This window comes from Variovorax restrictus, from assembly GCF_051216715.1.
Lineage (GTDB): Bacteria > Pseudomonadota > Gammaproteobacteria > Burkholderiales > Burkholderiaceae_C > Variovorax.
On sequence record NZ_JBPJZH010000001.1, the window covers coordinates 2796681 to 2852767 of the forward strand.

A 56087-nucleotide genomic window follows, 5' to 3' on the forward strand; every position below is an offset into this window, starting at 1 on the left:
CGCAGAAGGGGTTGAGTGCATTCACCCGGCCGATTCTGCCGTCTCCGCGGCAGGCGTCAGCGCGCGCCGATTCGAAAGCTCGACACCGCGATGCCGCCCATGAAGGCGTCCTCGTGGTAGACGCGCTCGCCCACCTCGCCCTCGGCCGCGCCGACTGCGACCATCAGCGGAATCAGGTGCTCCTCGCGCGGGTGCGCGATGCGTGCGGCCGGTGCCGACGCCCAGTCGATCAGCTGCGCGACCCGCGCGGCCGGAGCCGCGTGCACCACGGTCTGGTCGAGCCAGTCGTCGAAGGCCTTCGAGACGTCGCGCGCCTGCGGGCCGAAATTGCGCAGGTTGTGGTAGCTCAGCCCACTGCCGATGATCAGCACGTCTTCGCTTCGCAGCGGCGCCAGCGCGCGCCCCAGTGCCAGGTGCTCGGCCGGGTCGAGCCCGCGCCTGAGCGACAACTGCACCACCGGCACGTCGGCCTTCGGGTAGATGGCGGCCATCGGCGAGAACATGCCGTGGTCGTAGCCACGCTCCGCGTCGATGCCCGACGGCAGGCCGGCCACGTCGATCAGCGTGCGCACGCGCTGCGCCAGCTCGGGCGACCCAGGGGCGTCGTAGCGGACCTGGTAGGTGTGGGCCGGGAAGCCGCCGTAGTCGTAGACCATCGGCGGCCGCGGATTGCCCTGCACCGTGAAGACGGGCGCCTCCCAGTGGGCCGACACCATGAGGATGGCGCGCGGCGTGCGGCCGATCTGGCGCGGGATGTCGGCCAGCGAGGCCTCGAGCTGCGCGTAGGCATCGCCCATCTCGCGCTTCATCCACGGCCACGGGCCGCCGCCGTGCGAGATGAAATAGGTCGGAAGGGTCGTGTCGGTCGTGGTCATGGAAAGCTCCTGGTGCACGAGTCTAGAGATTTCACCCCCGGAAATCGATGGGCTAGCATTCAACGCATCCTTTCTTCACAGGAAATCAACCATGGACCGTCTGACCAGTCTGCGGGTGTTCCGCGAGGTGGTGGATGCCGGCAGCTTCACCGCCGCGGCGAGCCGGCTCGACATCTCGGCACCGATGGCCAGCAAGCATGTCGCGCAACTGGAAAAGTCGCTGGGCGCGCGCCTGCTTCACCGCTCCAGCCGCCACCTGAGCCTGACCGAGGCCGGCGAGGCCTGGTACGCGCAGAGCGCCCGGGCGCTCGATCTGCTGGACGCGGCCGAGGCCGCCATCGGCCGCAAGAACGACGCGCCGCGCGGCCAGTTGAAGGTCAGTGCGCCCGTCTGGTGTGCGACGCCGCGCATCGCGCGCGTGCTGGCCGATTACCGTGCGGCCTTCCCCGAAGTGCTGGTCGACATGCATCTGGAAAACCGACAGGTCGACCTCGCCGCCGACGGCTTCGACCTCGCGCTGCGCGCCACCTACGAGCCCTCGCCTGCGCTCATTGCGCGACCGTTGTGCCAGGTGCAGTTCCATCTGGTGGCTGCGGCCGAGCTGCTGGCGCGCGACGGCGCGCCCACCGGTCCGGCGGACCTGGCGCGGCTCGGCGCCATCGTGCCGAGCTACGTGAACCTGGAAGGCTTCGCGCTGCGCGGGCCGGGCGGACGGGCCGCGCCGCTGCGGCTGCGCCCGGTGCTGCGTTCCGACGACACCAACCTCACGCTGCATGCGGTGCGCACCGGCATGGGTGTGTCTTTCCTGCCGGCCTGGCTGGTCGACGAGGACATCGCGGCGGGCCGCCTGGTGCCACTGATCCCCGCCTACCGTGCGGCGCCGGTGACGCTTTTCGCGGTCTACACCAGCCGCCAGTACATGGCGCCCAAGCTGCGCAGCTTCATCGACTTCCTGGGTCAGGCGCTGTCGCCCGCAAGCAAACCGTGACAGGCGGGCAGGTCTAGACTGGCGCCTCTTCCTGCTCACAAAGGCCCGACATGCCCTTCGCCACCGACCGCACCGCGCTCGAACTTCGCTCCCTCGTGACGCCCTCCGGCGAACTGCAACTGAGTCTGGCCGAGGTGAGGATCGCGCCGCCCCGCCCCGACGACGTGGTCGTGCGGGTCGAGGCCGCGCCGATCAACCCGTCGGACCTCGGCCTGCTCTTCGGCACCGCGGACATGACGACGGCGACCCTGTCGGGCACGCCCGAACGTCCGGTGATGACCGCGCGCGTGTCCGAGGCCGGCATGCAGGCGATGGCCAGCCGCGTGGGCAAATCGATGCCCGTCGGCAACGAGGGCGCGGGCGTGGTGGTCGAGGCGGGCGCCTCGCCCGGGGCGCAGGCGCTGCTGGGCAAGACCGTTGCGATGATCGGCGGCGGGATGTACGCGCAGTACCGCACTGTCTCGCCCGAGCAGTGTCTTCGACTGCCCGACGACGCGACGCCGGCCGAGGGCGCATCGTCCTTCGTCAACCCGCTCACGGCGCTCGGCATGGTCAAGACGATGAAGCGCGAAGGCCACGCCGCACTGGTCCACACCGCGGCAGCGTCGAACCTCGGGCAGATGCTGCAGCGCATCTGCCTGAAAGACGGCATCCCCCTGGTCAACATCGTGCGCAAGCCCGAGCAGGTGGCGCTGCTGAAGGCGCAGGGTGCGGTGCATGTGTGCGACGCCAGCGCACCCACCTTCCTCGATGACCTGACCGAGGCGTTGGTCGCCACCCGGGCGACGATCGCCTTCGACGCCACCGGCGGCGGCCCGCTGGCCGGGCAGATCCTCGGCTGCATGGAAGCGGCGCTGCTGCACGGAATCACGATCTACAACCGCTACGGCACCAACACGCACAAACAGGTCTACCTCTACGGCGGACTCGACACGCGCCCCACGGAGTTCCGCCGCAACTTCGGCATGGCCTGGGGCATGGGCGGCTGGCTGCTGTTCCCCTTCCTTCAGAAGATTGGCCCAACCGCCGAGCGGGTGCTCAAGCAACGCGTGGCGGCCGAGCTCAGGACCACCTTCGTGAGCCACTACGCAGGCGAGTTGTCGCTGACCGAGGTGCTGTCGCCCGAGGCGATCGCGCAGTACAACCGGCGCGCTACGGGCGAGAAGTTCCTCGTCGCACCGCACAGGCGCTGAGCTTTCACGGCGGGCCTTGCCGCTGCCGCACGGCGTGGCAGTTGTCCGACGCATCCGGCGCAGGGCCGCTGCTAGCGTCGTTGTCAAATGACGCAGCAGCCGCCCGCCACCGAACCCGCCCGTCCGCCCGCCCCCTACGACGACATCTTCGTCGGCAACAGCGAGATGGCGCAGCTCATGCGGGAGCACGACTGGGCATCCACGCCCCTGGGGCCTCCCGAGCATTGGCCCGACGGGCTGAAGGTGGCGCTGCGCATCCTGTTGACCTCTCGCTTCGAGATGTGGCTGGGCTGGGGGCCCGATGTCGCCTTCTTCTACAACGACGCGTACCGGCCCACGCTCGGCCGCAAGCACCCGAAGTCGCTGGCCATGCCGACGCGCCAGCTGTGGTCGGAGATCTGGGACGACATCAAGGGCCGCATCGAGACCGTCTACCTCCAGGGGGAATCGACCTGGGACGACTCGATGATGCTGTTGCTCGAGCGCTCGGGCTTCCCCGAGGAGACCTACCACACGTTTTCCTACAGCCCGCTGCTCGGTGAACAGGGCAAGGTCGAGGGCCTGTTCTGCGCGGTCTCGGAAGTCACAGCACGCGTCATCAGCGAGCGGCGGCTCGAACTTCTGCGCACACTCAGTGCCAGCCTGACGGGCGCCGACACGCGCCGCGCGGTGGTCGACGCGACCTGCGAAGCGCTGGGACGCGCCCCGCGCGACCTGCCCTTTTCGCTCATGTACCTGTTCGACGCCGCTGGCGACGCGCATCTGCAGTGCGTGACCGGCATCCACGACGGCCACGCACTGGCGCCGAAGCACCTCACGTCCGGCGACGACGCGCCCTGGCACGTCGGCCGGCTGTTGGCGGGCGAGATGTCCTTCGTGGTCTCGCTCGACCAGATGCCCGACGTGCCGTGCGGCCCCTGGAATCTGCCCTCCCCGGCCGCCTTCGTGGTGGCGCTACCGCCCCAGGGCGCGGCGCGCCCGGCCGGCTTCCTGGTGTGTGGCACCAATCCGTACCGGCCGATCACGGCCGACTACCTGAGCTTCGTGCAACTGCTGGCCGGGCAGATCGCGCCCAGCCTGTCCAACGCCGAGGCGCTGGAAACCAGCACGGCCGAGCGCGACCGCCTGCGTGGCCTCTTCCGCAAGGCACCGGGTTTCATGTGCGTGCTGAGCGGACCGACGCACGTGATCGAGCTGATGAACGACGCCTACCTGCAGCTCATCGGCCACCGCCAGATCGAGGGCATGCCGCTGCGCGACGCGCTGCCAGAACTCACCGGACAGGGCTTCTTCGAACTGCTCGACACGGTTTATGCACGGGGCACGCCCTTCGTAGGCAACGCACGACGCATCATGCTGCAGCGCGAATCGGGTGCGCCGCTGGCCGAACGCTTTCTGGACTTCGTCTACCAGCCCATCCTCGACGCCAAAGGCGCAGCAACCGGCGTCTTCGCCGAAGGATCGGATGTCACCGAGCGGGTGCTGGCAGAGAACGCGTTGCGCGCGCTCAACAGCAGCCTGGAGGCCCGCATCGCCGAACGCACCCGCGAGGTGGAAGACGCGCTGGAGCGCCTGCGTGTCGAATCCCGCGAGCGTGAAGCCGCCCAGGAGGCGCTGCGGCAAGCTCAGAAGATGGAGGCGGTCGGTCAGCTCACGGGCGGCCTGGCGCACGACTTCAACAACCTGCTCGCCGGCATCACCGGCAGCCTCGAGCTGATGCAGCGGCGCCTGAAGCAGGGCCGCCACGAGGATCTGGAACGCTACATCAACGTCGGCCAGGGCGCCGCGCGGCGCGCCGCGGCGCTCACGCACCGGCTGCTGGCCTTTTCGCGCCGTCAGACGCTGGACCCCAAGGCGACCGACATCAACCGGCTGATACGCGGCATGGAAGACCTGATTCGCCGGACCATCGGCCCCGAGAACCAGCTCGAGGTGGTGGGCGCGGTGGGCCTTTGGATCACGCAGGTCGACCCGCACCAGCTCGAGAACGCGCTGCTCAATCTGTGCCTCAACGCACGCGACGCGATGCCCGGCGGCGGTCGGCTCACGATCGAGACGGCCAACAAGTGGATGGACGAGCGCATTGCGAAGGAGCGCGACCTGACGCCGGGGCAGTACGTGTCGCTCTGTGTGACGGATACCGGCACCGGCATGGCGCCGGACGTGGCCCAGCGTGTGTTCGAGCCCTTCTTCACCACCAAGCCCATCGGCATGGGCACCGGCCTGGGCCTGTCGATGGTGTACGGCTTCGCACGCCAGTCGGGCGGGCAAGTGCGCGTGTATTCGGAAGCGGGGCTGGGCACCACGATGTGCATCTACCTGCCGCGCCACTACGAGACCGAAGCAGTCGACGAGCCACCAGCGATCGCCGGCGAGGCCCCGCACACAGGCGCCGGCACCGTGCTGGTGGTCGACGACGAGCCGACGGTGCGCGCGCTGGTGAGCGACGTGCTGGTCGAGCTGGGCTATCGCATCCTCGAGGCCGAGGAAGGCGCGACCGGCCTGGCGCTCCTGCAGAGCAACGTGCCCATCGATCTGCTCATCACGGACGTCGGCCTGCCGGGAGGCATGAACGGCCGGCAGCTGGCCGACGCGGCGCGCGCGGGGCGCCCTGGCCTGAAGGTGCTGTTCATCACGGGTTATGCGGAGAACGCGGTGGTCGGCAATGGCCACCTCGACCCGGGCATGCAGGTCATGACCAAGCCCTTCACGCTGGATGCGCTCTCGCTGCGGGTGCAGCAGATGGTGGACGCAAAGTCCTGACGCGGGCGCGGCGTCGACGGGGCCGCTACAGTCGGTGCCCTCCCCCGTATGACCCTGCCGCGCCCGCCATGGCCCGCGCCGCCACCGAGACATTCCGCCTTGTTCCGCTTCTTCGAGAGACTTCTCAACCCCTATCCCGCCGCCGAGCCCGCACTCCCGCCCGACGGCTTCTTCGCCTTCCTCTGGGCCTGCACCGCGGGCCTGCGCGGCAAGATCGCGACCATGGCGCTGCTCACGGCCGCCATGTCGTCCTTCGAGGCGCTGCTGTTCGCCATGCTCGGGCGCATCGTCGACTGGCTGGGCGGCCAGGTGCCTGCGCGGCTCTGGGACGACCGCGGCACCACGCTGACCTGGCTGGCCGTCGCGCTGGTCGCGAGCATCGCCGTTGTCGGCTTGCAAACCATCGTGAAGCACCAGACGCTGGCCATCAACATGCCCATGCGGCTGCGCTGGAACTTCCACCGCCTGATGCTCGGCCAGAGCATGGCCTTCTACCAGGACGAGTTCGCCGGCCGCATCACCGCCAAGGTGATGCAGACCGCCCTGGCCGTGCGCGACACGGTGTTCGTGCTGGCCGACGTGTTGGTGGCGATGGGTGTCTACGTCATCACGCTGATCGTGCTGGCCGCCGTGCTCGACACGCAGCTCATGATCCCCTTCGTGGTCTGGCTGCTGCTCTACATCGTGCAGCTCGCGTGGTTCGTGCCGCGCCTGGGCAAGATCGGCAAGGCGCAGGCCGATGCGCGCGCCGACATGACCGGGCGCATCACCGACGCCTACACGAACATCGCCACCGTCAAGCTCTTCTCGCACACCCAGCGCGAAGCCGGCTTCGCGCGATCGGCCATGCAGACCTTCCAAGCCACCGGCCAGGCGCAGATGCGGCTGGTGAGCGCCTTCGAGATCGTCAACCACACGCTGAGCATGGGCCTGACCGCCGGCATGGCGGGCATGGGCCTGTGGCTGTGGTCGCAGGGCACCGTCGGCGTGGGCGCGGTGGCCGCGGCGACCGCGATGGCGCTGCGCCTGCAGGGCATGTCGCACTGGATCATGTGGGAGATGACCAGCCTGTTCGAGAACATCGGCACGGTGCAGGACGGCATGAAGACGCTCTCGCGCGCACGCACCGTGGTCGACGCGCCGGGTGCGACGACGCTGCAGGTGCCGCACGGCGAAGTGCGCTTCGAGCACGCCAGCTTCCGCTACGCCGAAGGCCGCCCGCGCGTCATCGACGAGATGACGCTGGTGGTGCGCCCCGGCGAGAAGATCGGGCTGGTCGGCCGCTCCGGCGCGGGCAAGTCGACGCTGGTGAACCTGCTGCTGCGCTTCCACGACCTCGACGGCGGCCGCATCCTGATCGACGGGCAGGACATCGCGAAAGTCACCCAGAATTCGCTGCGCGAGCACATCGGCATGGTCACGCAGGACACCTCGCTGCTGCACCGCTCGGTGGCCGACAACATCGCCTACGGCCGGCCCGACGCGAGCGACGAGGCGATTCGCGCCGCCGCCGAGCGCGCCGAGGCGCACGACTTCATCGGCACACTGGGCGATGCCAAGGGCCGCACGGGCTACCAGGCCCACGTCGGCGAACGCGGCGTGAAGCTCTCGGGCGGCCAGCGCCAGCGCATCGCCATCGCCCGCGTGATGCTGAAAGACGCGCCCATCCTGCTGCTCGACGAGGCCACCAGCGCGCTCGATTCCGAGGTCGAGGCCGCCATCCAGGCCAGCCTGTACCGGCTGATGGAAGGCAAGACCGTGATCGCCATCGCGCACCGCCTGTCGACCATCGCTGCGATGGATCGGCTCATCGTGCTCGACGAGGGCAAGGTCGTGGAAGAAGGCGACCACCAGACGCTGCTGGCCAAGGGCGGGCTCTATGCCCGGCTGTGGGCGCACCAGAGCGGCGGGTTCCTGGGCGAGAGCTAGCGTCCGCCGCCAGCGCCCCCGCCTCCTCCTGCACCGCCGCCGCCGCCAGACCCGCCACCACCACCACCACCTCCAGCGCCACCTCCGCCTCCGCCAGACCCACCCCCTCCGGAACCGCCCCCTCCGGAACCACCACCTCCGGCGCCGCCATCCCCGGAGCCGCCGCCTCCCGAACCACCGCCGCTTGCGCCGCCTCCCCCAGAACCACCGCTCCCAGCGCCGGCGCCTCCGCCGGACGCGCCGCCCGAGCTACCACTGCCCGAGCTGCCAGCGCTCGCGCTTCCGGCTGCACCGACGGTGGCGTCTGCAGCCCCACTTCCCCCACCGCCGTCGCCACCGACAGCGCCCAGGCTTGCAGCGCTGTTGCCGCCCACGGCGATGGCCGCACCGAGCGTGCGCAGGGCATCGAAAACCTTGTACATCGGGTTTCCGCTTGTCACGGGAGGTGCGCCAGCGGATGCCACAGCGGGGACGGCGCTGCCGGGCATCGCCTCAGGCGCGACCACCGCGGAGGCGGCCGGCACGTCGCATCGAGCACCGGCCCGCGCATCGCATCCGGCCGAGAGCACGGGGTCGGGCGTCGCCGATGCGGGAGAACGGGCAACGGACGCCTCGCGAGATGGAGGCGCTTCCTCGCGCATGGCGGCGACGCGTTGCCGACGGGCGAGGACCTTCGGCTTCGGCGCCTCGGCCTGGTCGGCGCGCGCCACGTCGCCGGCACGGACATCTTGGACGGAAGGCCCGGTCAGCGCGGGGGGCGCAGCCGTCGACGCCTGAATGCCGGACGCGGCCAATGGCGTCGAAGGGGCGGGCGCGACAGCGGCACCATCGGACGAAGCGCTGCTCGGCGGCGGGACGGACTGCAGCAAAGGCGCCGCCGCGCGCGCATCGTTGGCAGACTGGCTTGTTGTCCCGATCGGGGGTACGAAACGACTCGGCGAGCTGGGCCGGCTCAAGTACCAGAGCAGGAACCCGCCTTGCAAGGTGGTCAGGGCCAGCAGCAGCCACAGCACCGAAACATCCATGCCCGCCGGCAGGGTCGGCCATCGTCGGCGGGATTTTTCCGCCGGTCGTGCCAGTGCGTTGGCGGTGGGGATCGTCGGCGGCTGCAGAGCCGCATCGAAGCCCAGCGCGTCGCGCCGGGTGGAGTCCAACGCGTTGGCTGGCGTCTGAACACCGGAGAACTTACCTGCGCAACCGCGACAAAAGCGCGCGCTGTCGCGGTTGGCGGTGTGGCACGAACTGCAGAACTTCATCATGCCCAAGCGCCTGGGAAATGACTTCGAGTTCTTCCGGCTTGCAGCGCAAGACCGTCGCGCCGTGGAGGCAGACAGCTCACGACGATCCATCGCTGCGCAGGACAACCCAGACGGTCCGCGCAAGAATCTTGATGTCCAACCACAAGGACCATTGCGATGCGTAGGTCATGTCAAGATCGACCCGTGCCGCGTAAGAAAGCCGGTTGCGACCGCTGACTTGCCACAAACCCGTCAACCCCGGCCGCATCTGGCAATAGCGGTCCCAGTTCGGGCCGTAGAGCGTTCGCTGGCGCGTCATGCAGGGACGAGGGCCCACAAGACTCATATCGCCTTTGAGCACATTGAAGAATTGCGGAAGTTCGTCGATGCTGAACTTCCTCATCACTCTGCCGAGCGGCGTGATCCTTGGATCCTCGGCAAGTTTCTGGAATTCATTCCATTCGTCGCGCGCGAGCGGGTCTGCCGCGAGGTGCCGCGCCAGGATGTCGTCCGCGTTCACAACCATCGAACGGAACTTGTAGAAGCGAAAGACTCGCCCACCCTGGCCGACGCGGTTCTGCCAGTAGTGCACCGGGCCGCCCATGCACAGACGCACGGCCGCGGCGACGGCGATGTACAACAGGCCGAAGCACAGAAAGAAGAACAACGCGCCTGCAATGTCGAGCGTGCGTTTTGCCAAGCGTTGCGAACGCGTCAGGCAGTAAGACCTCGCGTCATCCGAACGGACGACGAGCGGCGGCGTGCGGGAAGACGAGATGGCGGAGGGAGCGAAGTCGGAGCGCATGAGCCAGGTCCTGGGCAGCGGTGAGTGAATGTGAAGAAGTCACATTCCCTTTGTGGCGCACGAACGCACCCGCCGATGTAGGACCAAAGGCTAAATTCTTTGGCGATTGAAGCCGCAGGCGCCCGCTTGCGCTGGCCCGCTGTCCCGCTGTCCCGCTGTCCCGTCAGTCGGCCTCGATCTTCGCGGCCTTGACGACCGCGGCCCAGTCCTCCGACTCCTTCTTCACCTTCGCATCGAGCTGCGCTGGCGTCTGGTAGTCGGCAGTGGCGCCCTGTTCCTCGACCTTCTTCTGGAAGGCCGGCGTCGCGATCACCTTGGCGATGTCGGCCGAGAGCTTGTCGACGATCGGCTTGGGCGTTTTGGCCGGGGCGTACACCGCGAACCAGGACGTGGCGTCGAGCTTCGGCAGGCCCGCCTCCGCGGTGGTCGGCACGTCCGGCAGGCTGGGCAGCCGCGCCTTGCCGGTGGTCGCGAGCACGCGCAGCTTGCCGCTGTGGATGTGCGGGATGAAGGGCGGCGCGGTGCCGAAGGTGATGTCGACCTGGCCGGCCAGCAAATCCTGCAGCGCCGGGCCGGTGCCCTTGTACGGGATGTGCGTCATGCGGATGCCCGCCTGCTGCTCGAGCATGGCGCCGGTGGCGTGCTGCAGCGAGCCGTTGCCCGACGAGGCGTAGTTCACCTTGCCCGGGTTGGCCTTGGCGTAGGCCACGAACTCGGCCATCGTCTTGTACGGCAGGTCGGCGCGCACCACCACGATCTGCGGTGCCGAAATGACGTTGGCCACGGCCGTCAGATCCTGCGGTCCCCACTGCGGCGTCTGCTTGCTGACCAGCGGCGTGATGACGTGGTAGCCCGAGTACTGCATGAGCAGCGTGTAGCCGTCGGCCTCGGCGCGCTTGACGGCGATGGCCGCGATGGCGCCGTTGCCGCCGCCGCGGTTATCGACCACCACCGGCTGGCCGAGCGCCGTGCCGAGCGGCACACCCAGCATCCGCGCCGAGATGTCGGTGGTGCCGCCGGCGGCGGTCGGTACCAGCAGCGTGACCGGACGGCTCGGGTAGTTGCCCGGTTGGGCCGATGCGCCGAGGGTGACTGCGGCCAGCAGCGCGGCGGTGGCTGCGAGCGTGTGACGGCGAGAGAAAGGAAGGGAATGCATGAGGAAGTCTCCGTGGCTATAGGTATGGGGTCGGGATTTAACGGGTCAGCCGCGCGCCGCTGCACGCGCACGCCAAGTCTCGAAATCGGGTGGCGGCGCATGCAGGTCGAGCCGGCGGCCGGCCTTGGCGATCTGGCTGGGCGTGTCGTGGCCGATGAGCGCAGGCAGCCGGCGTGCGGCTTCGAGCAGCACCGCGAGGTCGCAGCCGGTGTCGAAATCCATCAGCTCGAGCCCATGCACGATCTCTTCGGTGCACACGTTGCCGCTCGCGCCGGGCGCATAGGGGCAGCCGCCCAGGCCGCCGAGCGAGGCGTCGAAGCGGTCCGCACCGGCGTCGATGGACGCCAGCACGTTGGCCAGGCCCATGCCGCGCGTGTTATGGAAATGCAGGGTCAGTTCGGTGCCCGCGAAGCGTTCGCGAAAGCCGCGCGTCAGGGCCGCGACCTGCGTCGGGAAGGCCATGCCGGTGGTGTCGCACAGCGTGATGCCGCGCGCGCCGAGCGCGACGAAGCGCGCTGCCCAGTCGAGCACCACGTCCGGCGGCACGTCGCCTTCCATCGGGCAGCCGAAGGCGCATGACAGCGACACGTTGACGGGCACCTGCGCCTGCTGCGCCAGCGCCATCACAGCCGTCAGTGCGGCGAAGGACTGTTCGCGTGTCATGCGCAGGTTGGCGAGGTTATGCGTCTCGCTGCACGACATCACCAGGTTCAGTTCGTCGGCGCGTGCCTCGATGGCGCGTTCGGCGCCGCGCAGGTTGGGCACGAGGCAGGTGTAGACGATGCCCGGCACGCGGTGGATCTCGCGCAGCACGATCTCGGCGTCGCGCAGCGCGGGGATGGCTGTCGGTGACACGAAGGAGGTCACTTCGATCTTCGCCAGGCCCGCGGTGGACAGCAGGTCGACCAGCGCGATCTTGTCGGCGGTGGGCACGAAGGCCTGTTCCATCTGCAGGCCGTCGCGCGGGCCGACGTCCTGCAGGTGGATGCGGCGGCGCGCGCCCTGCCAGACCGGTGTGTGAGGTGTGTTCATGCCACGATGCCTTTCTCGCGCAAGACCGCGATCTGCGTGTCGGTGAGGCCGGCTTCGCGCAGCACGGCATCGGTGTCGTCGCCCAGCCGCGGCGCCGACGACCGGATGCTGCCCGGCGTGCCCGACAGCTTGGGCACGATGCCCGGCACGTCGACCGTGTGGCCGTCGCGCGTGCGCTGCGGCAGGATCATGTCGCGCGCCCGGTAGTGCGGGTCCTCGTGGATGTCCTTGGCGGTGTAGACCTTGCCCGCCGGCACCTTGGCCGCGCCCAGCACGGCCAGCACCTCGGCCATGGGCCGCGTGCGCGTCCACTCGCCGATGGCGGCATCGAGTTCCTGCACGCGGGCCACTCGGCCGGCGTTGCTCTGCAGGTCGGGCGCGCTCGACAGGTCGGGCCGGCCGATGGTGTCCATCAGGCGGCGGAAGATGCTGTCGCCGTTGCCCGCGACGAGCACGTAGCCGTCGGCGCATTGGTAGGCGTTGCTGGGCGCGATGCCGGGCAGCGCGCTGCCGGCGGCGTCGCGCACCGCACCGAAGGCGCAGTACTCGGGGATCAAGCTTTCCATCACGTTGAATACCGCCTCGTGCAGCGCCACGTCGATCACCTGGCCCTGGCCGCCGTTCACCTTGCGGTGGTAGAGCGCGGCGAGCACGCCGATGGCGCCGTGTAGCGCGGCCAGCGTGTCGCCGATGGACACGCCCACGCGCACCGGCACGCGGCCCGGCTCGCCGGTGAGATGGCGCAGCCCGCCCATCGCCTCGCCGATCACGCCGAAGCCCGGCAGGTCGCGGTAGGGGCCGGTCTGGCCGTAGCCCGAGATGCGCAGCATCACCAGGCCGGGGTTGCGCTCGCGCAGGTCATCCCAGCCCAGGCCCCAGCCTTCGAGCGTGCCGGGGCGGAAGTTCTCGATCAGCACGTCGGCTTCGCCGATGAGCTTGCGCGCGATCTCCTGGCCTTCGGCGCTGCGCAGGTCGAGCGCGATGCTGCGCTTGTTGCGCGACTGTACCTGCCACCAGACAGACGTGCCGTCCTGCAGCAGCCGCCAGTTGCGCAACGGGTCGCCGGCGCCGGGTGCTTCGATCTTGATCACGTCGGCACCGAATTCGCCGAGCGTCTTGCCGCAGAACGGACCGGCGATGAGCTGGCCCATCTCGATGATGCGGACGCCGGCGAGCGCGCCGACGGAGGCAGGTGTGGCTGGAGCGGTAAGCAAGGCGTTGTCTCTCGGAGGTGCGCGTGGGGTCGCATGATGGTCATTCGCACCCGGGCCGCAAAGCGCTCTTTGACGAGTGCACCATCGCAATCCGCGATGATGGGCGGCTCATGAAGCTCGATCCGATATCCCTGCGCCTGTTCGTCGCGGTCATGGAGACCGGCACCATCGCTGCCGCATCCGCACGCGAGCACATCGCCACCGCCGCCGCCAGCCGGCGCCTCAGCGATCTGGAGGCCGCGCTGTCCGCCGTGCTCTTCGCGCGCAGCAACAAGGGCACGGAGCCGACCGCCGCCGCGTACGCCCTGCTCGGCCTGGCGCGCGGCGTGCTCAACGGCCTGGATGACATCGCCGCGCAAATGCAGGGCTATGCCGACGGCGTGCGCGGCCAGGTGCGCGTGTCGGCCAACATCTCGGCCATCACGCAGTTCCTGCCGCGCGAACTGCGCGACTTCATGGACCGCTACCCGCGCGTGCAGGTGCATCTGCAGGAACGCATCAGCACCGCGGTGGCCCGCGAAGTGGCCGAAAACATCGCCGACATCGGCATCCTCAACGCCGGCCACTACGGCGACGAACGCCTCGCGCTGCTGCCCTACCGCGAAGACGAACTGGTGGTGGTGGTGCCCAAGGGACATCCGTTGGCCCGCCGCCGCATCGCGCTGCGCGACGCCCTTCCCTGCGACTTCGTGGGCATGCACCCGGGCAGCGCGATCAACAACCGCATCACGCAGGCCGCGGCCGAGATGGGCCTGCCCCTGAAGACGCGCATGCAGGTGACAGGCTACGACGCGCTGTGCCTGATGGTCGCCAACGGCATGGGCTTCGGCGTGATGCCGCGCGGCAGCGCGGGGCTGTACCTGCGCGCGCTGTCTCTGGTGGCCGTGAAGCTCGACGAACCGTGGGCGAAGCGCGATCTGGTGCTGTGCGTGCGCCAGGGCGGAGAGCTGCTGCCGGCGACGCGCCTGCTGGCGGAACATCTGCAGCAGCATCGCGCCGTCAGCGCGGAAACCGCCTGACCGCGGCCGAACGCGGAGCCCTCGACCTACACCGCCCGCCGCTCGCCGCCGACAGGTCGAAACCGTCCCCGGCGTGAGGATAAGGCTGTCGTCAACAAGAGGAGCTTTTGCGTGAATTCCATCATCTATATCGTCGGTCTGGTCGTGGTCGTGGTCGCCGTTCTGTCCTTCTTCGGACTGCGCTGAACATCTCTCTTCCCGATCGGCCTCGCGCCGATCCAGACGGGGCCGCTTGCGGCCCCGTTTGTCGTTCGCATGCCGGGGCGGCACGGCATAATTTCCCGCCCGCCGGTGCGCCGCACCGGTGCCGCAGACACAAGGGAAGCCGTTGAACATCGCCCCGCGCCCATCCGCCCTTTCTGGCGCGGTGGTCACCGAAGCCGTGAGGCTCGTCGAAGAAGCCGGCCCTCTGGACGATATGGCCGCCATGCGCGAGGCCGCCGCCAACCGCACTGCGCTCCCTTCGCGCATCGCCCATCGCGCCGACCTGCTCGGCCGCCGCATCGGGCTCGACCATGAACTCTCGCGCATGCGGCAATGGGCGCCCTGGGTGGGTATCGGACTCGCCGTTCTCATTGTGATGGCCGGACTGGCCCTGGCCGGCAGCGTCGTGGGTGGCAGCGATCGGCGCATCAACATCATGGCGGCGTTGATGAGCCTGCTGGGCGTTCACCTGCTCACGCTCGTGGCCTGGGGGCTGGGTTTGCTGTTGCCGCTGCGCGCGCCGCGCGCCTCTTTCGGATGGCTGTGGATGGCCTTGACGGCGCGCGTCGCCGGTGGCCGCCAGGGTCAGGCACCGGTGCTGCTGCGCGCCTTCACGCGGCTGCTGCAGCAGGCCCGGCTGCTGCCGTGGGCGCTGGGCCTGGCGAGCCACGGCATCTGGGTGCTGTCCTTCGTCGTGGTGCTGGTCGCGATGCTGTTCGCGCTGGCCTTCCACCGCTACACGCTGAGCTGGGAAACCACCATCCTCGAGCCGCAGTTCTTCCTGCAGACGGTGCAGGCGCTCGGCCGCATCCCGGCCTGGTTCGGCTTCGCGACGCCGGACGCCAGCGCGGTGCTCGCGCCCCCGCCGAACGACATCGCCGGGCAGCGCGCCTGGGCGTGGTGGCTCACCGGCTGCATCGCTGTCTACGGCCTGCTGCCGCGCGTGCTGCTGCTGATGCTGTGCGCCGCGATGTGGCAGCTGCGCAAGCGCGATCTGCAGCCGGCGCTCGACGCGCCCTACTACCGCCAGCTCGCATCGCGCTTCGAGGCGCTGGCGCCGGTCGCCATCGTCGATGCGGACCCCGGTGTCACGCATCCAACCGCGCCGCCGCGCGCCACCGGCACCACCGACGCGCTGGTCGTGGCGGCTTACGAATTGCCACCCGACCACCCCTGGCCCCCGGACGGTCTGCCCGACACGACGACCGTGCTGCGCGTCGACGGCAGCGCCGGCGATCGGCGCACCTTGCTCGATACCGCCGCGCGGCTGCGACCACGCGCCCTGCTCCTGGCCTGCCGCGCCGCCGCCAGCCCCGACCGCGGCACCGAACGCCTGCTGCGCGAACTGCTGTCGCATGCCGGCGAGTGCCGGCTCTGGCTGGTACCCGAGTTCGACACGCCTGCGCCGCCCGACGGCGCCGCACCAGCCCGCTGGCGGCGCTGGCTCGCAGACTGCGGCCTCGCGCGCATCACGGCGCACGACACGCTGGCGGGCGCGCTGACCGACACCGGGGCAGGATGATGCACTTGGACGATCAGCCCCTGCGCATCGCCGTCGTCGGCCACACCAACGCGGGCAAGACCTCGCTGCTGCGCACGCTCACGCGTCGCGCCGACTTCGGCGAGGTGTCCGACCGGCCCGGCACCACCCGCCATGTCGAGCGCATCGAGCTGATGGTGCGCGACCGCGCCGCGGTCCGCTTCTTCGACACGCCCGGCCTGGAAGACGCGGTGAGCCTGCGCGAGCACATCGAGCGCGACGCGGTCGCCGCCACGCCGCCCGAACGCATCCGCCGTTTCCTGCAGGGGCCGGAGGCGCACGGCGTGTTCGAGCAGGAGGCGAAGGTGCTGCGCGCCCTGCTCGACGCCGACGCCGCCTTCCTCGTGATCGATGCGCGCGAGCCGGTGCTGCCCAAGTACCGCGACGAGATCGAGCTGCTGCGCTCCTGCGCGCGGCCGGTGCTGCCGGTGCTCAACTTCGTGCGCGACCCGGCCAGCCGGGAGGCCGCGTGGAAAGAGCTGTTGGCCGCCTACGGCATGCATGCCGTGGTGCGTTTCGACGCGGCTGCGCCATTCGTCGGCGCCGAGCGCGACCTGTACCAGGACCTGGTCACGCTGCTGCGCGACCGCCGCCAGCAGCTGGAGGCCGTCGTCGAATCGCTGGCCCATGAAGCCACCGAACGCCGCAACACCGCCGCAGCGCGCATCGCCGAGTTGCTGGTCGACGTCGCGGCCATGCGACGCCAGGTGAGCGCCGCCGACTTTCAGGACGAGGCCCGCCGCGGACCCCACGTCGCGGACCTTCAGCAGGCCGTGTTCGACAAGGCGCAGCGCTGCGCGTCCGACCTGCTCACGCTCTACCGCTTCCGCGATGGCGACGCTGCCGAGGCGCCGCTGCCACTGCTCGAGGGTCGCTGGTCGATGGATTTCTTCAGCCCTGAAGCCATGAAGGACGCCGGCCTGCGCCTGGGTAAGGGCGCCGCCGTCGGCGCGGCCGTCGGCGTGGTGGCCGACCTGGCCGCAGGCGGACTGTCGCTGGGCGCCGGTGCGGCGCTCGGGGGCGCAATCGGCGGCGCCATCTCGCAGGGCCTCGGCCCGCTCGGGCGCAAGCTCTTCAACACGCTGCGCGATGTGCACGAACTCAGCGTCGACGACGGTGTGCTCCTCGTGCTGGCCGACTGGCAACTGGCACTGCTGCGCGCACTGGAGCAGCGCGGCCATGCGGCGACAGCGCGCATCGACATCGCCCCCGAGCGCGACACGGGCCGTGCCCAGGTGCTGGCGGGAGCGGTGCGGGCGACGTCGCCCGCACGCAGCCACCCCGCATGGTCTCGCCTGGCCAACGACCGCCGCCACGACGACACGCCCCAGCGCCAGCAGACGGTCGCCGAGACGGCGCGGCGAATGATGCGGGCGGTCGATGAAAGTGCTTGACCCCCCGGAGATGCCCGGGCATGCCCCGACATCCCCCGCGCGCGCGACCGACTGCGGCATGATCGGGACAGAGCCCTCCGATCGCCAGTTGCCTGGCTCCCCCCTCGCCATGAACATCACCAGCGATGCCTTTCTGTCCAGCGTCATGGACCTGCTGGTCGACACCATCTGCGTCGTGAACGTGGAGGGGCGTTTCGTCTTCGTGAGCGCGGCCTGCGAGCAGACCTTCGGCTACACGCCGGCCGAGATGATCGGCCAGCCGATGATCGACTTCGTCCACCCGGACGACCGTGCGCGCACCCTGGCGCGGGTCGCCCAGGTCTACGAAGGCGCACGGGGTCCGCACTTCGAGAACCGCTACCTGCGCAAGGACGGTGGCACGGTGCACATCATGTGGTCGGCGCGTTCGGCACCGGACACCGGCATGCGGGTGGCCGTGGCGCGGGACGTGACCGAGCGCAAGCGCGCCGAGTCGATGCAGGCGGCGCTGTACGCCGTGTCCGAGGCGGCACACACCGCCGAAGACCTGCTGGCGCTGTTCCGACAAGTCCACCAGATCGTCGGCGGGCTGCTGCCGGCGGTGAACTTTTTCGTCGCGCTCTACGACAACGCCAAGGACGAGCTGTCCTTCCCTTACTACGTCGACGCACAGCACGAGGCCCCGGCACCGCGCCCGCTCGATTCGGGCACGCTCAGCGCCGAAGTGATCCGCAGCGGCCAGGCGATGCTGCTGCGGGCCGATACGGCGCCGAACCTCCCGACCCGTGTGAAGCTCGACCTCGGCCGCAACTCGCTCGACTGGCTGGGCGTGCCGCTGCAGACGCAACGGGGCCCGATTGGTGTGCTGGTGGTGCAGAGTTATACCGGCGACGTACGCTACACCGAGCAGGACCTGGAATTGCTGCAGTTCGTCTCGACCCAAGTGGCGACCGCCATCGAACGCAAGCAGATGGACGCGCGGCTGCGCCACATCGCCCGCCACGACCCGCTCACCGGTCTGCCCAACCGCACCTGGCTGCACGAGTGCATCGAGACGGCGCTGCAACGCGCACGAGCCGAGCAGCGCCGCCTGGCCCTGCTCTACATCGACCTCGACATGTTCAAGGAGGTCAACGATCGCTTCGGTCACGAGGTGGGCGACCTGCTGCTGCAGGAAACCGCGACGCGCCTGTGCAGCGAGGTGGCGCAGGCCGGCATGGTCGGGCGCATCGGCGGGGACGAGTTCCTGGTGCTGCTCGACGGCGACTGCGCGGTCGAAGAGACGCTCTCGATCGCGCAGCGCACGCGCGCGCGCCTGGGCCAGCCATTCGCGCTGGCCGACGAGAGGGTCACCGTGTCGCCCAGCATCGGCGTCGCGCTGTACCCCGAGCACGGCGACGACTACAAGCGGCTCATCCGCTACGCCGACGAGGCCATGTACGCGGCCAAGAAGTCCGGCGGCAACCGCGTGCAGCTCGCCGCCGGCCCGACCGCGCCGGATTGAACCTACAAGGCATGGCGGGCAATTGCGCTAAGGTGCAACGCTTCGCAGCGCCGGAACGCGCGCCCTTGCCGCATCCTCCCGCCTCTTCCGATCTCCTTCCGAGGGACCCCACATGTCTTCTTCCCCCTCCCGCGCCGCGCCGGTCCGCAAGCATTTCTCGATGCTTCGCGGCTTCCATCTGGCCGATGCCTTCACGCTCGGCAACGCGGCCTGCGGCGTCGGTGCCGTCTTCCTCGCCATGGCCTACATGGCGAGCCAATCGCTCGCGCAGTTCCTGTGGGCCGCCGCGCTGGCGCCCGCGGCCTTCATCTTCGACGTGTTCGACGGGCGCGTCGCACGCTGGCGCCAGACCCATTCGGCCCTCGGCCGCGAACTCGACTCGCTGGCCGACGTGATCTCCTTTGGCGTGGCGCCGGCGGCGCTCGCTTTCGCAGCGGGACTCGACGGTGGCTGGGACTGCGCGGTGCTGATCTACTTCGTGTGCTGCGGCGTGAGCCGGCTGGCGCGCTACAACGTGACGGCCGAGACGCTGTCCGAAGGTGCCGACAAGGTGAAGTACTTCGAGGGCACGCCCATCCCCACCAGCGTGGTGCTGGTCGGCGTGCTGGCCTGGGCCGCTTGGCAGGGAAGCATCGGCGATGCGGTGTGGGGCGGCGTCTGGTCCGTCGGCCCGTGGACGCTGCACCCGCTGGTGCTGATGTTCGCTCTGTCGGGCACGCTGATGATCAGCAAGACCCTGCGCATCCCGAAGTTCTGACGCGATCCGCATGAGCACACCCCACTTCACCCAGCAGCATCCGACCGGCTTCGACGAACTGGTGCGCCTGGCCGGCGCCGAGCGCATCGCGCCCGAGGTCGACCACTTCTACTTCCTGCGTCATGGCCAGACCGGGCGCAATGCCTCGCGCATCTTCCAGGCGGTCGACGAGCCATTGAGCGAACTGGGCATGCAGCAGGCTGCGCGGGCGGCCGAGCGCCTGGCGGGCGAGCCGATCCGCACGATCGTCGCGAGCGATTCGCGTCGCGCCTTCGACACCGCCAACACCGTCGCCGAGCGGTTGCGCATCGTGCCGATGCCGCGCGAAGATTTGCGCGAGCGGCACTTCGGCGCGCTCATCGGCACCTCGTCGGTCAACCTCGACTGGGCCTGCGCGCCCGAGGGTGGCGAGACGCTGCAGCAGTTCGTGGACCGCAAGCGCGTGGCGTTGCGCTTCGCGCTCGCCCAGCCGGCGCCCGTGCTGGTGGTGGCGCACGGCGGCACGCTCTATGTGCTGACCGCGCTGCTCGGCGTGTCGATCGAGCCGTCGGTGCTCGGCAACGCGCAGCCATTGCGTTTCAGCCGCGTCGGCCCCACATGGCGCATAGAACCCTTGCTGGCGCGCACGAACGAGGCCGCGTCGCTGGCCTGATCTTTCCCCGGCCTCCTTGGATCACGACACCACGATGGACTTCAAGGACTACTACAAGGTGCTCGGCGTCGAACGCACCGCGTCGGACGACGAGGTGCGCAAGGCCTACCGCAAGCTCGCCCGCAAATACCACCCCGACGTCAGCAAGGAAGCCGACGCCGAGCTGAAGATGCGCGACGTCAACGAAGCGAACGACGTACTGCGCGACAAGGACAAGCGCGCGGCCTACGACGCGCTGGCCGACCGCGTAGCGCGCGGCGGCAGCCCCGAGGGCGACTTCCGGCCGCCGCCGGGCTGGGACGAAGGCTTCGAGTTCCGCCGCGGACCGGCCTCGGGCCCGGCAGACCACGCCGAGTTCAGCGACTTCTTCTCGTCGCTCTTCGGGGCGGCCGAGCGCCGCAGTGCCACCCGACAGAACCATCGCGCGCGCGGCGAGGACCACCACGCCGCCATCGAGATTTCGCTCGAAGACGCCTTGAACGGCGCCGAGCGCGAGATCACGCTGCGCGGGATCGAGACCGGCGCCGGCGGCCAGCCCGAACTCAAGACCCGCACGTTGAGCGTGAAGATCCCACCCGGCATGCACCCGGGCCAATACATCCGGCTCGCCAAGCAGGGCATGCCCGGCCACGGCGGCGAGCCGGCCGGCGACCTGTACCTGGAGGTGCGCATCGCGCCGCACCCGCGCTACCGCATCGAAGGCCGCGACCTCTACATGACGCTGCCCGTCACGCCCAGCGAAGCCGCGCTCGGCGCGCAGGTCGAGGTGCCGACGCCCACGGGCGGCACGGTCGAGCTGACCGTGCCGGCCAAGGCGCGCAACGGCCTCAAGCTGCGGCTCAAGGGTCGCGGCCTGGGCGGCAAACCGCCCGGCGACCTGTACCTGCTGCTGGAGATCGTGCTGCCGCCCGCCGACAGCGACGCCGCGCGCCAGGCCTACGAGCAGTTGGCCGCCGCCAGTACCGCCTTCAACCCCCGCCGTCACCTGGGAGCGTGATGACCATGGCTGCTGTATCCGTCACCACCACCGCGCTGGGCGCGGCCCACCCGCTGGCCGCGCACGAACTGGCCCACGCCTGCGGCGCCGAAATCGAATGGGTCGTTCAACTGGTCGAAGTCGGCATCGTGACGCTGCCCGCGCCGTCACCGCGGCCCGACGACTGGCGCTTCCAGAGCGGCGACCTGCAGCAGGCGCTGGCCGCCCGCCGGCTGGAGCGTGACTTCGGCGTCGGCCTCGACGCCGCCGCGCTGATCTTGGACCTGCAGCGCGAGGTTCGCCGCCTCAAGGCCGTGCTGCACGCCCAGGGCCTGTCGCCGGGCCCTTAAGGGCTCGCCCTGCGCCGGCATGGCCGTTCGAGTGAGGTCTACACGGCCTGCCGCCCTACGTATCGCGCCCGGGGCGAGGACTACAAAGGTTCACTCGATTCAAACCCCGGAGAACCTTTCATGGCCACGCGCACCGCAAGCAAACCCGACGCCCTCGGCGACACCCAGAAGCAGAACCCCAGCGAGGTCGCGCCCGACCTGGACCAGCGCAGCCACGAGACGCAGAAGTTCGGCGAGATCGTCAAGCTGCCGAATGGCCTGTCGGAGAAGGTCTGCAAGGACAGCGTCGCGCTGCTGAACCAATGCCTGGCGGACACCATCACGCTGCGCGACATGTACAAGAAGCATCACTGGCAGGTGGTCGGCCCGACCTTCAACCAGCTGCACCTGATGTACGACCAGCATTTCGAGGCGCAGGTACTGATCGTCGATATCCTGGCCGAGCGCATCCAGCTGCTCGGCGGCATCGCGCTGGCCATGGCCGCGGACATCGCCGAGACGACCAAGATCAAGCGCCCGCCGCGTGGTCGTGAACCGGCAGCGGTCCAGATCCGTCGCCTGGCCGAAGCGCACGAGCACATCATCATCGAAGCACGCAAGGCGGCCAAGGCGGTCGACGAGTCGGGCGACGACGGCAGCAACGACGTGTTCGTCAGCAATGTGCTGCGCACCAACGAGCTGCAGGTGTGGTTCCTCACCGAACATCTGGTCGCGGCCTCGCCCGTGAGCGCCTGACACTCGACGCCGCACCAACCGAAGGGTCGCCCTGGACCGGCGGGCCGGACCATGTGCGGGAGCGACGTGACGTGGTCGTCGTCGGTGCCGGTTCCGGTGGGCTGAGCGCCCTGTGCCATTTGCTGAGCGACCTGCCCAAGGACTTCGAGGCCGCCATCCTGGTCGCGCTGGACGCGGGCTCTCAGCCCGCCGCCAGCGTGCTGCAGATTCTTCGGGGCTATTCCCCGTTGCCGGTGATCTACGCCGATGACGGACTCATGGTCCGTCGCGGCCGTGTGGTGTTGGCGCCCACGCGCCAACACATGGTCATCGTGCCGCCGGACATCATCTCGCTCGAGTACGAACGGTCGTTCTCTGGAGGCGGGCCCTCCGTCGACCGCCTGTTCGAAACCGCCGCGGAGACCTTCGGCCGACGAGTGATCGGCATCGTGCTGACCGGTGATTCACACGACGGCACCGCCGGTCTTACCCGCATCGAGGCCGCAGGCGGCGTGGGCTTGGTGCAGGAGCCGCGCCAGGCCTTGGAGAGCGGCATGCCCGGGAACGCGGTGCGCATGGACCACCCGGACTACTGCTGCACGCTCGACGACATGGCCGCACTGCTGGTGGCACTGGTCGATGGTGGGTTGCCCTTTTCCAGCAAGGCGCCCGCGCTCAAGAAGACGCAACGCAGTTCGCATCTCTGAAAGAGTCGACGCCCGTGCACCATCCATCTGGATGGTGGTAGGATGGCGTATGCCTTCTGACCACGTCCCATTTCCAGCCAAGCTCCCCGAGTCCGAGAAGATCACCATCAACCTCGGCTATGTGGACCTTGGCCACATCGACCTGCTGGTTGCCGAGCGCTTCTATGCGAACCGCACGGACTTCATCCGCACCGCCATTCGCGGGCAGTTGGCGATCCATACGGACGCGCTGCGCCAAGCCGCTTCCCGAAAGATGCTGGTGCTGGGCTTGCAGCAGTTCACGGCGAAAGATCTTGAAGCGGCGCGGGCCGCGAACCAGCGGCTCGACATCCGCGTGCTCGGCCTGGCCGTGATCGGCCCGGACGTTTCGCCCGAACTGGCCGCAGCCACGATCGACTCCATCACCGTGCTCGGTGCCCTGCACGCCAGCGCTTCCGTCAAGGACGCGCTGGCCGGGCGCATCCACTGAACCGCCCACCGAAAGCCCCCTTGAACGATTTTCTCCACCGCCTCGGCGACGCCAGCCGCCAAACCCGTCTCGGCCAACTGATGGACGCCACGCGGACGATCCAGCAGGCGCTGCTCGATCGGACCGCGCCGAACGCGGCGCGCTTCGACGCGGCCGACACCGCACCTGTCGAGCACGTCGCCCCCGCCGAACGCGCCGCGCACCCCACCGAGCGCTGGCTCGACGGCAGCAGCGCTCACCGAGGGCGCACCCTGGCCTACAAGCTGTATGTTCCCCCGGCGAACAGCGACGGCGACTCCGCGAAGCGCCCGCTGGTGGTCATGCTCCACGGCTGCACCCAGGGCGCCGCGGATTTCGCGGCCGGCACGCAGATGAACCTGCTGGCCCGCGAAGCGGGAGCGCTGGTCCTCTACCCCGAACAAACCCAGCGTGCCAACGCGCAGAAATGCTGGAACTGGTTCAAGCCGCAACACCAGCAGCGCGGCAAGGGCGAGCCGGAAGCGCTCGCGATGCTCATCCGTTCGATCGTGGACGAACACGACGTCGACGACGCCAGGGTGTATGTCGCCGGCCTCTCCGCCGGCGGTGCGATGGCCGACATCCTGGGCCGCAGCTACCCCGACCTCATCGCCGCCGTGGGCGTGCATTCGGGTCTGCCCAGCGGCGCGGCGAGCGACCTTCCATCGGCCCTTGCGGCGATGCGTCAAGGCGCCGGCGCCAGCGACGATGCATCAGCCTGCGTTCCGCCGACGATCGTCTTCCACGGCGACGCCGATGCGACGGTGCATGTGCGCAATGCGACGGCCATCGTCGATGCGGCGCGTACCTCGCACCGGGACCCTACCGGCGCGCTGCCCGAAGGGCAGGCGTCAGAAGGTCGCGCCCCGGCGGGCCGACGCTACACCCGCACCGTCTACACCGACCGCGACGGCCGCGCCCGCACCGAGTACTGGCGCCTGCACGGCGCCGGCCACGCCTGGTCGGGCGGCAGCGCGCAAGGAAGCTACACCGACCCGACGGGCGTGGATGCCAGCGCGGAAATGCTGCGCTTCTTCCTGGCGCATCGGCTGCGGGCTGTGATCGACGCGTAGCGCTGGCGCGCGCTGGCAGCTCGTCGATTCGCAGACGGGCGTCGAGGTGCGCACATCCGGCGCGCATCGCGCACGTGCATCAACAGCTTTTGCAACAACCAGCAGTGGCCTCGGCGCGGTCGCAGTGGGGGTTGCGATTCGTCGGCGGGCCTCATCACAGGGCCGTGGCCTGGCGCGTGATGCGCGTCCGACGTTCTCGGCGACCTACATGAGCGCACTGCGCGGGTAGGCAGGCACCGGCACGCACGCTGTAACCCAGCTGGGGCCGCCTCTGCCTGGCACGCCATCTTCTCCATCAGCAATGCAGCGTTCCATCCACCGAAGCCGGGTCCGTTGACCAGGCCGGTGGCCAGCGGCACGGGCCTCGGCATCGGCGTCGGACGCCTGGCACGTTGCACCTTCATGCCCCGCCCCCTCGGGCCAGCGGCGGCGCAGCCGCCGGCAGCGCTATCGCGTCTGAATCGATGACGCGGCCCGGCCCTGTCGGGTGTCAGGCATCCGCCACAGCCTCACCCCCACTGCCGATTAAGAAATTAGTTAATCGCGAAGTAATACGAATTAACTCCAGATAGTACTAAATAGCCATTCAATAAAACTTTAAATAGTCAAGTATTTGTTTTTTTGTTGCTGGAATATCGGCGATGACTCAGAATCAGCCTGTCTGTAGGACAAGCGCTTGAGTAAGAGTAATGCAAATTGACTATTTGGTATGAATGTAGCTAGTTTGGACTCATTTCCCGACAGCGCCTATTTCATGTTCTGCGAAGCAGGCAATGGGCGCCCTCGGTCGAACAGGCGCCTTGCCCCTTCGGGCGCCGCGTCAGGGCTCGCCTGACCTCCTTTCGACCGCACTTTTTTCCTCCTGCCCAGGCGTGAAGCCGGGCGTTTTGTAAACGGCTTTAGATCAGCGGTTGGCCCCGCCTTGCGCGCAATTTGTTTGAAACTTCATTTAGGAAATTATTTTGTCTAAAAGAATAATTGGCAACCGGTGGGGCACGCTCATTGCATTTGCAATTGGCATGCCGTTTTATGCCGCTGCACAAACACCCACGCTGGCCGGCCAAAGCGGTTCGTTCACGCTGACTTCCGCCACGGTGGTGAGCTACGGTGCAAATGGCATGTTCAACAGCAAAACGCTTGGCGCAGGCACTTATGTGTGCGGCGATCAGTTGTTCGGCGACCCGGCAAGGGGCCTGCCGAAAGCCTGCTATGCATCGGCATCGCCAAGCGCTCAACCGGCCTCCACTTCAACGTCGACTGCCACAGCGCTGACGATGCTGACCGGACAAAGCGGCTCTTTCAAGCTGACTTCAACCTCCGCCGTTGCCTACGGCTGGGGTGTCCTCATGACCCAGAAGTCGCTTGCCAGCGGCACTTACGTCTGTGGTGACCAACTCTTCGGTGATCCCGCGCCGGGCAAGCCGAAGGCCTGCTACGCCGTCGCGACCCCACTCGCACCCACCCCTGGCGCCTCGACCTCGCAGATGAAGGAGCTCACCGGGCAAAGCGGCAGCTTCACGCTGACCACATCGACAAGCGTCGTGTATGGGCGGGGCACGCAAACCGTGACCAAGGTGCTCGCTGCGGGTACCTATACCTGCGGCGACCCGCTGTTCGGCGACCCGGCTCCGGGCGTGAGCAAGTCCTGCTACACGGCCATCGCAAGCGCACCACCTCCGGCCCCGGCCCCGGCGCCAGCGCCGAGCCCCGCACCGGCTCCGGCACCAGCCCCTGCACCTTCCAACCCGAACGTGCTGGGCATCTCCGGCGATGTGATGGTCAACGGCGCGGTGTCGAATGCGGAGTACCAGGCCATGGCCCAGAAGATGGGAACCGACGCGGCCATCGCCTACCGCTACGGCCCGTCGTCGGCCGAGTACGGCACCGCGACGCAAGGCGGCCTGCCGAGCTACGGCAAGCGCCCCAGCCAGTCGATGGGCATGGTGTCGATTCAGAACCCCAACGGCCGCGGCAACCGCGGCTGCGGCTGGAACGGCTGGTGCGGCAACTGGCAGGTCGGCGGATCGCTCCAGTACGAGCCGGGCGACTACAGCTCCAGCATCCTGAACTTCGGCTACATCGCCGACGCCACGCCCGACAGCAGTTTCTACAAGAAGTCCTATGCGCCGGGCCTGGGCTCGGTGCAAGCCATCAACGTGGCGCACAACACCATGTCGGTGGAGCCCGAGCCGAGCTGGACGCGCTATGACGGCCCTGCGAGCGACGGCGGCGCGCTCGACGCGAGCATCGCCACTTACCTCAAGAGCTTCACCCTCGAAAAGCCGGTGGCCCTGGGCAAGTGCTATGGCCGCGGCGGTTGGTGCACCAACACGCTGGCGGTCTACGCGGACGGTCGTATCGTCGGCGTCGGCAGCAACACGGCCAGCACGCTGGTCAGTACACAGCTGCCTTCGGGCAAGGTGCCCACGGCGATCACCATCACCAACAGCGGCGAGTTCGCCCTGGTGACCGTGTGGGACACAGCCGCCATGCGCGGGCAGGTCGCCGTGCTGGCGCTGGGCGACGGCTGCCAGAACTGCACCATGTCCAACGAGTCGAGCTGGGACAGCAACTGGGGCAACTGGAAGCGTTCGTACGCCGGCATGCCTGGCCTGGGCAACTACAACCAGATCAAGCTGGTGGGCTTCGTGGATCTTCCGGATTCGATGAAGGCGCCCACGGAAATCTCCACGTCGACAGGCCTGTCCAACAACGACTACCAACGTGTGCGCCGTTATTACGATACCGACCTGGACAACGCGAGCGTTCGTGCGCGCTACTTCAGCGGCGACCTGTCGAACGCGTACGCGCGCACCGGCGTCGCCGTCGTGATCTCGAAGTCTGAAAAGCGTGCCGCGTTCGTCGATCTGCGCCCGCTGTTCGCCTACTACAAGCAGCAGTATTTCGGCCAATCGCAATCCGGCTTCAACGCCATGATCGCCAACCGCGGCACGCAGCCGTCTCAGTGGCCGTACAGCTTCGACGTCGCACCGAGCCAGAAGCCGTCGGTGATCAAAGTGATGGACCTGGACAACCGACCGACGGCCGTGAAGGTGTCGCTTGCCGCACCGTTCCGCGCGTTCATTGCCACCCAGGAGGGCAAGCTGCGGGTCTTCGACCTGGGCAGCGGCTACCTGAACCAACAGGCCGGCGGCTCGCCGTCGGACATCGTGGAACGCTTCTCCGTGGCCGTGGGGCGCAACCCGACCGGCATCGCCTACGCCAAGGAAAAGGCGTTCGTCACTGCCACGGAAATCTACCCCCATACAGTGGAGCGCGAGGTGATCGTGACATCGCGCGGCGACCGGAAAATCCAGTGGGTTCGCTTCGATGCCGGCATCAGCTCGGGTTCCGTCGCCCGCACGCTGCAGGAAAGCCGGATGGTCGACCCGATCTCGACGGAGGACACCGACAACCACGGCACCGAAAGCTACGTGCTCAGCGTGGCGGATTACAACGGCAAGGGCATCCACAACTTCCTGTACGGCACGATGGTCTGGCACACCTACGGCGCTGCGTCGGGTTGCTCGAAAGAGAAAGGCGGCTGCAAGCTGCTGAACAACGCGGCGTTCGAATACGGCGGCACGTTCAAGGTCCCGGGCAAGCCCTTCCACGCCATGGGCGCCAACATCAATTGATGTCCACGGGTGGTGCAGACCACCCATTCCTGACGCTCCACACCTTCTACCTGCCAGGCGGCATTCGGCCGCGTGGCAGGTTCGCGGCCGGGCCGCCACGGCGCTGCACGCTCCTCGTCCTCAATCAAGAAAGAAATCGACATGTCAGCAACACTCAACGCGCTCGTGCTCCTGTCCATCGCGGCCCTCATCGGCGGCTGCGGTGGTGGCGGCAGCGACGGAGACGGAAACGATGCGGCGCTGTCCAGCGCCCCCGGTGTGTCCGTGCCCGTCGGCCAGGCATCACCGTCGTCGGTGCCGGCCAGCGGCAACGAACAGGTCGAGCAGCGCACGAACTGATCGATCGCGCTCGGTCGTCCACGTCGGCCTGCACCGACCTGTGCCGGCGCTTTGTGCCTACAGGGGTGCGCGCAAGGTGCCTCCAAGTTCACCCGTCGAGCAAACGCGGCGCATGAAAAGAAAGCCGTGGCCAACGACAAACCGCTTTTCGCGGCACCGACCCTGACAGCATCGATGTCGTGTCCAGTGCCTCGGCTGCGGGAAGGGGCAAAGGAGGCATATGCATCGTTTTCTGAGAGACAACCGAGATGACCTGATCGCCCGGTGCAAGGCCAAGGTTGCGCAGCGACCCCACCGTGAGGCCACGGATCGACAACTTGCCCACGGCGTGCCGATGTTTCTCGAGCAACTCACGAGAACCCTGGCAGCCGAGGAAAAGAACGAGCATGACCTGAGCATCCAGATATCCGGTCCGTCTGGAGGCGATTCGTTCGACCTGTCCGAAATGGGCGTCAGCGCCACCAAGCATGGCCAGGAGCTGCTCAACCTCGGCTACACGGTGGACCAGGTGGTTCACGACTATGGTGACCTCTGTCAGGCGATCACCGACCTTGCGTTCGAAGATGACGCACCGTTTGCCGTGCAGGAATTTCGCACGCTGAATCGCTGTTTGGACAATGCGATCGCCGACGCGGTGACGGCGTTCACCCTGCAACGGGATACGCGGATCGCGGATGTGCAAGCCGCTGAAGAGAAGCGACGCCTTGGTTTTCTCATCCACGAGTTGCGCAACTCCGCCGGCACGGCGAACTTGGCCGCGCGAGCACTGGAACTGGGCGGCATGTCTGTCAGCGGTGCGACCGGCGCCATCCTGAAGCGCAGTCTTTCAAGCCTGGTCTCGCTCATCGACCGCGCTATCAATGAAGCGAGCGCCGAAAGCAGTCAGGAGCGGCTCACCTTTTCCGTCGAATCGTTCATCGCCGACGCGGGCTTGGCCGGGCGCCTCGACGCGAGCATCGTGGGATGCGAGTTCGACGTGCGAACCGTCGATCCAAGGTTGTCGATCACCGCCAATCGCAATCTCCTGCATGCCGCACTGGCCAACCTGCTTCACAACGGCTTCAAGTTCACGCGGCCCCGAACGGTCGTCACGCTCAGCGCGTTCGCCGTGGAAGACCGCATCCATATCGAGGTCGCAGATCATTGCGGGGGCTTGCTCCCGGATGACGCGGCAAAGATGTTTGTCCCCTTTGCCGAGAATGACCACCGCAAGGCAGGCATGGGGCTTGGCCTTTCGATCGCACGGCAGAGTGTGGAGAACGATTTCGGGACACTCACGGTCCGCAATGTGCCGGGAAAAGGCTGCGTCTTCACGATCGATTTGCCGCGCGCTGCGGATCCGGTCAGCTGAGTCGACGCTCCGACCTGCGGACGGCACGGCAACACAGCCCTTGACGGACCTAGGCCCGGAAGCGGCTCGGCAGGTAAGGCGCCGGATCGGTGAACGGCGTCTCGCCGTCCATCAACGCGGCCAGCAGCTGCCCGGTCGCCGGGCCGAGCGTGAAGCCCTGGTGCGAGTGACCGAAGTTGAACCACAGGCCGGCATGCCGCGGCGCCGGGCCGATGACCGGCTTCATGTCGGCGGTGCAGGGCCGGGCGCCGAGCCAGGGCTCGGTTTCGACCGGGTCGCCGAGCGCGATCAGTCGCCGGGTGCTGCCCTCGGCATGCTGCAGCTGCACGGGCGTGGGCGGCGCGCCCAGTCGGGCGAACTCCGCGCCCGTGGTCAGGCGCAGGCCGCGCGACATGGGCGCCAGCATCACGCCGTTGTCCACGTCGAGCATCGGCATGTTGAGCCGCAACGGCGTGGCGTAGTGACGGTGGTAGCCGCGCTTCACGAACAGCGGCAGTCGGTAGCCCATCGGGCGGATCAAGGTGTCGGCCCACGGGCCCAGCGCCACCACCATGCGTTCGGCCTCGAGCGGGCCGTCGTCCGTGCGCACGCACCAGCCGCTGCCCTGCGGGCGCAGGCTCAGCGCGTCGCCATGCACGAAGCGGCCGCCCCGCTGCTGGAACAGTGCCGCGTAGCGGGCAACGAGTTCGCCCGGGTCGCTGATCGACCAGGGGTCGCGCCAATGGATGCCGCCCGCCAGCGGACTGCACAGCGCCGGCTCGGCCGCGGCCAGCGCCGCGCCGTCGAGCACCGCGACATCGAGGCCGTGCTGGCGCGCCAGCGCCTGGGCCGCGTCGGCCGTGGCCGCGAAGTCCGCCACCCCGCGGTAAACCTGCCGCCATCCGCCGCGGTTGACCAGGTCTTCGGCACCCGCTGCGGCGATGAGCGGGCGGTGCGCCTCGATCGATTGCGCGATCAACCGGCTGTACGCCTGCGCGATGACCGCATAGCGCGCTGGCGCCGACGCGTACCAGTAGCGCGCCAGCGGCGGCAGCAGCGACCACAAGGCGTCGAGGTGGTAGTTCGCGTCGTTGCTCTGGCCGGTCGCGATCTTCAGCAGCTTGGAGAGGTCCCGCGGGAACGCATAGGGCTCGACCGCCTCGCGCTGGATGATGCCGGCATTGCCGTACGAGGTTTCGCGCCCCGGCGGCTTGCGATCGACCAGCGTGACCGCGTGGCCGCGCTGCTGCAGGGCCAGCGCGGTGCCCAGTCCGACCATGCCTGCGCCGAGCACGACGGTTGCGGTGTTCTTCATGCCGGAATTGTGCAGCCGTGCAGGCGCCCGTCTCCGGCGTGCAGGCCGCCAATTGTCGAAGCGTCGATTGCCTTTATCGCAATCCTTGCGCCGAGGCGGTGTTAGACGCCGCCCTTGATCGCGTCCGTCAGGTACTGCACGAACGCCCGGCCCGCCTCCGGCAGCGGCCGGCCGGCCAGTGTCTCGACCTCGAGGTAGCGTTCGTTCATCTCGCGGTCGCGCAGCGGGATCGCCACCAGCGCGCTATTGACCAGCCGCGTGCGGATCGACAGCTCGCCGTAGAAGGCGATGCCGCCGCCCCCCGCCGCCGCGAAGCTCACCAGCGCGTCGGCGTGGTTGCTCGACATGGCGACCTCGTACTGCAGGCCCTGACGGCTGCAGCTGATGTCGAGCAACTGCCGCAGCGAGCTGTGCTTGAGCGGCAAGGCCAGCGGGTAGGCCACCACCTGGCTCAGCGACAGCTGGCGCTGCCCCGCCAGCGGATGGCCCGCTGCCATCACGGCCAGCACGGGGCTGGGGTGGCGCAACTCCAGCTTGATGCCGGCCTCGGGCACGCCGCTGAGCGTGAGGCCGACGTCGGCCTCGCCGTCGCGGATGCGCCGCGCGACGTCGCTCTGGGCACATACCTCCAGGTGGAAACGGATCCCGGTGTAGCGCTCGCGGAAGCGGGCGATCAGCGTCGGGATGAAGTCGAAGGCGAAGCCTTCGGCGCTGACCACCCGCACATGGCCGCTGCGCAGGCCGCGCAGCGCGGAGATGTCGCCGGCAACACGCTCGATATCCTGCTGAGTGCGCTTGGCGTGCGCGGCGAGCAGCTCGCCCGCGGCGTTGGGTACCATGCCGCGCGAACGTCGCTCGAAGAGCAGCGTGTCGAGTTCGCTCTCGAGCCGCGCCACCTGGCGGCTCACGGCCGACGGCGCGACATTGAGTCTGGCCGCGGCGTCCTTGATCGAGCCGGCCTTGACCACTTCGAGGAAGTAGCGCACCGCGGTTTCCTGCAGGACATGGGTCGCCATCAGGGGGGCCTTCTTCGTGGAAGTTCAGCGTGAAAGTTCAGCGCTTACGAATTGCCTTTTCGGCAATCGAATATTCTAAACATGGTGCTTGTCGCAATGGAAGTCGGCGCCTAGCATGGCACCATGAACGCTCACACCGCCCTCACCCGCCTCGCGACTGCCGGCTGCCTCGTGGCGGCCGCGCTGGCCGCGCCGTTCACCGCCTTCGCGGCCGACTACCCGACCAAGCCGATCACTCTGGTGATCCCCTTCCCGCCGGGCGGTGCCACCGACGTGCTCGGCCGCGTGATCGGCCTGCGCCTGGGCCAGGCGCTGGGCCAGCCGGTGGTGGTGGAAAATCGCGCCGGCGCCGGCACCGTCATCGGTGCGGCCTACGTCGCCAAGGCACCGGCCGACGGCTACACGCTGCTGGTGAGTTCGGGCACCACCTTCACGGTGAATCCGGCCATTCGCAACAACCTGCCCTACGACCCGGTCAAGAGCTTCGACCCGATCGGCATCACCGGCCGCACCAGCCTGATCCTGCTGGCCAACAAGGACGTGCCGGTCAGCACGGTCAAGCAGTTCGTCGACTACGTGAAGGCCGCGCCCGGCAAGTACGCCTACGGCTCCTACGGCAGCGGCACCACCGCGCAGTTCGCTGGCGAGACGGTTTTGTACGCCGCCGGCCTGAAGATGACGCACGTGCCCTACAAGGGCAGCGCGCCGGCCATGACCGACCTGATGGGCGGGCAGATCCCGTTCAGCGTCGACACCGTGTCGGCCGCCATTCCGCAGCTCAAGAGCGGCAAGATCAAGGCCATCGCCGTGACGGCGGCCAAACGCTCCGCCCTGCTGCCCGACGTGCCGACGATGGCCGAGAGCGGCTACCCGGACATCGACATGGACACCTGGCTCATCCTGGCCGCGCCGAAGGGCCTGCCGACGGACGTCGAGACCAAGCTGGAGAAGGCACTGGCCGTCACCATGGCCGACGCCGACACGCGCGCCAAGCTGGTCGCGCAGGGCTTCGAGCCCGCCTACAGCAACGCGGCCGCCTCCGCCGCACTGATCAACCGCGAACTGCCGGTGATGCGCGCCCTGGCCGTGCGCGCCAACATCACGGCGGACTGAGGTTCATGAGCAAGCTCGTCGAAACCTCCGCCGTCGAACTCCGCCGCCTCATCGGCCGCAAGGCGATCTCCCCCGTCGAACTGCTCGATGCCTGCATCGCACGCATCGAAGACCTCAACCCGCACGTCAACGCCGTCACCGCGACCGCCTTCGAGCGCGCGCGCGTCGAAGCCCGAGCGGCCGAACACGCCGTGCTGGCCGGCGAGCCGCTCGGCCTGCTGCACGGCCTGCCGCTGGGCGTGAAGGACCTGGAGCCGACCGCCGGCCTGCTGACCACCTGGGGCTCGCCGATCTACCGAGCCCATGTGCCCACCGAAGACATCGTGCTGGTCGCGCGACTGCGCGAGGCCGGCGCCATCGTCGCGGGCAAGACCAACGTGCCCGAGATGGGCGCAGGCGGCAATTCGCGCAACGTGGTGTGGGGCGCGACCGGCAACCCCTTCGACCCGAACCTCAACGCCGGCGGCTCCTCCGGCGGCTCGGCCGCGGCGCTGGCCTGCGACATGCTGCCGCTGTGCACCGGCTCCGACACCGGCGGGTCGCTGCGCATTCCGGCCGCCAAGTGCGGCGTGGTCGGCTTCCGCCCCTCGCCAGGCGTGGTGCCGAGCGTGCGCAAGCTGCTGGGCTGGACGCCCATCTCGGTGGTCGGCCCCATGGGCCGCAGCGTGGAAGACGCCTGCCTGCAGATGGCGGCGTCCGCCGGCATGCATGCGGGCGACCCGCTGAGCTATCCGCTCGACCCGCTGGCCTTCCTCAAGCCGCAGGACATCGACCTCAGCCGCCTGCGCGTGGCCTACACCGAAGACTTCGGCACCTGCGCCGTCGACGACGACATCCGCGCCACCTTCCGCCGGAAGATCGCCGCGATGAAGCACCTGTTCGCGCGCTGCGACGAAGTGCGCTTCGACCTCGGCGAGGCGCACCGCTGCTTCGACGTGCTGCGCGCCGAAGCCTTCGTCGCCGGCATGCACGCCGCCTACCAGCAAGACCCGGCCAGCCTCGGCCCCAACTCGCGCGCCAACTACGAGATGGGTGCACGCATGTCGCTGCCCGACAGCGCCTGGGCGCAGGCCGAGCAGACCCGGCTCATCGCCCGCTTTCAGCAGACCTTCGCCGAGTACGACCTGGTGCTCTCGCCCACCACGCCGGTGTCGCCCTTCCCATGGACGCAGCTCTATGCCGACACCATCAACGGCGAGCCGCAGGAGAATTACTACCGCTGGCTCGCGCTGACCTACGTCGTCACGCTCGCGACCAACCCGGCCATGACCCTGCCCTGCGGCGTCGACCACCGCGGCATGCCTTTCGGCCTGCAGGTGGTGGGCGGCTTCCGCGCCGACGCGCAGGTGCTCGGCGCATCGCATGCGATGGAACAGGCCTTCGCGGCCGCCCCCGAACTGCGCCGGCCGCGGCCGGATCTCGCGAAGCTGCGGGCGTCGGTGGTGGAGCCTGCACTGCGATCGATCGTGACCGCGCCGCCGGTGCTGGACGGCCCGGGTGGCTCGCAGAAGGTGACCTCGGCGGTGTGACCAAGGGCGGTGCGGCTCACAGCGTGACCCGCACCGTGGTCCCACCCCCATGCGCGATGTGCAACGCCGCCCCGATGGTGCGGGTGCGCTTCTCGATGCTCTGCAGGCCCTGGCCCCGACGCACCTGCGCGACGTCGAAGCCGGTACCGTTGTCGCGGATCTCGATCGAGAGGCGCCCGTCGATCGTCGCGAGCGTGACCGCGATCTCGGTGGCGCCCGAATGGCGCATCGCATTGCTCAGGCTCTCCTGCATCACGCGCAGCAGCGACAGCGCCTTGGCCGCGTCCACGGTGTCGTGCGCATCCAGGCCGGCGCTGTTCCAGCGCAGCACGATGCCTGCGGCACGCAGCCGCGGCTCCATGCGAAAGCGCAGGTTGCCGGCCATCACCGCGAAGCCGTCGTCGCTGCCGGCCAGGCTGTCGATGGCCAGGCGCAGGTCATCGATGCATTCGCGCAGCAAGGCGCTCGTCTGCGATGCGTCGAGTGCGCCGCGCTCGCTCAGTGCGAGCGAACTGACCAGTTGCGAGCCGAGCCCGTCGTGCATGTCCCGCATGATGCGTCGGCGCTCCTGCAGCGCGGCGCGCTCGCGTTCGCGCTGCTGGTCCAGGTCGTACAGGCGCTGCAGCGCCGCCTGCTGCTCGCCCAGCTTGCGCGCCATCAGCTCGTTCTGATGGCGCTGGCCGACCAGGAAGTCTGCGAAGTCCTTCACCAGCACCGCCACCATGGCCGTGAACCACAGCGGCGAGATGGCCTGCGCCGAATAGCCGATGGGGCCGAAGACGCTCGCGCCGGTGGCCGACATCGCGAGGTCGGCACTGCCGGCCAACATGCCCGCCAGCGCGGCCAGCAGGTAGACGCCGCGCCGCCAGTTCCAACGGCGCATCAGCAGGCGGGCCAGGCGGGCCAGCGGGTACAGCCCCAGCGCGACGAGCGTGCCACCCCAGTAGGCCTCCAGTGCATTGGAGTCGGTCGTGTCGTGCACCCACAGGTTGAACACGTACCACGCCGGCCCGACGGCGGCCCACGCGAAGCACAAGCGCCCGAAGAACGGGTGACGCGGCTCGGTCTCCAGCCACAGCACGGCCCAGCAACAGCCGGCCACGCCCGCGATGCCGATCAGCCGCGCCAGGTGCCAGTACGGGTACAGCGCCGCAGGCATCGACGGCAGCAGGTAGGCAAAGCAGACATTGGCCCAGCTCAGCGCGGTCAGCCCCATCAGCAGGTAGCGCAGCTCGTGCCGGCGCAGCGCGTAGATGCCCATGAGGATGGCGGCATTGACCAGCGCGAAGTCCAGCCCCACCTGCGCCATCGTGTTCTGCCAGAACAGGCGCCGCTCGTAAGCCGCCCGCACCACGTCGGCCGGCCCGACGAAGGCCGCGGCGACGTGCTGGATCGAATCGTGCGTGGCCCATTCCATCTCGAGGCGGTTGCGGCCATCGCGCAGCAGCTCGACCGGCACCACGAACATGAAGGGCCGCACATTGAGCACCGCTGTCCGCGGCGTCGAGGTCGGCACGTCGCCGACGATCACGCCGTTGATGCGCACCCGTGCACCGTCGCTCAGCTGCCGGTGGTACAGCGCCCAGAGCGGTGCGACCGACCGGTCGACCAGCTCGAAGTCGGCTTCGAGGCCGAAGCGTCGAAAGCCGCGCGGCTCGAGCAGTCGGCGCGCCGGGAGCTGCGTGATGGCCTGCGTGCCGCCGTTGTCCAGGTCATGCAGCGTCACATGCCGGATCGGCACGATGTGCCTGTCGTCCTCGGCGTTCGCCGATGCGGGCGCGATCGCGAGCACGACCGCCAACCACAGACCGCGCAGCATGCGCATGACCTTCAGAGGATGCCGCGCTGCCGGGCTTCGTACACGGCTTCGCTGCGCGACTTGACCTGCAGCTTTTGGTAGACGCGCCGCAGGTAGGCCGTCACCGTGTGCCAGGAGAGCGAGAGCACCTGCGCCACTTCGTCGTAGGTCATGCCCTTCTCGATCAGTCGCAGCACCTCGAGCTCGCGCTTGCTCAGCGGGTTGTCGTCGCCCGGTTGCAGATCGATCGTCTGCGGGCTCAGCCGCCGGATCAACGAGCGCGCCACCGAAGGGCTGATGGGCGACCCGCCTTCATGCAGTTCGACGATGCGCTGGGAGACTTCGCTGCCGGGTGTGTCCTTCAGCAGGTAGCCCATCGCGCCCGCCTCGAAGCTGGTCAGCACATGCTCCTCGTCGCCGAACACCGTGACCACCATGGCCAGCGCCTCGGGTTGCTGCCGGACGAGCCAGCGGATGAAGTCGCGGCCGTCGCGGTCGGGCAGGCCCAGGTCGACCAGGTAGACATCGGCGGGGCGACGAAGCACCCGTTCCATCGCCTCGGCGGCGCTGCCGGCCGAGAACTGCCAGGCCAGCATCGGATGGGCGCGCACGGCATCTTCGAAGTGGCGACGCACGTCAGGCTCGTCCTCGACGATGGCGACCGCGATGGGAAGCGCGTCGCGGTCACCAGGGCGGCGAGAGCCGGCGTGTGGGTTCATGGCGCTGTTCGCGAATCGGAGCCTCGTACGCTACCGCGATGGCCGCATACCGGCCATCCGCCGAATGGCATCGGACAAACGCTCAGGCCACGCGGCATGCCGCACGGCCGTCGACCAAGGCCAGGATCTCCGGCAGCCGTGCATCGACGGCGCGTCGCCCTGCCTCGCACAGCGAGGGCATGGCGCCGGTTTCCCACAAACCCACGTGCCGATCCAGCGCGAGCTCGAGCGACACGATGCGCTGGCCATTCGCGCGTGCGGCGTCCAGGCGCGCATGCATCAGGTTGTTGATCAGCGCCGTCGTCGCCTGCGCCGCCATGCGGGACGGTCGATCGGCACGGCGTGGCATCGCACCGTCGAAGCCGAGCGCGATCACCACGTCGGCATCGCGCGCCGCGTGCACCGGCAGCGGATCGGAGATCACGCCGTCGACCAGCCGTCGGCCGTCCACCAGCACGCTCGGGAAGATGAAGGGCACCGCCATGCTGGCCAGCAAGGCGCGGGTCAACAAGCCGCGTGTCAGCACGAGCTGCTGGCCGCTGACCGCGTCGGTGGTGGCGACCCGCAGCGGCGTCGGCAGGTCTTCCAGGCGCAGGCTGGAGAACGCGCTTTCCAGACGCTGCGCGATCAGGCTGCTGTCGCGCAACGAGAAATCGACGTCGAATCCGGTCAGGCGCGGCGCCACCAGCTGAGGATAGGCACGCCAGCGCTTCTCCTGCGTGAGCTCGGCGGACCAGAGGTCGACCGCCGTGGCCAGCGCGTCCTCGGCACTCATGCCCATCGCGATGGTGGCGCCGAACAGCGCGCCGGAACTGCATCCGACGATGACGTCCGGCCGGATGCCCTCGCGGGCCAGGCGGTCGACGATGCCGACGGCCGCGATGCTGCGCACCCCGCCGCTGCCGAGCACCAGCGCCACACGCGGCGCACCATGGTGCCCGCTCACGGTTGCACCGCCTCGCGATGGAGCGCATCGACCGACAGCGCGCGCCAGTCGGACAACTGGTCCGTCGACGCGTCCCAGTCGGCGCGAAACAGCGCGCGGCCTTCGCGGTGCATGACCAGCGCGATGGCCGCGGCCCGCGTGTCACCCTGGTCGGCCAAACGGACGAACTGCCCGTAGGCCGCGGCGAAGCGCCCCCGCCGGAAGTCGTCGACGGCACGGTCGAACGCAGCGCGCTGCGTCGCCATGGCTGCATCCTGCGGGATGGCAAGCGTCGCCGCATGCGCGCGGGGCGGCGCGACCCAGGGCGAGATGGCCAGCAGCACGCCGAACGCCAGTGTCGGCACGGCACGTATCAGGCTGTTGAAGGGGGTCATCGATCGGTCTCCTTGGAAATGTCTGAACAGGCTGCCGATTGTTCAGAGGCCACACGGTGCCGTCTGCACCCATTGCTTGCGGTCCTAGACCCTCAGGCGTAGCGATCGTTGGTGACGGCAAATGCGCGCGACAGAATGCGTGTGCCCTGACATGCTTCTGCCCATGCGAATCAGCGATCACGTGAAGACCTGGGCCCGACGAATCAAGCGCGACGGCGTGACGCTTTGGTTTGCCCGCAAGCATCCTCGAACCCCCTGGCACGCGAAGGCCTTGGGTTTTTTCGTCGTGGCCTATGCGCTGAGCCCCATCGACCTGATTCCAGACTTCATTCCGGTGCTGGGCTACGTCGATGACGTGCTGCTGCTGCCCGTCCTGATCTGGTTGGCCATCCGGCTGCTCCCGCCCGAGGTGCTCGCGGAATGTCGTGGCCAGGCCGAAGCGTGGATGCAGACCAGGGGCTCGAAGCCGAGCAGCCGCGCCGGGGCCCTCCTCATCGTGGTCCTGTGGCTGGCCTTGGGGGTGGCCACCTGGCTATGGCTCGAGCCGCACCTGCACAGGGTCGGCTGACGCATCGGCTCGGCGGACGCACGACCACAGGCGGCGCGACAGCACGGCTACGTCACCTGCTACTTCACCTGCTGCTTCCCCAGCTTGCGCGCCAGCGTGCGGCGGTGCATGCCCAGGCGGCGCGCGGTCTCTGAAATGTTGAAGCCGGTCTCGGCCAGCGTTTCGTGGATGCGCTCCCACTCGAGCGTCTTGATCGAGGTCGACCGGTTGGTGAGCTCGACCTCGGTGCTCCCCAACGCGCGGCCGAAGGCGGCTTCGATGTCGTCGGTATTCGACGGTTTGGCCAGGTAATGGCAGGCGCCCAGCTTGATGGCCTCGACGGCGGTGGCGATGCTGGCGAAGCCGGTGAGCACGACGATCAGCATGGCCGGGTCGTGCGCATGCAGTCGCTGCACACACGCCAGGCCCGAGGCCTCTCCGCCGAGCTTCAGGTCGACCACCGCATAGGCGGGCGAGACGGCCGCCTTCAACAACGCGTCCACCTCCTCGAGCCGGGTAGCCAGCATCACGACATAGCCGCGCCGCTCGAAGGAGCGACCGAGCGTGCGCGCGAAGGCCGCGTCGTCCTCGACGATCAGCAGGCGGCGCGCGGGCGGCGCAACGTCGGGGTCAGTGGGCATTCGGTTCCTTCTCTTCCAGGATGACGGCGGTCAGGGGCAACGAGATTCGCACCACCGCACCGCCATCGGGCGGGTTGTATGCGCTGACGTGGCCGCCGAGCGTGCGCAGCACGTTGACGACCAGGAACAGCCCGAGGCCGGCGCCCGGGCGACCCTTGCTCGACTGGTAGGGCTTGCCCAGCTGCGCCAGCATGTGCGGCGGAAAGCCGGGGCCGGCGTCGTTCACCGTGAGCAACAGGCGCCCGTCCAGGCGTTCGACCACCAGTTCCACGCGATGCGGCGAAGCCTCCAGGGCATTGTCGAGCACGTTGTGGATGGTCTGCTTCAGCGCCGAATCGGAAACCATGGGGAGGTCGTGGCCGAAGCGGTTCTCGTACCGGAAGGATGTGGCGGTGACGGGCCGGCTGCCGCGCCATTCCTGCACCAGATCGTCGAGAAAGGTGACGACCGTGGTGGCCGCCGACGATTCGCCGCGCGCCTCACCCGCCGACAGCAGGATGCCGCTGACGATGGTCTTGCAGCGTTGGAGCTGTGCCTGCATCTCGTCGACTTCCTGCAGCAGTTCGGGGTTCGACGTGAACGCCGGCATGTGCTTCCAGTCCCCCAGGATCACCGACAGCGTGGCCAGTGGCGTGCCCAGCTCATGCGCCGCGCCGGAAGCGAGCAGCCCCATGCGCACGATGTGTTCTTCTTCCGCGGCGCGCTGCCGCAACCGGGCCAGGCGGGCATCGCGCGCGCGCAGGTTGGCGTTGATCCGCGTGATGAAGATCAGCAGCAGCGATGCATTGAGCGCGAAGCACAGCAGCATGCCCTGGATGTAGGGGCTCGCCAGGCCACGGTCGAGGTCGAGCGGCAGCGCCAGCGGCCGCGAGAAGAGTGCGAGCCCGATCAGACACAGGCCGGTGATGACCACCAACGCGGCGCTGGCCCAGGCCTGCAGCAGCACCGCCCCCAGGATCACCTGCAGCAGGAAGAGCGAGGCGAAGGGGTTGGTCGCGCCGCCGCTGAGGTACAGCTGCGCCGTGAGCGTCGCGACGTCGACCAGCATGGCGACGAAGAGTTCGGCGTTGGTCGCTTCGCGCCCGGTGCGCCAGCGCAGCAGGCTCGCCACGTTGAAGCCGATGAGCGCCGCCAGCACGAAGAGCATCGGCTCCAGTGGCAGCGGGATGCGGAAGCCGTAGTGCGCCACTTCGATCGTGACGATCTGGCCGAACACGGCGAGCCAGCGCAGCTGGATCAGCTGCTGCATGTTCTTCAGCCGCGTGCGGTCGCCGGCCGCATTGTCCGGGTGGTCGGCCAGGTGGTCGGCCGGCCCCTTGCCCGGCAGACCCGGGGCCTCAGTCGTGCGCGGCATCCTTGCTTTCGGGATCGATGGAGCGTCCATTGTCCCCAATGTGGCGGCGCCGCAGCCGGCGCTCGTCGCGTGCCACATAGCCCGCCGCCAGCGCGACCATCAGCGCCAGCCCGTACCAGGTCAGGGCATAGACCAAATGGCTGTTGGGAAAGGCGATCACGGTCAACCCACCCACCGGGAAAGTATCGGGCGCGCCGGCGTCGGCATCGATGAAGTACGGCGCCACCGCACCCTGCCCGGCCAATCCGCGCGCTGCGGCGATGGCCGGGAGCTCGCGCGAGAACCAGCGGTTGGCGGCTGGGTCGTTGCGCCGGGGAAAGAAGCCGCCGCGCTCGCTCATGCGCAGGAAGCCGGTGACGGTCACGGGGCCGGTCGGTGCCGGGCCGCGCGCCGACGGCTCGCGCCGCTCCGGTGGCACGAAGCCTCGGTTGACCATCACCAGGCTGCCGTCGGCCGCGCGCAGCGGCGTGAGCACCCAGAAGCCCGTGCCGATGGCCGTCGACGCCATCACCAGCGTTTCGCGCTCGTGCATGAAGGTGCCGCTCAGGCGCACGCGGCGGTATTCGTCACGGGCCGCATCGACCTGTGGCCAGGCGGCCGGCGATGGCGCATCGACCGGCGCGGCACGCACGCGGGCATCGACACGCTCGATCAGGTCGAGCTTCCAGGCGCGGCGTTCGACCTGCCAGATGCCCAGGGCGACCAGTCCGCAGAAAACAAGGAGCGCCAGAAACGCCAACGCGGCCAGAACGGCCGCGGAGCGCGGGCCGCGTTCGGCGGCCGGGTCGGCTTGCGGGTGCAAGCTCAAGGCATGTTCTTCATGTCGTGCATCGACGGCATCATGTTGTGGTTGAGGTGGTACATCACCCACAACGAGCCGGCCAGCGTGATGACCACCAGCACGAGCGTGAAGATCAACGCCAGCATCGACCAGCCGCCTTCGACCTTGGTGTTCATGTGCAGGAAATAGATCATGTGGACCACGATCTGCACTGCCGCGAACCCGAGGATGACCAGGGCCGTGGTGCTCGAGCTCTCGAACACCTTGCCCATCACCAGCCAGAACGGAATGACCGTGAGGATGACCGACAGCACGAAGCCGATGGTGTAGCCCTTGACGGTGCTGTGCGGCCCTTCGTCGTCGTGGTGATCGTCGTGAGCGTGCGCGTCGTGGTTGTCTTGATGTGCGCTCATGGCAACACTCCCATCAGATACACAAAGGTGAAGACGCCGATCCAGACCACGTCCAGGAAGTGCCAGAACATCGACAGGCACATCAGGCGGCGGCGGTTCTCCATGATCAGACCATGGCGCGACACCTGCACCATCAGCGTGACCAGCCAGATGAGGCCGAAGGTAACGTGCAGGCCGTGGGTGCCGACCAGCGTGAAGAAGGACGACAGGAAGGCGCTGCGCTGCGGCACCGCGCCAAGGCTGATCAGGTGGTGGAACTCGTACAGCTCCAGTCCGATGAAGGCCGCGCCGAACAGGCCGGTGATGCCCAGCCACACGAGCACCTGGTTCACCTGCTTCTTCTGCATCGCGATCATGGCGAAGCCATAGGTGATCGACGACAGCAACAGCATCGAGGTGTTGAGCGCAACCAGTGGCAGGTCGAACAGGTCGGCGCCCGAAGGCCCGGCCGCGTAACTGCGGCCCACCACCGCGTGCACGGCGAACAGGCACGCGAAGATGAGGCAGTCGCTCATCAGGTAGAGCCAGAAGCCCAGCAGCGTGCCGTTCTCCGGGTGGTGGTCGCCAGGGACGTAGAAGCGCTGGTTGTCGGGCGCGTGGACGTCGCCCGAATGCAGAGTGGCGGCGGTATCAGACATGGCTGGCGAGGATGCGGGTACGCAGGCCTTCGGTACGGACGACTTCGTCCGCATCGATGTGGTAGTCGCGCTTGTAGTTGAAGGTATGGAAGATCGCGGTGCCGATCAGCAGCACCACACTGAGAATCGCCAATGGCCACATGTGCCAGATCATCGCGAAGCCGAACACGGTGCTCAGGCCGGCCAGCACGATGCCCGCCCAGGTGTTCTTGGGCATGTGGATCGGGCGGTAGCCCTGCAGCGGACGCTCGTAGCCGCGCTTCTTCATGTCCGACCAGGCGTCGTTGTCATGGATGACGGGCGTGAACGCGAAGTTGTAGGCCGGCGGCGGCGACGAGGTCGACCATTCCAGCGTGCGGCCATCCCACGGGTCGCCCGTCCAGTCACGCAGCGATTCGCGGCGGCGGTAGCTCACCACCAGTTGCACCAGGAAGGCACCGATGCCCAGCGCGATCAGGAAGGCGCCGAAGGCGGCGATCTGGAACCAGATCTGCAGCGACATGTCCTCGAAATGGCTCATGCGGCGCGTGACGCCCATCAGGCCGAGGATGTACAGCGGCATGAAGGCAGCCCAGAAGCCGACCAGCCAGAGCCAGAACGAAACCTTGCCCCAGAAGGCATCGAGCTTGTAGCCGAAGGCCTTCGGGTACCAGTAGTTGATGGCGGCGAACAGGCCGAACAGCACGCCACCGATGATCACGTTGTGGAAGTGGGCGATCAGGAACAGGCTGTTGTGCAGCACGAAGTCGGCCGGCGGCACAGCCAGCAGCACGCCCGTCATGCCGCCGATCACGAAGGTGACCATGAAGCCGATGGTCCAGAGCATGGGCACTTCGAAGCGGATGCGGCCGCGGTACATCGTGAAGAGCCAGTTGAAGATCTTCGCCCCGGTCGGGATCGAGATGATCATCGTCGTGATACCGAAGAAGGAATTGACGCTCGCGCCGGAGCCCATGGTGAAGAAGTGATGCAGCCACACCAGGTACGACAGGATGGTGATCACCACCGTGGCGTAGACCATCGACGCATAGCCGAACAAGCGCTTGCCCGAGAAGGTCGAGACGATTTCCGAGAACACGCCGAACAGCGGCAGGATCAGGATGTACACCTCGGGGTGGCCCCAGATCCAGATCAGGTTCACGTACATCATGGCGTTGCCGCCGAAGTCGTTCGTGAAGAAGTTCGTGCCGACATAACGGTCAAGCGAGAGCAGCGCGAGCACGGCGGTCAGCACCGGGAAAGCGGCCACGATCAGCACGTTGGTGCACAGCGCGGTCCAGGTGAACACCGGCATCTTCATCATGCCCATGCCCGGCGCGCGCATCTTGACGATGGTCGCGAGCAGGTTAATGCCCGACAGCAGCGTGCCGACCCCCGCGATCTGCAGCGACCAGATGTAGTAGTCGACCCCGACGTCGGGGCTGTGCAGGATGCCCGAGAGCGGTGGATAGGCCAGCCAGCCGGTCTTGGCGAACTCACCGACGAACAGCGAGGCCATCACCAGCACGGCGCCGCTGGCGGTCATCCAGAAACTGAAGTTGTTCAGGAACGGGAAAGCCACGTCGCGCGCGCCGATCTGCAGCGGCACCACGTAGTTCATCAGGCCGGTCACCAGCGGCATCGCCACGAAGAAGATCATGATCACGCCGTGAGCCGTGAAGATCTGGTCGTAGTGGTGCGGCGGCAGGAAGCCCTGGTTGTCGCCGAAGGCCATGGCCTGATGCATCCGCATCATGATCGCGTCGGCGAAGCCGCGCAGCAGCATGACGATGCCCAGCACCATGTACATGATGCCGATCTTCTTGTGGTCGATGCTGGTCAGCCAGTCACGCCACAACGTGCCCCACACCTTGAAGTACGTGAGCGCGCCCAACACGGCGGTGCCGCCGAGGACGACGGCCACGAAGGTCGCGAGAAGAATCGGGTCGTGCAGCGGGATGGCTTCCCAGCTGAGCTTGCCGAAGATGAGCTTCGTGAGGTCCAGAGATTCGAACATGGGGATCCGGAAAAGCGATTACAGCGGTTGCGTGGCAGCGGGCACGGCGAGCGGGAACGCATCCACGGGATCGTTCACGGAGCACATCGCGCCCACGTAACTGCGCGGGCGGCCCAGTTCGGCATCGGGGGTCAGGCCCAGGCGGGCGCGGGTGGCGGCGTCCATCGAGGCGACGTTGAAGGCGCCGGGCACGCCCTGCCCTCCGTTGGCGTCGATCGCCATGATGTCCTTCATGCACATGCGATTGGCCTCGACGCAGCGGTTCAGGATGGCGTCGTAGAGGCCGGGGGCGACCGTCGCGAAGCGGCGCACCGGGTCGCGCTCGCTGGGCTTCTCGAGCTGCAGGTAGGTCCCGCGGGTGAGTTCGACGCCCGCCGCCTTGTTGCTCTGCACCCACTTGTCGAAGTCGGCGTCATTGAGCCCATGGAACTTGAAGCGCATGCCCGAGAAGCCGGCGCCGCTGTAGTTGGCGGAGAAGCCTTCGTACTCGCCGGGCTTGTTGATCACCGCGTGCAGCTTGGTTTCCATACCGGCCATGGCGTAGATCTGCCCGGCCAGCGCGGGAATGAAGAAGGAGTTCATCACCGTCGAGGAGGTGATCTTGAACTGGATGGGGCGGTCGACCGGCGCGGCCAGTTCGTTCACCGTCGCGATGCCCTGCTCGGGATAGAGGAACAACCACTTCCAGTCGAGCGCCACCACTTCGACCACCAGCGGCTTGGTGTCGGCCGGGATCGGCCGCTGCGCGTCGATGCGCGCCAGCGGGCGGTACGGGTCGAGCGCGTGGGTGCTGATCCAGGTCAGGGCGCCCAGCGCGATGATGATGAGCAGCGGCGCGCCCCAGATCGCCAGTTCGAGCTGGGTCGAGTGGTCCCAGTCGGGCAGGTAGGTGGCTTCCTTGTTCGACTGGCGGTACTTCCAGGCGAAGAACAGCGTCAGCGCGATCACGGGAACGATGATCAGCAGCATCAGCACCGTCGAGATGATGATCAGCCGCCCCTGTTGCGACGCGATGTCGCCCGACGGGTTGAGCAGCACCATGTTGCAGCCCGCCAGCAAGCTCAGCGGCAGCAGGAACAATACGCGCGGAATCTTGATGGAAGGCATGCCAGGGATTGGGGGCTTGTAATTGGGCTGGAAGACTGCGAATCTACGCCGAACCACACCCGACCGGCATTGGACGTTTTGTCCTACGGTGTCGGAAGTCGCCCAGTACGACGCTAAGCTCGGCAATGTTCCGCATCGGGTTTCGACGTTCGAATGCGCCGATTTTCTTGGGTTTTTGCAAAGATCTCATGACCACCCCCGCTATCGCACCACAAGGCAGCCAAATTGGCCAGAGCACCAATTCCACCGGAAGGGACATCGCCCATTCGGTGGGTGGCGACACGGAACACGTCGACCCCAGCGACATCGCCGTCGGCGTGGTGATCGGCCGGGCGTCCGAGTATTTCGACTTCTTCGTCTACGGCATCGCGTCTGCGCTGGTCTTCCCGGCGGTCTTCTTCCCCTTCGCCGACAGGCTGACGGGCACGCTCTACGCCTTTGCCATCTTCTCGCTCGCCTTCATCGCCCGGCCTTTCGGCACTGCGCTGTCGATGAGCATCCAGCGCCGCTACGGCCGTGAAGCCAAGCTGACGGCCGCCATCTTCATGCTGGGCACCGCCACCGCCGGTATCGCCTTTCTGCCGACCTACGACAGCATCGGGGTCACGGCGATCGTCTTGCTGGCGGTGCTGCGGATCGCGCAGGGCATCGCGCTCGGCGGCAGCTGGGACGGCCTGCCCTCGCTGCTGGCGATGGCCGCACCGCAGAACCGCCGCGGCTGGTACGCGATGCTCGGCCAGCTCGGGGCGCCCTTCGGCTTTCTGGTGGCGGGCGGTTTGTTCGCCTACCTCAGCTCCAGTATTCCGACGGAAGACTTCCTCACCTGGGGCTGGCGCTACCCGTTCTACGTGGCGTTCGCGATCAACGTCGTCGCGCTGTTCGCCCGCCTGCGTCTGGTGGCGGCCACCGAATATTCCCGCCTGCTGGACGCCCGCGAGCTGGAGCCGACCGGCATCGTCGAGATCACGCGTGCCCAGGGCGGCAACATCCTGATCGGCGCCTTCGCCGCCTTGGCGAGCTACGCCCTCTTCCACATCGTCACGATCTTCCCGCTGTCGTGGATCTCGCTCTATTCGGAGCAATCGATCAGCAAGTTCCTGGTCGTGCAGGTCATCGGCGCCTGTCTGGCGGCCGTGGCCATGGTCGCGTCGGGCAAGATCGCCGACCGCATCGGGCGCCGCCGCACGCTCGGCAGCCTGGCGGTGGCGATCGCCGTGTTCAGCGGGTTCGCGCCCACGCTGCTCGACGGCGGCAACGTCGGCCAGGACACCTTCATCCTCGTCGGCTTCGTGCTGCTGGGGCTCTCTTACGGCCAGGCATCTGGCACCGTCACCTCGAACTTCGCTGCCAAGTACCGCTACACCGGTGCGGCCTTGACCGCCGACCTCGCCTGGCTGGTCGGCGCGGCCTTCGCGCCGCTGGTGGCGCTGGGCCTGTCGGCCCACTTCGGGCTGGGCTATGTCAGCGTCTACTTGTTGTCGGCCTCGGCCTGCACGCTGACGGCGCTGTGGGTCAACCGCACGCTCGAGCAGCGCGACTGAGCCGCTTCAGCCTAGAAGGCGGCCACGATCCCGTCCGAGCGCGGATCGAAGCCACCTTCGAGGCTGCCGTCGGGCTTGCGCAGCAGGCAGCCGGCGTGCCCGAAGGTCTCGTCGAAGTCACCCAGCACATCGACCTCGTGGCCCCGCGCGCGCAGCGCCGCCACGGTCTCGGCGGGAAAGCGTGACTCCAGCTTGAGCGAGTCGGTGCTCTGGCCCCAGGTGCGGCCGAGCAGCCAGCGCGGCGCGCTCACCGCGTCCTGCGGATTCAGGCCCTGCACGACGGTGCGCGTGAACACGGCCGACTGGCTCTGCGGCTGGCCGTCGCCGCCCATGTTGCCGTAGACCATCGTGCGGCCATCGGCCAGCAGCGCCAGGCCGGGAATCAGGGTATGGAAGGGCTTCTTGCCCGGCGCCAGCGTGTTGATGTGCTCGGGCTTCAGCGAGAAGGACGCGCCCCGGTTCTGCCAGTTGACGCCGCTGCGCGCCAGCACCACGCCCGAACCGAACTCGTGGTACACGCTCTGGATCATCGAGACCGCACGGCCCTCGCCGTCGATCACGCCCATCCACGCCGTGTCGGCCGGACCCTTGCCGGCGCCCCACCGTGCCGCGCGTGCCATGTCGATGCGCGCGGCCATCGCGTCGAGCGCGGCCGGCGTGAGCAGTTCGGCCGCCGCGATGCGCATGTGGGCCGGGTCGGTGATCTCGCGGTCGCGCACCGCGAAGGCCTGCTTGACCGACTCGACCGCGGCATGCACGTAGTCTGCGCTGAGGTGGTCGAAGCGCTCGATGCCCAGGCGCTCCATCAGGCCCAGGATGATCAGCGCCACCACGCCCTGCGTCGGCGGCGGCATGTTGAAGATGCGGCCGTGGCGATGCGCCAGTTCGAGCGGTTCGCGCAGCAGGCCGTGGTGCGCCGTGAAGTCCGCCAGGACGAGCGGGCTGCCGGCACGCTGCAGGTCTTCGGCCATCGTGCGGGCCAGGTCACCACGGTAGAAGTCGTCGAGGCCGGCGCGCGCCAGATGCTCGAGCGTGGCGGCGAGCCGGGGCTGGCGGAACAGCGTACCGGTCGACGGCAGCTCGCCGCCCGGCATGTAGGTTTCTGCGAAACCGTGCACACCTTCGAGCTCCGCACGCTTGCCGCGCACCGTGCGCGCCAAGCTGGCCGTGACCGGCGCGCCGTGCGTGGCGTAGTCGATCGCATCGGCCATCAGGCGCGACAGCGGCAGTCGCCCGCCCAGCCTGTCGCGGCTCAGCGCGAGCGCCTGGTCCCAGCCGCTGATCGTGCCGGCCATGGTGATCGCAGCCGAGCCGCCGCGAAAGGGAATGGCCGATTGACCGGCGTACTGGTCGCGATTCACGCCCAGCGCTGCCGCGCCCGAGCCGTCGATGGCCACCACGTCGTGCGCGCCGCCGGCCGTGGGCGTCGACACCAGCCAGAAGCTGTCGCCGCCGATGCCGTTCATGTGCGGGTAGACCACCGCGATGGTGGCGGCCGCGGCCACCATGGCTTCGAGCGCATTGCCGCCCTCGCGCAGCACGGCCAGGGCGGATTGAGAGGCGAGCGAGTGCGGCGCGACCGCGATGCCGCGGCGGCCCTGGATGGCGTTGGCCATGACGGATCCTTCTGTGGGTTGAAACGGGAACGGGCAGCGCGCCCGTTCCGACCCTGAGAGGTCCGCAAGTTCCGTGCGCGCGCCGCGATGTTAAGACGCGCGCGCCGTCGCCATCACTCCGCCTGAATGCCGGCCGCCTTCACGATGCGGCCCCACTTCTGCGATTCGGCGGTCTGGAATTTCGCCATCTCTTCGGGCGTGGTGGTGAAGACCTCGGTGCCGGTCGGCTGGTAGAAGGCCGCCTTGGCGGCCTCGCTCTTCGCGGCCTTCACCAGCAGTTCGTTCAGGCGCTTGACCACGGCAGGAGGCGTCTGGGCCGGTGCATAGGCCGCGAACCAGTAGCCCATCTCGTAGCCCTTCACGCCGGCTTCGGCGATGGTCGGCACCTCGGGCGCCAGCGGCGAGCGTTGCGCGCTCGACATGCCCAGCGCCCGCAGCTTGCCCGACTTGACCTGGGGCAGGCCGGTGGTCGTGTCGGTGATCATCATGTTGATCTGGTTGCCCAGCAGGTCGGTCACGGCCAGCGTGTTGCTCTTGTACGGCACGTGCAGCAGCTTGATGTCAGCCATTTGCTGCAGCAGTTCGCCGGCCATGCGGCTGGACGAACTGCCGCTACCGAAGCTGTACTTGCCCGGCTCCTTCTTGGCCAGCGCGATGAACTCGGCCACGGTGTTGGCCGGGAACGACGGGTTGACCACCATGATCTGCCCGCCCTTGCCCAGGCCGGTGATCGGTGCAAAGTCCTTCACGGGGTCGTAAGGCAGCTTCTTGTAGAGGTGCTCGTTGGCCGCGTGCGTGGTGTTGGTGGTGATGAGCACCGTGTAGCCGTCGGCCGGCGCCTTGGCCGCGAACTGCGACGCGATGAAGCCACTGGCGCCTGCCCGGTTGTCGATGACCACCGACTGCTTGGTTTCGGCCGTGACGCCGTTGCCGATGGCGCGCGCGATCTGGTCGGTGGCGGTGCCGGCCGCGAAGGGCACGACGAAGGTGATGGGCTTGTCTGGGAAGGCCTGTGCCTGGCTCAGCGCCGGCGCCAGGGCCAGCGCGGCGGCAGCAAGGGCGAGGGTTGGAATGCGGTTCATGGGTCTTGTCTCCTGTGGTTGCGAAAAGGGGTCAGCCTTCGGGGGGGCCGGCGAGCAGGTGCTGCAGATCGGCCGGCACGTCGATGCGCAGGTCGAGCAGCAGAAAGGACAGCGACTTGCCGTGCGTGTCGAGGTTCAGTGCGTCGTTCACGCCGCCGTCGAGCACGGCGTCGAGCACGATGTTCATCGCGTGCAGCGTCGGCAGTAGAAAGCGCTGCACACGGCTGGGCGCCCGGTGGCGGAACTGCGAGGCCACGGCTTCGGGCGTGACCTGCTCCACCAGCACCGGCCACAGCGCCGGGTGCCAGGCGATGACGCTGATGTTCGAGCGGTCGCCCTTGTCGCCGGTGCGGCCGTGAGCGGCGCGGTAAAGGGGAACGGTGACCACGGTCATGGGGCGTCCTCCACCATCGCGAAGCCGACCGGCACGCGCTCGCGCGGCAGCAGGCAAGAGATCGTGTTGAGCCGCGGCGTCAGCGCGGTGCGCACGCCGCCACCGCCCGCGGGGCCGCAGGTGTAGAGCGCCATCACCTCGCGGCCCAGGCGCTCGGCCTCGGCACGGTCGGCATGGGCGGCCGCCACGCGCAGACGCACGTCGCGCGCGCTGCTGTCGGGGGTGTCGGCCAGCGCACGGCCGGCATCGTCGGCCAGGATGCTGAGGGCGCCGATGAGGTCGACGCGCAGGTCGAGGCCGACGAGCCGCTTGCGCAGAACGTCCGCCGCCAGTCGTGCACGTCCCTCGGCCCGCGGGCCGGCGTACGAGATCTCGCCCTCGGCCAGCCAGCCGCCTTCGTGGCAGACGTTGACCTTGTAATGCGTGGGCCGCGTATGGCCGCGCACCCCGGTCAGCGCCACGCGGTCGTCGCCGAGCGCCTGCACCTCAGCCTCGCCGATGTCGGCCACCACGTCGGGCGTCAGGTAGGCGGCCGGGTCGTGCACTTCGTAGAGCAGTTGCTCCTTCACCGTCGCCTCGGTCACGAAGCCGCCGGTGCCGTCGGACTTGCCGATGGTGCAGCGACCGTCGGCCGCGATCTCGGCGATCGGGAAACCGACGTTCTCGAGCCCCGGCACGTCCTTGTAGCCCGGGTCGGCGAAGTAGCCGCCGCAGACCTGGGCGCCGCATTCCAGCAAATGGCCGGCCATGGTCGCGCGGCCGAGCACGTCCCAGTCGTCGGGCGACCAGCCGAAGTGCGACATCGCCGGCCCGACCGTGAGCGAGGGGTCGGCCACCCGGCCGCACACCACGATCTGCGCGCCGGCATCGAGCGCAGCGGCGATCGGCTCCGCGCCGATGTAGGCATTGGCGCTGACGATGCGCAGGCCGTCCATCGCGGCGCCCAGCGTCTCGTGCAGCATCGCCTGATGCGCCGGCGCCGACAGGTCGTCGCCCTCCACCACCGCGATGCGCGGCGCGGGCTGGCCGAGTTCACGTGCCATGCGGGCGATGTGCCGGGCCGCAGCACGCGGCTTGGCCGCACCAAAGTTGCTGACGATGCGGATGCCGTGCGTCAGGCACTTGGTCAGCACCGGGCGCAGCAGCGCATCGAGCAAGGGCTCGTAGCCGGCCTCGGGGTCGGTGCGGCGGCGCAGTTGGGCCAGCGCGAGCGTGCGCTCGGCCAGGGTTTCGAAGATGAGGAAGGCGCGCTGGCCCGGCGGGCCGTCCGCCAATCGGGCGACCAGCGTGTCGACCACGGGGCCTGACGCATCGGTGCGGTCGCCCGAAAAGCCGGCGGCGCAGCCGATCAACAGAGGTGCGTGCACGGGCGATGCCGAAGGGGCCTGTGATGTCATGTCTCCGATGTCTCGCTTCGGGTGTTGTGGCACCAATGTAGGCTCGCCACTCCCATCCGTAAAATCGAAAGTTCAGATCGATTCATTCGAAAGACAGATCACGCCATGAAGACACCCGACCTCACGGCGCGCCAGCTGCGGGCCTTCGCCGCGCTGGCCGAGCAGCGCAATTTCACCCGCGCGGCGCAGCGGTGCCACCTGTCGCAGCCGGCCTTCAGCGCGCTCATCCGCACGCTCGAAGAGGCGCTGGGCACACGCCTGTTCGACCGCGACACGCGCAGCGTGCAGCTCACGCCCGAGGGCCGGCTGTTCGAAGGCGCGGCGCGGCGGCTGCTCGACGACATGCGCGGCGCAGTCGCCGACCTGGCCGACCATGTCGAGCGCCGCAAGGGAAGGGTGCGCGTGGCCGCCCTGCCCTCGCTGGCCGCCGGCTGGCTGCCGGCGGTGTTCGCCGAATTCATGGCCGCCTGGCCGGGCATCACCATCGACCTGGACGACGCGCTGTCCGACGCCTGCATCACGCGCGTGCGCAGCGGCGAGGCCGACTTCGCGCTGGCTTCGTCGGGCGCCGGCACCGCCGCCGCCAGCGATCTGCGCGGCCGCAAGCTGTGCAGCGACCGCTTCCACCTGGTGTGCCGCGCCGACCACCCGCTGGCCGACGAGGCGCGCCTGAGCGCCCGCAAGCTCGCGCCCTACCCCTTCATCCAGATGGCGCGTCACAGCAGCGTGCGCCAGTCGCTCGACGCGGCGCTGCACCCGCTACGGCTGAACGCCGTGTTCGAGGTGGAGCACCTGGCCACCGTCATGGGGCTGGTCGAAGCCGGCCTGGGCATCAGCGTGGTGCCGGCGCTCACGCTTTTCCACTTCCGTCGCGAATCGCTGGTGACACGGCCGCTGCCGGTGCCGGGCTTGATGCGCACGGTGTATCTGGTGCAGCGGCGCGAGGGCAGCCTGTCGGTGGCGGCACAGACCTTGCACGACCTGATCGTCGCGCGGCTGGGCAAGCTCGTCCTCTCATGAGCCCCCGCCGATAATCGAACGCCCCTCAACGACCCCACGACAAGGCATCTGTCCATGCTCGACCTCCTCGTGCGCAACGCCACCCTCCCCGACGGCCGCACCGGCATGTCGATCGCCGTGCAAGGCGGCCGCATCGCCGAGGTCACCGAAGGTCTTGATGCGCCTGCGCACGAAACGCTCGATGCACACGGCCTGTTGGTCGCGCCGCACTTCGTCGACCCGCACTTCCACATGGACGCGACGCTCAGCTACGGCCTGCCGCGCGTCAACGAGAGCGGCACGCTGCTCGAAGGCATCGCGCTGTGGGGCGAGCTCAAGCCGCTGTTGAAGCAGGAAGCGCTGATCGAACGTGCGCTCGCCTACTGCGACTGGGCCGTGGCCAAGGGGCTGCTGGCCATTCGCACGCATGTCGACACCAGCGATCCGAGCCTGCTGGCGGTCGACGCGCTGTTGGAGGTCAAGCGCCTCGTCGCGCCCTACCTCGACCTGCAACTCGTCGCGTTTCCGCAGGACGGCGTGCTGCGCTCGCCGGGCGGCATCGACAACCTGAAGCGCGCGCTCGACAAGGGTGTCGACGTGGTGGGCGGCATTCCGCATTTCGAGCGCACCATGGCCGACGGCGCGGCCAGCGTGAAGCTGCTGTGCGAGATCGCGGCCGAGCGCGGGCTGCTGGTCGACATGCACTGCGACGAATCGGACGACCCGCTGTCGCGCCACATCGAGACGCTGGCCTTCGAGGCGCAACGCCTGGGCCTGCAGGGCCGCGTGACCGGCTCGCACTGCACGTCGATGCACAGCATGGACAACTACTACGTGAGCAAGCTGCTGCCGCTGATCGCAGAGAGTGGCGTCTCGGTCATCGCCAACCCGCTCATCAACATCACGCTGCAGGGCCGCCACGACAGCTACCCCAAGCGCCGCGGCATGACGCGCGTGCCCGAGCTGATGGCCGCCGGCGTGAACGTCGCCTTCGGCCACGACTGCGTGATGGACCCCTGGTACGGCATGGGCTCGGGCGACATGCTCGAAGTCGCGCACATGGGCCTGCACGTGGCGCAGATGACCAGCCAGGCCGGCATCCGCCGCTGCTTCGACGCGGTGACGACGAATGCGGCGAAGGTCTTCCACCTGCCGGCCTACGGGCTCGAGGCGGGCTGCGATGCCAGCTTCGTGCTGCTGCAGGCGCGCGACCCGGTCGAGGCGATCCGTCTGCGCGCCACGCGGCTGAAGGTGTACCGGCGCGGCCGGCTGCTGGCCGAAAGCCCTGCGGCCACCGCCACCTTGCATGTGGCGGGCCGGGTCGGCACGACGTCTTTCATGCCGGTTCGCGGAAGCGACGCGCCGATGCCGCGCTAGATTGTCATCAGAAAGTCTTCGCGCCCTTGTCCCACGCAGAATTCGCCGACAGGCCCAATACTGGCGACCGGTTTGCTTCGCTGGACGGCAGGCCGTGATCGACAGTCCAGGGGTGCGGAGTCTGTTTTGCCATTGAAAACCTATCTGGTCGAGGACAACCAAGTCATCGTCGCCAACCTCACCGAGACCTTGCAGGAACTGGCCGATGTCGTGATGGTCGGTTACGTCGCCGAAGCGCAGACGGCGTCGCAATGGCTGCGCACACACACGAACGATTGGGACCTGGTCATCGTGGACCTGTTCCTGCGCCAAGGCAGCGGACTCGAAGTTCTCGCAGCGCTGCGCGATCGTGCCACGCGCCAGCGCGTGATCGTCGCCAGCAACTACGCCACCCCCGAAATGCGCTCCCAATGCAAGGCGCTGGGCGCCGACCGGGTGTTCGACAAGTCGACCGAGATCGACGCGCTGGTCAGCTACTGTCTCGCTGCGGCGTGACGGCTGCCGCGCCGACGCGCTCGGCGATCCAGGCGGCGAAGGCGCGCTCGGCCTCCATCCGGAACGCATTGCGCGTGTGATTGCACACGGCATGCGCCAGCCGCCGGTACTTCGGCTTGCGCACGCTGCCCATGGTGGCGTCGAGCAGATGCTCGATGGTGGCCGACTCCGGGCGATCGTGCGGCGGGTCGAAGTCCATCGGCAGGCCGCACCAATGGCAGCGCTCGCCGAAGGTCGATCGCAAGGCCTTCACGCTCATGCGTCAAGCCGAGCCGCCAGCGTCGTCAGCGCTTCGCCGACCGGCTGCGCCACCTTCAGCGTGATCAGTTCGTCGGCCCGCGTGCGCCCCAGGTTGACGACCGCCACCGGCTTGCCCGCGGCAACTGCCGCCTGCACGAAGCGAAAGCCCGAATAGACCATCAGCGACGAGCCGGCAACCAGCATCGCGTCGGCTGCGGCCAGCGCGGCGAAGGCGGCTTGCACCCGGTCGCGCGGCACGCTCTCGCCGAAGAACACCACATCGGGCTTGAGCATGCCGCCGCAGACGGCACAGTCCGGCACGTCGAAAGCCGCGAAGTCGCGCCCCTCCAGATCGGCATCGCCATCGGGCGCGGCGTTCGCCTCCAGCGCCGCCCAGGCGGGATTGCGTTCGCGCAACTGCTGCTGCAGGTCGGCGCGCGGCGTGCGGGCCTCGCAGCCGAGGCAGCGCACGGTGTCGATGCGCCCATGCAGGTCGATGGTCTTCCGGCTGCCGGCGGCGTGGTGCAGACCGTCGACGTTCTGCGTCAGCAGCATCTCGACGCGGCCCGCGGCCTCGATCCGCGTCAGGGCGTGGTGCGCAGCACCCGGTCGGGCGGTCGCCATGGTGGGCCAGCCGACCAGGCTGCGCGCCCAGTAGCGCCGGCGGGTGAGCGCATCGCCGGTGAACGCCTGGAAGGTGACCGGCGACGGCCGCTTCCAGTCACCGTTGACGTCGCGGTAGTCGGGGATGCCGGAATCGGTGCTGCAGCCCGCACCCGTCAGCACGAAAAGGCGCGGGTGGC

At 68.4% G+C, this 56087-nt stretch carries 52 protein-coding genes (2 of these 52 cut by a window edge); 27 read left to right on the forward strand and 25 right to left on the reverse strand.

Annotation, left to right across the window (positions count from 1 at the left end; translation table 11 throughout):
• Together ACSFA0_RS13225 and ACSFA0_RS13230 are read right to left on the reverse strand one after the other, a co-directional pair.
• On the reverse strand, positions 1-25 hold the 5' portion of the coding sequence (locus ACSFA0_RS13225; RefSeq protein ID WP_435450621.1) for an alpha/beta fold hydrolase. Its footprint begins 857 nt before the window's first position; only the first 25 of its 882 coding nucleotides appear in the window; the start codon lies at positions 23-25; the stop codon falls past the left edge of the window.
• A gap of 31 nt (positions 26-56) precedes the next feature.
• On the reverse strand, positions 57-875 hold the full coding sequence (locus ACSFA0_RS13230) for a DODA-type extradiol aromatic ring-opening family dioxygenase (RefSeq protein WP_435450622.1): 819 nt from the start codon (positions 873-875) through the stop codon (positions 57-59).
• A 91-nt stretch (positions 876-966) separates the two neighbouring features.
• Between ACSFA0_RS13230 and ACSFA0_RS13235 the strand changes: the two genes are divergently transcribed.
• From ACSFA0_RS13235 to ACSFA0_RS13255, 5 genes are all read left to right on the forward strand, one after another.
• A complete protein-coding gene (locus ACSFA0_RS13235) occupies positions 967-1863 on the forward strand; it encodes a LysR family transcriptional regulator (RefSeq protein WP_435450623.1) in 897 nt (298 codons plus the stop codon).
• 50 nt (positions 1864-1913) lie between these two features.
• A complete protein-coding gene (locus ACSFA0_RS13240) occupies positions 1914-3056 on the forward strand; it encodes a zinc-binding dehydrogenase (RefSeq protein WP_435450624.1) in 1143 nt (380 codons plus the stop codon).
• Between the two features lie 87 nt (positions 3057-3143).
• Entirely contained in the window at positions 3144-5819 is a 2676-nt protein-coding gene (locus ACSFA0_RS13245; RefSeq protein WP_435450625.1) for an ATP-binding protein, read from the forward strand.
• A 99-nt stretch (positions 5820-5918) separates the two neighbouring features.
• On the forward strand, positions 5919-7748 hold the full coding sequence (locus ACSFA0_RS13250; protein ID WP_435450626.1) for an ABC transporter ATP-binding protein: 1830 nt from the start codon (positions 5919-5921) through the stop codon (positions 7746-7748).
• A 777-nt stretch (positions 7749-8525) separates the two neighbouring features.
• Positions 8526-8921: a hypothetical protein gene (locus ACSFA0_RS13255; RefSeq protein ID WP_435450627.1), complete on the forward strand. Its 396-nt coding sequence runs from the start codon at positions 8526-8528 to the stop codon at positions 8919-8921.
• A gap of 162 nt (positions 8922-9083) precedes the next feature.
• Here ACSFA0_RS13255 and ACSFA0_RS13260 read toward each other — a convergent pair whose 3' ends face one another.
• The 4 genes from ACSFA0_RS13260 to ACSFA0_RS13275 form a co-directional block, all read right to left on the reverse strand.
• On the reverse strand, positions 9084-9791 hold the full coding sequence (locus tag ACSFA0_RS13260; RefSeq protein WP_435450628.1) for a sugar transferase: 708 nt from the start codon (positions 9789-9791) through the stop codon (positions 9084-9086).
• Positions 9792-9954: 163 nt separating this feature from the next.
• A complete protein-coding gene (locus ACSFA0_RS13265; protein WP_435450629.1) occupies positions 9955-10947 on the reverse strand; it encodes a Bug family tripartite tricarboxylate transporter substrate binding protein in 993 nt (330 codons plus the stop codon).
• Positions 10948-10992: 45 nt separating this feature from the next.
• A complete protein-coding gene (locus tag ACSFA0_RS13270) occupies positions 10993-11979 on the reverse strand; it encodes a hydroxymethylglutaryl-CoA lyase (protein ID WP_435450630.1) in 987 nt (328 codons plus the stop codon).
• Positions 11976-13193: a CaiB/BaiF CoA transferase family protein gene (locus ACSFA0_RS13275; RefSeq protein WP_435450631.1), complete on the reverse strand. Its 1218-nt coding sequence runs from the start codon at positions 13191-13193 to the stop codon at positions 11976-11978. Before ACSFA0_RS13275 ends, ACSFA0_RS13270 begins: the two co-directional genes overlap by 4 nt.
• Before the next feature lie 110 nt (positions 13194-13303).
• Here ACSFA0_RS13275 and ACSFA0_RS13280 point away from each other — a divergent pair, with 110 nt between their 5' ends.
• From ACSFA0_RS13280 to ACSFA0_RS13350, 15 genes are all read left to right on the forward strand, one after another.
• On the forward strand, positions 13304-14212 hold the full coding sequence (locus ACSFA0_RS13280) for a LysR family transcriptional regulator (protein WP_435450632.1): 909 nt from the start codon (positions 13304-13306) through the stop codon (positions 14210-14212).
• Positions 14213-14540: 328 nt separating this feature from the next.
• A complete protein-coding gene (locus tag ACSFA0_RS13285; RefSeq protein WP_435450633.1) occupies positions 14541-15938 on the forward strand; it encodes a DUF2868 domain-containing protein in 1398 nt (465 codons plus the stop codon).
• Complete coding sequence (locus ACSFA0_RS13290; RefSeq protein ID WP_435450634.1) at positions 15938-17350, forward strand: GTPase/DUF3482 domain-containing protein; 1413 nt, start codon at positions 15938-15940, stop codon at positions 17348-17350. The genes ACSFA0_RS13285 and ACSFA0_RS13290 overlap by 1 nt, the downstream gene beginning before the upstream one ends.
• A gap of 109 nt (positions 17351-17459) precedes the next feature.
• Positions 17460-18833 carry a sensor domain-containing protein gene (locus ACSFA0_RS13295; protein ID WP_435450635.1) on the forward strand — a complete coding sequence of 458 codons (1374 nt, stop codon included), beginning with the start codon at positions 17460-17462 and terminating at the stop codon, positions 18831-18833.
• A 112-nt stretch (positions 18834-18945) separates the two neighbouring features.
• Positions 18946-19590 (forward strand): CDP-alcohol phosphatidyltransferase family protein, encoded by a 645-nt coding sequence (locus tag ACSFA0_RS13300; protein ID WP_435450636.1) that lies wholly within the window; start codon positions 18946-18948, stop codon positions 19588-19590.
• A 10-nt stretch (positions 19591-19600) separates the two neighbouring features.
• A complete protein-coding gene (locus ACSFA0_RS13305; protein WP_435450637.1) occupies positions 19601-20242 on the forward strand; it encodes a histidine phosphatase family protein in 642 nt (213 codons plus the stop codon).
• A gap of 34 nt (positions 20243-20276) precedes the next feature.
• Positions 20277-21239 (forward strand): DnaJ C-terminal domain-containing protein, encoded by a 963-nt coding sequence (locus ACSFA0_RS13310; protein WP_435450974.1) that lies wholly within the window; start codon positions 20277-20279, stop codon positions 21237-21239.
• 5 nt (positions 21240-21244) lie between these two features.
• Positions 21245-21568: a chaperone modulator CbpM gene (locus ACSFA0_RS13315; protein ID WP_435450638.1), complete on the forward strand. Its 324-nt coding sequence runs from the start codon at positions 21245-21247 to the stop codon at positions 21566-21568.
• A gap of 120 nt (positions 21569-21688) precedes the next feature.
• On the forward strand, positions 21689-22303 hold the full coding sequence (locus tag ACSFA0_RS13320) for a Dps family protein (protein WP_435450639.1): 615 nt from the start codon (positions 21689-21691) through the stop codon (positions 22301-22303).
• A 71-nt stretch (positions 22304-22374) separates the two neighbouring features.
• Complete coding sequence (locus ACSFA0_RS13325; RefSeq protein WP_435450640.1) at positions 22375-22989, forward strand: chemotaxis protein CheB; 615 nt, start codon at positions 22375-22377, stop codon at positions 22987-22989.
• A 49-nt stretch (positions 22990-23038) separates the two neighbouring features.
• Positions 23039-23458 carry a CopG family transcriptional regulator gene (locus tag ACSFA0_RS13330; protein WP_435450641.1) on the forward strand — a complete coding sequence of 140 codons (420 nt, stop codon included), beginning with the start codon at positions 23039-23041 and terminating at the stop codon, positions 23456-23458.
• A 20-nt stretch (positions 23459-23478) separates the two neighbouring features.
• On the forward strand, positions 23479-24549 hold the full coding sequence (locus ACSFA0_RS13335; protein WP_435450642.1) for an extracellular catalytic domain type 1 short-chain-length polyhydroxyalkanoate depolymerase: 1071 nt from the start codon (positions 23479-23481) through the stop codon (positions 24547-24549).
• Between the two features lie 1346 nt (positions 24550-25895).
• Positions 25896-28187 (forward strand): hypothetical protein, encoded by a 2292-nt coding sequence (locus ACSFA0_RS13340; protein ID WP_435450643.1) that lies wholly within the window; start codon positions 25896-25898, stop codon positions 28185-28187.
• A gap of 141 nt (positions 28188-28328) precedes the next feature.
• Complete coding sequence (locus tag ACSFA0_RS13345; RefSeq protein ID WP_435450644.1) at positions 28329-28526, forward strand: hypothetical protein; 198 nt, start codon at positions 28329-28331, stop codon at positions 28524-28526.
• A gap of 220 nt (positions 28527-28746) precedes the next feature.
• Positions 28747-29877, forward strand: a complete 1131-nt coding sequence (locus ACSFA0_RS13350) for a sensor histidine kinase (protein ID WP_435450645.1) — start codon at positions 28747-28749, stop codon at positions 29875-29877.
• A 49-nt stretch (positions 29878-29926) separates the two neighbouring features.
• On the opposite strand, the gene ACSFA0_RS13355 is transcribed toward ACSFA0_RS13350, so the two are convergent.
• Both ACSFA0_RS13355 and ACSFA0_RS13360 read right to left on the reverse strand, forming a co-directional pair.
• The gene (locus ACSFA0_RS13355; protein ID WP_435450646.1) at positions 29927-31171 is read right to left on the reverse strand and encodes an NAD(P)/FAD-dependent oxidoreductase; all 1245 of its coding nucleotides are present in this window, start codon (positions 31169-31171) and stop codon (positions 29927-29929) included.
• Positions 31172-31272: 101 nt separating this feature from the next.
• A complete protein-coding gene (locus ACSFA0_RS13360; protein WP_435450647.1) occupies positions 31273-32187 on the reverse strand; it encodes a LysR family transcriptional regulator in 915 nt (304 codons plus the stop codon).
• 123 nt (positions 32188-32310) lie between these two features.
• On the opposite strand from ACSFA0_RS13360, the gene ACSFA0_RS13365 reads away from it, so the two are divergent.
• On the forward strand, positions 32311-33300 hold the full coding sequence (locus tag ACSFA0_RS13365; protein WP_435450648.1) for a Bug family tripartite tricarboxylate transporter substrate binding protein: 990 nt from the start codon (positions 32311-32313) through the stop codon (positions 33298-33300).
• 5 nt (positions 33301-33305) lie between these two features.
• Positions 33306-34829 carry an amidase gene (locus tag ACSFA0_RS13370; RefSeq protein ID WP_435450649.1) on the forward strand — a complete coding sequence of 508 codons (1524 nt, stop codon included), beginning with the start codon at positions 33306-33308 and terminating at the stop codon, positions 34827-34829.
• Between the two features lie 16 nt (positions 34830-34845).
• Here the strand turns inward: ACSFA0_RS13370 and ACSFA0_RS13375 are convergent, their stop codons facing one another.
• The 4 genes from ACSFA0_RS13375 to ACSFA0_RS13390 form a co-directional block, all read right to left on the reverse strand.
• A complete protein-coding gene (locus ACSFA0_RS13375) occupies positions 34846-36654 on the reverse strand; it encodes a sensor histidine kinase (RefSeq protein ID WP_435450650.1) in 1809 nt (602 codons plus the stop codon).
• A gap of 5 nt (positions 36655-36659) precedes the next feature.
• A complete protein-coding gene (locus ACSFA0_RS13380) occupies positions 36660-37346 on the reverse strand; it encodes a response regulator transcription factor (protein WP_435450651.1) in 687 nt (228 codons plus the stop codon).
• Between the two features lie 82 nt (positions 37347-37428).
• Positions 37429-38292, reverse strand: coding sequence for a patatin-like phospholipase family protein (locus tag ACSFA0_RS13385; protein WP_435450652.1), 864 nt, complete (start codon positions 38290-38292; stop codon positions 37429-37431).
• The gene (locus ACSFA0_RS13390) at positions 38289-38666 is read right to left on the reverse strand and encodes a hypothetical protein (protein WP_435450653.1); all 378 of its coding nucleotides are present in this window, start codon (positions 38664-38666) and stop codon (positions 38289-38291) included. Before ACSFA0_RS13390 ends, ACSFA0_RS13385 begins: the two co-directional genes overlap by 4 nt.
• A gap of 163 nt (positions 38667-38829) precedes the next feature.
• On the opposite strand from ACSFA0_RS13390, the gene ACSFA0_RS13395 reads away from it, so the two are divergent.
• Positions 38830-39234, forward strand: coding sequence for a YkvA family protein (locus ACSFA0_RS13395; RefSeq protein WP_435450975.1), 405 nt, complete (start codon positions 38830-38832; stop codon positions 39232-39234).
• Positions 39235-39293: 59 nt separating this feature from the next.
• Here the strand turns inward: ACSFA0_RS13395 and ACSFA0_RS13400 are convergent, their stop codons facing one another.
• From ACSFA0_RS13400 to cyoA, 7 genes are read right to left on the reverse strand one after another with little or no spacing between them, the layout of a single operon-like run.
• Positions 39294-39854, reverse strand: coding sequence for a response regulator transcription factor (locus ACSFA0_RS13400; RefSeq protein ID WP_435450654.1), 561 nt, complete (start codon positions 39852-39854; stop codon positions 39294-39296).
• Complete coding sequence (locus ACSFA0_RS13405) at positions 39844-41208, reverse strand: ATP-binding protein (RefSeq protein ID WP_435450655.1); 1365 nt, start codon at positions 41206-41208, stop codon at positions 39844-39846. Before ACSFA0_RS13405 ends, ACSFA0_RS13400 begins: the two co-directional genes overlap by 11 nt.
• Positions 41192-42016 (reverse strand): SURF1 family protein, encoded by an 825-nt coding sequence (locus tag ACSFA0_RS13410; protein ID WP_435450656.1) that lies wholly within the window; start codon positions 42014-42016, stop codon positions 41192-41194. The genes ACSFA0_RS13405 and ACSFA0_RS13410 overlap by 17 nt, the downstream gene beginning before the upstream one ends.
• Positions 42013-42402: a cytochrome o ubiquinol oxidase subunit IV gene (gene cyoD / locus ACSFA0_RS13415; protein ID WP_435450657.1), complete on the reverse strand. Its 390-nt coding sequence runs from the start codon at positions 42400-42402 to the stop codon at positions 42013-42015. The genes ACSFA0_RS13410 and cyoD overlap by 4 nt, the downstream gene beginning before the upstream one ends.
• On the reverse strand, positions 42399-43040 hold the full coding sequence (gene cyoC / locus ACSFA0_RS13420; protein WP_435450658.1) for a cytochrome o ubiquinol oxidase subunit III: 642 nt from the start codon (positions 43038-43040) through the stop codon (positions 42399-42401). Before cyoC ends, cyoD begins: the two co-directional genes overlap by 4 nt.
• The gene (cyoB, locus tag ACSFA0_RS13425) at positions 43033-45036 is read right to left on the reverse strand and encodes a cytochrome o ubiquinol oxidase subunit I (RefSeq protein ID WP_435450659.1); all 2004 of its coding nucleotides are present in this window, start codon (positions 45034-45036) and stop codon (positions 43033-43035) included. Before cyoB ends, cyoC begins: the two co-directional genes overlap by 8 nt.
• 18 nt (positions 45037-45054) lie before the next feature.
• Positions 45055-46143 (reverse strand): ubiquinol oxidase subunit II, encoded by a 1089-nt coding sequence (gene cyoA, locus ACSFA0_RS13430; protein ID WP_435450660.1) that lies wholly within the window; start codon positions 46141-46143, stop codon positions 45055-45057.
• 188 nt (positions 46144-46331) lie between these two features.
• Here cyoA and ACSFA0_RS13435 point away from each other — a divergent pair, with 188 nt between their 5' ends.
• Positions 46332-47684 (forward strand): MFS transporter, encoded by a 1353-nt coding sequence (locus tag ACSFA0_RS13435; protein WP_435450661.1) that lies wholly within the window; start codon positions 46332-46334, stop codon positions 47682-47684.
• 11 nt (positions 47685-47695) lie between these two features.
• Here ACSFA0_RS13435 and ACSFA0_RS13440 read toward each other — a convergent pair whose 3' ends face one another.
• The 4 genes from ACSFA0_RS13440 to ACSFA0_RS13455 all read right to left on the reverse strand — a co-directional run bounded on the left by ACSFA0_RS13440 (position 47696) and on the right by ACSFA0_RS13455 (position 52173).
• Complete coding sequence (locus tag ACSFA0_RS13440; RefSeq protein ID WP_435450662.1) at positions 47696-49300, reverse strand: gamma-glutamyltransferase family protein; 1605 nt, start codon at positions 49298-49300, stop codon at positions 47696-47698.
• A 113-nt stretch (positions 49301-49413) separates the two neighbouring features.
• Complete coding sequence (locus ACSFA0_RS13445; protein WP_435450663.1) at positions 49414-50382, reverse strand: Bug family tripartite tricarboxylate transporter substrate binding protein; 969 nt, start codon at positions 50380-50382, stop codon at positions 49414-49416.
• 31 nt (positions 50383-50413) lie between these two features.
• Positions 50414-50776, reverse strand: coding sequence for an AtuA-related protein (locus tag ACSFA0_RS13450; RefSeq protein WP_435450664.1), 363 nt, complete (start codon positions 50774-50776; stop codon positions 50414-50416).
• Positions 50773-52173, reverse strand: coding sequence for an acyclic terpene utilization AtuA family protein (locus ACSFA0_RS13455; RefSeq protein ID WP_435450665.1), 1401 nt, complete (start codon positions 52171-52173; stop codon positions 50773-50775). Before ACSFA0_RS13455 ends, ACSFA0_RS13450 begins: the two co-directional genes overlap by 4 nt.
• Before the next feature lie 105 nt (positions 52174-52278).
• Here ACSFA0_RS13455 and ACSFA0_RS13460 point away from each other — a divergent pair, with 105 nt between their 5' ends.
• From ACSFA0_RS13460 to ACSFA0_RS13470, 3 genes are all read left to right on the forward strand, one after another.
• Positions 52279-53193 (forward strand): LysR family transcriptional regulator, encoded by a 915-nt coding sequence (locus ACSFA0_RS13460; protein ID WP_435450666.1) that lies wholly within the window; start codon positions 52279-52281, stop codon positions 53191-53193.
• A gap of 54 nt (positions 53194-53247) precedes the next feature.
• The gene (locus tag ACSFA0_RS13465) at positions 53248-54549 is read left to right on the forward strand and encodes an amidohydrolase family protein (protein WP_435450667.1); all 1302 of its coding nucleotides are present in this window, start codon (positions 53248-53250) and stop codon (positions 54547-54549) included.
• A 126-nt stretch (positions 54550-54675) separates the two neighbouring features.
• Positions 54676-55044 (forward strand): response regulator, encoded by a 369-nt coding sequence (locus tag ACSFA0_RS13470; RefSeq protein ID WP_435450668.1) that lies wholly within the window; start codon positions 54676-54678, stop codon positions 55042-55044.
• Here the strand turns inward: ACSFA0_RS13470 and ACSFA0_RS13475 are convergent.
• Together ACSFA0_RS13475 and ACSFA0_RS13480 are read right to left on the reverse strand one after the other, a co-directional pair.
• Complete coding sequence (locus ACSFA0_RS13475) at positions 55019-55303, reverse strand: hypothetical protein (protein ID WP_435450669.1); 285 nt, start codon at positions 55301-55303, stop codon at positions 55019-55021. The two genes, ACSFA0_RS13470 and ACSFA0_RS13475, sit on opposite strands and share 26 nt — an antisense overlap.
• On the reverse strand, positions 55300-56087 hold the 3' portion of the coding sequence (locus ACSFA0_RS13480; protein ID WP_435450670.1) for an NAD-dependent protein deacetylase. The gene runs 52 nt beyond the window's last position; 788 of the gene's 840 nt are visible here — the last part of the coding sequence; the start codon falls outside the window, past its right edge; the stop codon is at positions 55300-55302. Before ACSFA0_RS13480 ends, ACSFA0_RS13475 begins: the two co-directional genes overlap by 4 nt.

What these genes read in the sequence shown, in the direction of transcription:
- ACSFA0_RS13245 (WP_435450625.1), top strand. Translation starts at nt 3,144, where the DNA reads ATGACGCAGCAGCCGCCCGCCACCGAACCCGCCCGTCCGCCCGCCCCC.
- ACSFA0_RS13460 (WP_435450666.1), top strand. Translation starts at nt 52,279, where the DNA reads ATGAAGACACCCGACCTCACGGCGCGCCAGCTGCGGGCCTTCGCCGCG.
- ACSFA0_RS13300 (WP_435450636.1), top strand. Translation starts at nt 18,946, where the DNA reads ATGTCTTCTTCCCCCTCCCGCGCCGCGCCGGTCCGCAAGCATTTCTCG.
- ACSFA0_RS13355 (WP_435450646.1), bottom strand. Translation starts at nt 31,171, where the DNA reads ATGAAGAACACCGCAACCGTCGTGCTCGGCGCAGGCATGGTCGGACTG.
- ACSFA0_RS13375 (WP_435450650.1), bottom strand. Translation starts at nt 36,654, where the DNA reads ATGCGCATGCTGCGCGGTCTGTGGTTGGCGGTCGTGCTCGCGATCGCG.
- ACSFA0_RS13370 (WP_435450649.1), top strand. Translation starts at nt 33,306, where the DNA reads ATGAGCAAGCTCGTCGAAACCTCCGCCGTCGAACTCCGCCGCCTCATC.
- ACSFA0_RS13380 (WP_435450651.1), bottom strand. Translation starts at nt 37,346, where the DNA reads ATGAACCCACACGCCGGCTCTCGCCGCCCTGGTGACCGCGACGCGCTT.
- ACSFA0_RS13255 (WP_435450627.1), top strand. Translation starts at nt 8,526, where the DNA reads ATGCCGGACGCGGCCAATGGCGTCGAAGGGGCGGGCGCGACAGCGGCA.
- ACSFA0_RS13240 (WP_435450624.1), top strand. Translation starts at nt 1,914, where the DNA reads ATGCCCTTCGCCACCGACCGCACCGCGCTCGAACTTCGCTCCCTCGTG.
- ACSFA0_RS13320 (WP_435450639.1), top strand. Translation starts at nt 21,689, where the DNA reads ATGGCCACGCGCACCGCAAGCAAACCCGACGCCCTCGGCGACACCCAG.
- ACSFA0_RS13435 (WP_435450661.1), top strand. Translation starts at nt 46,332, where the DNA reads ATGACCACCCCCGCTATCGCACCACAAGGCAGCCAAATTGGCCAGAGC.
- cyoD (WP_435450657.1), bottom strand. Translation starts at nt 42,402, where the DNA reads ATGAGCGCACATCAAGACAACCACGACGCGCACGCTCACGACGATCAC.
- ACSFA0_RS13310 (WP_435450974.1), top strand. Translation starts at nt 20,277, where the DNA reads ATGGACTTCAAGGACTACTACAAGGTGCTCGGCGTCGAACGCACCGCG.
- ACSFA0_RS13445 (WP_435450663.1), bottom strand. Translation starts at nt 50,382, where the DNA reads ATGAACCGCATTCCAACCCTCGCCCTTGCTGCCGCCGCGCTGGCCCTG.
- ACSFA0_RS13265 (WP_435450629.1), bottom strand. Translation starts at nt 10,947, where the DNA reads ATGCATTCCCTTCCTTTCTCTCGCCGTCACACGCTCGCAGCCACCGCC.
- ACSFA0_RS13475 (WP_435450669.1), bottom strand. Translation starts at nt 55,303, where the DNA reads ATGAGCGTGAAGGCCTTGCGATCGACCTTCGGCGAGCGCTGCCATTGG.
- ACSFA0_RS13235 (WP_435450623.1), top strand. Translation starts at nt 967, where the DNA reads ATGGACCGTCTGACCAGTCTGCGGGTGTTCCGCGAGGTGGTGGATGCC.
- ACSFA0_RS13295 (WP_435450635.1), top strand. Translation starts at nt 17,460, where the DNA reads ATGAACATCACCAGCGATGCCTTTCTGTCCAGCGTCATGGACCTGCTG.
- ACSFA0_RS13440 (WP_435450662.1), bottom strand. Translation starts at nt 49,300, where the DNA reads ATGGCCAACGCCATCCAGGGCCGCCGCGGCATCGCGGTCGCGCCGCAC.
- ACSFA0_RS13395 (WP_435450975.1), top strand. Translation starts at nt 38,830, where the DNA reads ATGCGAATCAGCGATCACGTGAAGACCTGGGCCCGACGAATCAAGCGC.
- ACSFA0_RS13365 (WP_435450648.1), top strand. Translation starts at nt 32,311, where the DNA reads ATGAACGCTCACACCGCCCTCACCCGCCTCGCGACTGCCGGCTGCCTC.
- ACSFA0_RS13360 (WP_435450647.1), bottom strand. Translation starts at nt 32,187, where the DNA reads ATGGCGACCCATGTCCTGCAGGAAACCGCGGTGCGCTACTTCCTCGAA.
- ACSFA0_RS13270 (WP_435450630.1), bottom strand. Translation starts at nt 11,979, where the DNA reads ATGAACACACCTCACACACCGGTCTGGCAGGGCGCGCGCCGCCGCATC.
- ACSFA0_RS13345 (WP_435450644.1), top strand. Translation starts at nt 28,329, where the DNA reads ATGTCAGCAACACTCAACGCGCTCGTGCTCCTGTCCATCGCGGCCCTC.
- ACSFA0_RS13230 (WP_435450622.1), bottom strand. Translation starts at nt 875, where the DNA reads ATGACCACGACCGACACGACCCTTCCGACCTATTTCATCTCGCACGGC.
- cyoB (WP_435450659.1), bottom strand. Translation starts at nt 45,036, where the DNA reads ATGTTCGAATCTCTGGACCTCACGAAGCTCATCTTCGGCAAGCTCAGC.
- ACSFA0_RS13260 (WP_435450628.1), bottom strand. Translation starts at nt 9,791, where the DNA reads ATGCGCTCCGACTTCGCTCCCTCCGCCATCTCGTCTTCCCGCACGCCG.
- ACSFA0_RS13280 (WP_435450632.1), top strand. Translation starts at nt 13,304, where the DNA reads ATGAAGCTCGATCCGATATCCCTGCGCCTGTTCGTCGCGGTCATGGAG.
- ACSFA0_RS13390 (WP_435450653.1), bottom strand. Translation starts at nt 38,666, where the DNA reads ATGACCCCCTTCAACAGCCTGATACGTGCCGTGCCGACACTGGCGTTC.
- ACSFA0_RS13350 (WP_435450645.1), top strand. Translation starts at nt 28,747, where the DNA reads ATGCATCGTTTTCTGAGAGACAACCGAGATGACCTGATCGCCCGGTGC.
- cyoC (WP_435450658.1), bottom strand. Translation starts at nt 43,040, where the DNA reads ATGTCTGATACCGCCGCCACTCTGCATTCGGGCGACGTCCACGCGCCC.
- ACSFA0_RS13450 (WP_435450664.1), bottom strand. Translation starts at nt 50,776, where the DNA reads ATGACCGTGGTCACCGTTCCCCTTTACCGCGCCGCTCACGGCCGCACC.
- ACSFA0_RS13405 (WP_435450655.1), bottom strand. Translation starts at nt 41,208, where the DNA reads ATGCCGCGCACGACTGAGGCCCCGGGTCTGCCGGGCAAGGGGCCGGCC.
- ACSFA0_RS13400 (WP_435450654.1), bottom strand. Translation starts at nt 39,854, where the DNA reads ATGCCCACTGACCCCGACGTTGCGCCGCCCGCGCGCCGCCTGCTGATC.
- ACSFA0_RS13330 (WP_435450641.1), top strand. Translation starts at nt 23,039, where the DNA reads ATGCCTTCTGACCACGTCCCATTTCCAGCCAAGCTCCCCGAGTCCGAG.
- ACSFA0_RS13340 (WP_435450643.1), top strand. Translation starts at nt 25,896, where the DNA reads ATGACCCAGAAGTCGCTTGCCAGCGGCACTTACGTCTGTGGTGACCAA.
- cyoA (WP_435450660.1), bottom strand. Translation starts at nt 46,143, where the DNA reads ATGCCTTCCATCAAGATTCCGCGCGTATTGTTCCTGCTGCCGCTGAGC.
- ACSFA0_RS13290 (WP_435450634.1), top strand. Translation starts at nt 15,938, where the DNA reads ATGCACTTGGACGATCAGCCCCTGCGCATCGCCGTCGTCGGCCACACC.
- ACSFA0_RS13315 (WP_435450638.1), top strand. Translation starts at nt 21,245, where the DNA reads ATGGCTGCTGTATCCGTCACCACCACCGCGCTGGGCGCGGCCCACCCG.
- ACSFA0_RS13455 (WP_435450665.1), bottom strand. Translation starts at nt 52,173, where the DNA reads ATGACATCACAGGCCCCTTCGGCATCGCCCGTGCACGCACCTCTGTTG.
- ACSFA0_RS13305 (WP_435450637.1), top strand. Translation starts at nt 19,601, where the DNA reads ATGAGCACACCCCACTTCACCCAGCAGCATCCGACCGGCTTCGACGAA.
- ACSFA0_RS13465 (WP_435450667.1), top strand. Translation starts at nt 53,248, where the DNA reads ATGCTCGACCTCCTCGTGCGCAACGCCACCCTCCCCGACGGCCGCACC.